This is a genomic window from Vibrio sp. 10N (assembly GCF_036245475.1).
In the GTDB taxonomy this organism is placed as follows: Bacteria; Pseudomonadota; Gammaproteobacteria; order Enterobacterales; family Vibrionaceae; genus Vibrio.
This window is the reverse complement of the sequence record NZ_BTPM01000001.1, coordinates 1,901,912-1,955,849: the sequence shown is the minus strand read 5'-3', so window position 1 is coordinate 1,955,849 and position 53,938 is coordinate 1,901,912. Positions and strand designations below refer to the sequence as shown.

The following is a 53,938-nucleotide window of genomic DNA, read 5'->3' as shown; positions in this document are numbered from 1 at the left end:
ATTGGTGCAGTGAGTTTTCCTAGGATTGAAGAGGGAGAGGGGACATTAGGATATTGGTTGGGGGTTCCTTTTTGGGGCGTCGGTTATGCAACGGAAGGGTCTAGAGCACTAATCGAGTACGCTAAAGAGAATCTAGGCCTTAGTAAACTCAAAGTCATGCATTTAACTGAAAATGAGCGTTCAAAATCAGTTATAAGCAAGTTGGGTACAACGTATGTTGGAACCAAAACAATTCAAGCTCAAGGTAGAGTGCGCGAGGTGTGCGTTTACACGGCGCGGTTGTAAATTCACCTAACAATTTGTTCAAGCAGACAGCTAACAGTCGGCGATTTTGGTTTGGTTGAGTTAAGTGATTACGGTGGCTTTGTTCGAGTGCAGTGGCAGTTAGCTGCTACTTAACAAGGCGTTAGCTTTCTCGGTTAAGTTCATTGGAGTAGGGGTTCAGCGTTCTAACTTTACACCTGCTCGTTAGTGCCAAATCGCAAAACCGCGCGTGCTGTTTCTTTTGCTTGGAAAGGGCGTCAACCGACTTCGATTATGGAGCACTTGGTTGTCAGCTTTAGCGCAAGAGCCTTGAGTTGCCTTTAAGTATCGCCATCTTTAGCAGCAAGTTGGTTGAAAGTTCAATGCTTCTGCATTTGGTACATCGGTGGTGTCGGCTTTGGAGCGTTTCTTTGAAATCTTGGTGCCAAACGTTGGCTTCATCGCACGGAAAAAGCTAACAAATTGCTCAAGCAGACAGCTAACGTTTGGCGATTTTGGTTTGGTTGAGTTCAGTGATTACGGTGGCTTTGCTTGAGTGTCGTGGTCGTTAGCTGCAACTTAGCAAGGCGTTATGCGACTCGCAATAATTCAAGGACAGACGTATGAAATTAGTATGGTTGCATGGTGCCCCAGCAGCGGGTAAGTTAACGGTAGCTAAAGAATTGTCCAAACATTTTGGTTACAAGCTTTTCCATAACCACTTAGCGGTGGATTTAAGCTTATCCATCTATGATGAATTTGGTGATAAGGATTTTTTCGATTTTACGAATCAAATCCGACGAACAACAATCTCTAAAGCGAAGGAGATAGGTGTAACTCACCTCGTAATGACCTACATGACCTGTTCTGAAAGTGACTCAACGGAAATCAATAAATATTTAGATTTTTTCGATAAAAATGGTGTTGAAGTCTATCCCATTCACTTAAATCCAAACCATGAAGTTATTCGCCAACGAGCTGTGTCAAAAGAAAGGCTCAATTCCCATAAAGTCTCATGTCTAGATGTAATAAATCAAATATTAGGCGACATGAAGTTCATTGGTATCAAGCATAGAAACACCATATCAATAGACAACTCAAATTTGTCGGCATCTGAAGTGGCTAATAGGATCGTGGAACACGTAGGGTAAAATCGCATAACAAATTGTTCAAGCAGACAGCTAACGCTTGGCAATTTCGGTTTGGTGGAGTTCAGTGATTATGGTGGCTTTGTTTGAGTACGGCGGCAGTTAGCTGCTACTTAACAAGGCGTTATGCAATCGGAGTACATCATGAATCATATGGGAATCATTTGCGCTATCAGACGAGAGGCTCAACCACTAATTACACAGTATGGACTAAAGCGAACTGACGTATTCCCTTTTCCAGTCTTTAGCGGAAAAGTGGGGGGCATCGATATATCCTTGGTGATTTGTGGCCTCGGTAAAGTGGTTGCATCGATGGCTAGCCAAGCCCTAATTCAAAAAGAGGGCGTTGACGAAATAATTAATGTCGGCATTTGTGGAGCAATTAATGATGGCTTGAAAGTAGGGGATGTCGTTTATTCTACTCGGTTTGTTCAACATGACTTTAATATTGATGCTCCAAACAGGCACCATGCATGGGTGCCTTCTATTGATTCCCATATAACAGAGACCATTAAGCCTTCTCTGTTTTGTAAGATTCAAGAGCATCCAGCAACGAACTTTGGCATTATGTGTAGTGGAGATAGTTTTGTAAAAAATCGCACAAGTAAACTAACCATTGCATCGATTACATCTGGAATTTCTGTTGACATGGAGAGTGCCGCGATAGCTCAAGTTTGTTGCTTGCTAAAGTGTCCGTTTATGAGCTTAAGATCCGTGTCAGATCTAGCTGAGAACGTTCCGAATGATTTTGAAAGCAATATGGATCTAGCGATTGAAAAAGTGACGTCTCTCTTCAATGAAGTTGTTAGTTCGCATCGTGTATTTGCATAACAAATTGTTCAAGCAGACAGCTAACCGTCGGCGATTTTGGTTTGGTTGAATTCAGTGATTACGGTGGATTTGTTTGAGTGTAGTGGCAGTTAGCTGCTACTTAACAAGGCGTTATGCGACCCAGAAAAAGGAGTTTCGAGTGGAAGAAATAGTTGATGAGTTAGTTGCTCAGGGGTATGAAGTATCTGGCAGCAATTCAAGTATTCGAGTGAAAATGGGGGCATTAACGGGTAAGGCGATTATTCGTAAAAGTGCCTATTCAAATACTTTTGTAGTGTCGACTCATACTTGGACTCAGCTTATCGCTTTGACGTTGGTACTTTCTTCAATTCTATCATCGATTTTTAGTCAGTGGGGACAGCCCGAGTTAAGTGGTGCGATGTGGTTTAGTTTTTCTGTTGGCATTCCTGTGGTGATAATGGGTTTTGTATCCGCAATTATTGCTGAAATTCATTTGCAACCCGTCCGTCAGATCGTAAGAATGGCAAATTCAAAGCTATCACCACCAGTCGCATAACAAATTGTTTAAGCAGACAGCTAACAGTTGGCGACTTTGGTTTGAATTGAGTTTAGTGATTTCGGTGGTCTTGTTTGAGTCTAGTGGTAGTTAGCTGCAACTTAACAAGGCGTTATGGTGCAGGGTGAAAAATCAGCCGTTAGGGTTATAAAAAATAAACGGTTATGTTTTTGGCTTATATGAGAGTGATATGAATCTCTTTCTTGGCATTATTTCATGTTTAAATTTCAGTGATATGTTTCTCTAAAGTCAATATCCGCAGGATTTAAGAGTTAAAATTTCTTCAACGTTAAAATAGGAAGTGTGATGAAAAGTAAGGGATACTTCATTTCAGTAGTGGGTTCGATTTTGTGTATTGCCTATCCTCCATTTTTGAATGGAAGTTACAGTGGGTACGCATACATATTTCAGACGTATGAAACAATTTTTGGGACTATGAGGGTTATTGATGCCATCAATTTTCAACAGCTAGGTCTTCAATTAATAGTTGTTAATATAATTGGGTTTGGCTTAGCTATTATAGGAACTTTGCAGGAAAAAAAGGAGTCTGAAACTAAATCTGAACGCAAGGCCAAAATTGCAGAGTTTGATTTTCTAAAAGAAGAGCTTTTAAACCTTTATGAAAGTGAACCTGAGAAATATGAAAATAACTCAGCATTATTGAAGACAGTATCTCAGTTAAAAACGATGGATGAGTATGATTTTGATTTAGAGCTCAATGAGTCAATGAAAACAATGCTATCCGTGTTAAAGACAGCTGACAACGCAAACTAGCAACCATAACAAACGCTTCAAGTGGATTCGTAACGCTCGCCGACTTTTGTGCTGACTCAGGTTTAGGTGATTACGGCGCACAAATCAGGTTCGGTGTAGCGTTACTCACCACTTAAGCGGGCGTTATGTTTGCGATGCCCGAAAGGATATTTGGCGATGATTGTCGAACTTAATAATCGAGATGTCGATGTTGCAAATAAGATACTTAGTGTTTCACTAAATGCATACCGAGTTGAAGCAAAGCTATTAGGTTTAGCTTCCTTCCCTCCGATGAATGAGAGAGCGGAAAGTATAGTCGGTTCTAAAAGCCGATTTCTGGGTTTTATGGTTGAAAGGGTTTTACTTGGTGTTATAGAAGTCGAGGTATTAGGCTCCAACCGTTTGCACATAAACAGACTCGTTGTCGACCCATCTATGTTCCGAAAAGGGATCGCTAGTAAGTTAATAGATGCAGTTTTACCTCGAGAACAGGTCTTATCCGTGACCACGGCTACGTCTAATTCACCCGCAATGTCACTGTATCAATCCCACGGATTTACCTTAGCCAATATTGAAGTAGTGGGTGATCGATTGGAGCTGAGCACGTTGGAAAAGCAAACATAACAAATTGTTCAAGCAGACAGCTAACAGTCGGCGATTTTGGTTTGGTTGAGTTTAGTGATTACGGTGGCTTTGTTTGAGTGCAATGGTAGTTAGCTGCTACTTAACAAGGCGTTAGCTGCATTACGAAATATGAGTCAGTCTGAGAATGTATAAGTTAGAAATCTTTTGTAAACCAGAACAGCAAGATATGGTTTTGAGTACCCTACATGAGAGTGGTGCAGACAAAATAGGTAATTATGATCACTGTTGGGCTATTGGCTCTGTTACTGGTTCTCATCGTGCCTTGGCTGGTTCAAATCCGATATTTGGAGTCAAAGGAACTGTAGAAAATTACTCCCTCATAAAAGTCGAGATTAACGTAAGTCGAGATGTGGTCAAACCAATTGTGGAACAACTCAAGACATGCTTGGGTTGGGAAGAACCTATGGTCAATATCTTCAAAATCCACAACGCAGAGTTTGGCCTATAGCAGCTAACAAATTGTTCAAGCAGACAGCTAACGCTTGCCGATTTTGTTTTGAATTAAGTTTAGTGATTACGGTGGTTTTGTTTGAGTGCCGTGGCAGTTAGCTGCTACTTAACAAGGCGTTAGCTATCAAAGGGGTATAATGAAAATTCTCAGCTGTTTGATAATGTTAGCCATAATAACGTTTGCGACTAAAGCCGGTCAGCTTTCGTTGCCAGAATGTGAAGCAAAAAATCCATTGAAGACAGAGTTGCATTTCTACGTAAATGAACAAGTTCTTGACGAATATTCTAGGGAATTTGTTGGCGCAAAAATTAACTCATGGGTTGCTTACTCCAATTTAACCTTGGAAAATTCTTGTATTCCTATAGTAAGAGAAGTAACACACATAGAATATGTTACAGCTATGGACTCTACTTGGTTTCAGGATGTAAATGCAGCAGAAGCATTGTTGGAGTTAAAATTAAGACGAGAGCTGCCCGAAGTAAATGAGCGAGGTGAGCCAATATTTACTGCAATTGTGTTTTCTAATTGGCTGGACAGCCATGAGTCAAATTGGTGTGGGTACAGTTCTAATTCATCATTTACGTATACAATTGCATTGAATTGTCCAGATCATGTTATGGAGCATGAAATTGGGCATTTGAGTGGTGCCTCTCATGATATGAGAACTTTAAAAGCTGCTGATGAAAAATTTGACTTGGAAGAGTACTTTAGAAGTTACTATCCACCCAAAAAGAGTTATTCACTTGGTTTTGTTTGTTCACAGCGTGGAACAGTGATGTCTTATGAGCAAAATGTAATACCAGTGTATTCGAACCCAGATGTATCGTTTGATGGTACGGCGTGTGGAGTCGTAGAATCTGCGAATAATAGTCAGGTATTAAGAGAGTTTGCTAAAAAGTACGCAAAAAAATAGCTAACAAATTGTTCAAGCAGACAGCTAACGTTTGGCGATTTTGGTTTGGTTGAATTTAGTGATTACGGTGGCTTTGTTGGGGTTCGGTGGCAGTTAGCTGCTACTCAACAAGGCGTTAGTTTTCTCGGTTGAGTTCATTGGAATAGGTGTTCATCGTTCTAGCTTTACACCTGCTCGTCAGTGCCAATCTTCAAAACCGCGCGTGCTGTTTCTTTTGCTTGGATAGAGCGTCGCTCAACTTCGCGTATGGTGCATTTGGTTGTCAGCTTCAGCGCAAGAGCCGTGAGTTGCCTTTAAGTCTCGCCATCTTAGGCAGCGAGTTGGTGGAAAGTTCAATGCTTGTGCATTGGGTTCATCGGCAGTGTAGGCTTTGGAGCGTTTCTTTAAGATCTTGGTGCCAAACGTCGGCTTCTTCGCACGAAAAAAACTAACAAGTTGCTCAAGCAGACAGCTAACGTTTGGCGATTTTGGTTTGGTTGAGTTCAGTGATTAAGGTGGCTTTGTTTGAGTGTTGTGTTCGTTAGCTGCAACTCAGCAAGGCGTTATAACCCTTAGGGAAGAACATGCGAAAATTAGTAAGTTCTGGCTCTCATTTGGAAGAGCCTATTGGGTTTTTTCGTGCGAGTCGTATAGGAAACCATATAGCCGTCTCCGGCACAGCACCAATCGATAATGGTCGCACTATGTTTATTGGAAGTGTATATGATCAAACTAAATACTGTTTGACGCTTTCAATAAAAGCGATTGAAGAAGCAGGTGGTAGCGTTGAAGATGTTATTCGCACTAGGATAATGCTCACAAATATTAAAGAGTGGGAGCAAGCAGCTAAAGCTTATGGAGAATTATTCTCTACTCAACGTCCCGCTTGCACATTTGTTGAGGTAAAAGGCTTTATTGAGCCAGAATGGCTGGTAGAGACAGAGGTAGATGCGGTGGTATCAGGGTTATAACAAATTGTTCAAGCAGACAGCTAACGTTTGGCGATTTAGATTTGAATTGAGTTTAGTGATTACGGTGGCTTTGTTTGGGTGTGGTGGCAGTTAGCTGCTACTTAACAAGGCGTTATAGCCCCTCTGAGGCTAATCATAAGGATATGGTACAGTTGTGAGTAACGAACACTCTTTTAAAGCCTCTTGTCACTGTGGTGCAGTACAAATTGAATTTCAAAGTAAATCTGGGGAGCTGGAACAATACGAGTGTTCCTGTTCTATTTGCACTATTCGAAACTCAAAAATGACGCCCGTTCCGTTAGCACTTCTCCAAGTTAAATCTGGTTTGAGCAATTTAACTCTTTATCAATTTCACACGATGACGGCAAAACACTACTTTTGTAAGACCTGTGGCATTTACACTCACCATCAAAGACGCTCTAGGCCTGACCAATATGCGGTGAATGTTGCATGTATACATGGGGTAGGAAAGTAGAGCAACGTCGGGCACGGGGCTCTAACAAATTGTTCAAGCAGACAGCTAACGTTTGGCGATTTTGGTTTGGTTGAGTTGAGTGATTACGGTGGTCTTGTTTGAGTTTGGTGGTAGTTAGCTGCTACTTAACAAGGCGTTAGGTGTCAACACGTGCACCCATAGGTATTGACATGAATCTCAAACATCAAAAAAGAGGTTATATATGACTAAGAATAAATGTATTGCTGTATTTGGCTGCACTGGAAAGGTTGGACGTGAGTTTGTCAAAATGGCACTCGATTCTGGTTACTCCCTTCGTGTGTTGGTTAGAAAACGTAGCAGTTTTGAGCTTAATAATGATAATCGCGTTGAAGTTATTGAAGGGGATGCTACCAATGCCGAAGATGTCACTGCAGTTGTCACTGGGGCTGATGTTGTAGTCAGTGTTCTAGGTAATCCTAGTCGGAATGTGCAGATTATGTCTAATGCCACAGAAAATATAATGAAAGCTGCGGCAGAGCAATCCAGTCCACCACGGTGCTTGATGATTTCTAGTGTTGGAGTAGGAGGGTCTTCTTGGCTGATCAAAATATCATTAACACTTATTGGTGGGCGAGCAGGGTTTAAGGATTATGAAAATGCAGAGGCACGCGTTCGTAGTGAAACGAGATTACCATTTATTGTTGTCAGACCTTACGCATTAACTGATAAGCCTGCCAACGGGCAGTACAAGTTACTACCAGGACACACAGCACATTTCGCTAAACCTATACCACGAACAGATGTAGCCAGATTCTTTCTGGATTGTGTTGAAGATGTGAGTAGGGATGGCTCTTGTGTCAATATTGGGGGCGTATGAAAAAACACCTAACAAGGCGCTTAAGTCTGATTCGTAAACGCGTGCCGATTCCGCTTCGCTTCATTATGGCACACGTTCACTCACAGCTTAGCTTGGCGTTATACCATCAGGAGAGTTAATGTATTTAATATCACCATCAGCAAATTATAAAGAAGCATTTGCAGAGTTTTATTATGATTTCGCAGTTAATGATCCTGAAAATGCGGATTATTACGAGCAGGGATATTCTGACTTTGATAACTACATAGAAAGTCTGACAAACGAAGAAAAGGGTATAAACCTACGTGAAGGTTATGTTCCTTGTAGTCATTTTTGGTTAACGTCCAATGCTGGTGAAGTTATTGGTGCTATTAGGGTTAGACACACGATAGACAACGAGTTCCTCAGCTTTGAGGGTGGTCATATTGGTTACGATATTGCACCAAGTTTTCGTTCTAAAGGTTTTGGCAAGTCAATGCTTAAACTTGTTCTGCCAAAAGCATTAGAGTTAGGGATTACTACCGCTTTGATCACGGCTGATGAAGACAACATCGCATCGCGCAAGGTCATTGAAAGCAATGGCGGTAACTTTGATAAAGTTGTGCAAGGAAAAGTCTTTCCCAATCCAATAGCGAGATATTGGGTTTCGTGCGCATGATGGTATAACAAATTGCTCAAGTCGACAGCTAACGTTTGGCGATTTTGGTTTGGTTGAGTTCAGTGATTATGTTGGCTTTGTTTGAGTTTCGTGGCCGTTAGCTGCAACTTAGCAAGGCGTTATAACCACAGCAAAAAATGGAGTATTTGTGATAGCGAGAGAATGGAAAGCAACTTGTCCTAAAGAGCATGAGGACGGATTCATAGGGTACCTTTACGAAACTGGAATCAAAGATACTTCAGACACAAAGGGTTTTGTAGGTGCACAAATTTTAAAGCGAGATTTGGGCAATAGTACGGAAATTACTTTGCTTACTTTTTGGGAAGATATTGAGTGTATTAAAGCCTTCTCTGGAGAAAATATTAGTATTGCAAGACTATACCCTGAAGATGAGAAATATAAACTAAACCCAGAGCGACATGTAAAGCACTATGAAGTCCGAGAGAATATGTGGCTATAACAAATTACTCAAGTCGACAGCTAACAGTCGGCGATTTTGGTTTGGTTGAGTATAGTGATTACGCGGCTTTGCTTGAGCTTCGTGGCTGTTGGCTGCAACTTAGCAAGGCGTTAGGTGAACAGGGAAGTTATTGCGGTGAAAATAGTCCCAGAGTTATATGTCCAAAGCATTGATGACAATTTAGCATTCTTTGTTGATATTTTGGGCTTTAGTATTAAGTACCAGCGTCAAGAAGAGCAGTTTGTGTATTTAACTCGAGAGGGGCTAGATTTGATGCTCGAGGGTGTTCAAGGCAACTCTCGTAAATGGTTGTCGGGAACGCTCGAACCACCTTTTGGTAGAGGTATTAACTTCCAATGGGATGTAACTGGCATCGAAACACTCTACTCGAAGGTTCAGTCAGCATGTAGTGACATGATATTCCTTCCCAAAGAAACAAAGTCGTATCGAGTCAATGAGCAGTACGTCACTCAGGTGCAGTTCATTGTTCGTAGTCCAGATGGGTATCTTTTCAGGTTTTGTGAGGATATGCGGTGACAATGTTCACCTAACAAATTGCTCAAGCAGACAGCTAACGTTCGGCGATTTTGGTTTGGTTGAGTTTAGTGATTATGGTGGCTTTGCTTGAGTATCGTGGCCGTTAGCTGCAACTTAGCAAGGCGTTATAAGCAAAGGTGAAAAATGGCTACAGTAGTCGAACAAATAGTATCGCGTGAAATAGAGGCTGTAATTATTTACGAGTCGCCGAATGTTATTGCTTTCGCAGACCATGACCCAATCAATTTTGGGCATCTTCTAATTTGTCCTACTTTCCCTTATGAATCATTTGTTGATTTACCAGAATCTGTACACGCTGAAATTCAGCAAGTAGCGAAGGATTTGTACGCACGGCTGGTTACGAAATATAAGCCTGATGGCATCTCATTTATCCAGAATAACGGGAAATGTAATGAGCTTGACCATTATCATCTCCACATTTTCCCAAGGTTTGATGATGATGGATTTGGGTGGGTTAGTAGTAATATTGGTGTTCAGAATTTAGAGGCTCTGCGTGCATCGTTGGCAGGCTTATAACAAGGCGCTTAAGTCGACACTAAACACGTGGCATTTTTGCTTCGCAAAGTATATGCCACGGTTTCGTGCAACTTAGCTTGGCGTTAGCAAGCGCAGGTTAAATTAAGAGGTTGAAAGTAAAATATGACTTTATCTATGGCTTGGGTTCGGGATGTCGGAGACTATCAAGAATTAGTATTTAGTTCTGATAGCAGGCTTAGGTTTGGTTGTGCATGGGATTCTTGCCAGAAGGTGTTCCCTCTACCTCGAGGAGATTGCGCAATCACCTTTGCAGGAGATACTCAATTTGCTTACCCATTTATACATGCGGCAATCAATTCTGTATCTCTTCATAGAGGTTCTAAAGAAAGGCAAATTGATATCACAGAAGTTAAGCCGTTTCTTTTGAAAGCTATTAACGGGATGTTGGCTGACATAAGCGACTTCTCATTTGGTCAAGATAGTTTTGAGGAACCAGTATTACGGATTATTTTTGGTGGTTATTCATGGAAAAAGAAAGACTTCATAATCTGGAAGTTTTATTTTAACCCTGGAGAACGTGAATTTAGACATGGAGAAGTTAAAACTTGGAGAGGTCTAGGTACCAATCGGAAAATGGTCATATTGGGTGATCCAGAGGCTTCACTCTCGGCAAAACGACAAGCTTTGAGGCGTAAGGACTCTTTACCAAAAGATGATGAAGACGTTGAAAAAATGGCAAAGGAAAGGCTAATCAAACTATTCGAGGAGCGCGGGATCAAAGACGGTGATGGTTTAGATATGGAGCCTTTTGAGGTTCTTCGAGACATGATTAGGGAGGGAGCTTCACCTCATGTTGGTGGTGCACCACAGTTGGTCAAGGTATATCAGCACCTTAACTCTAAACCTTTTGCTGTTCGCTGGGATAAGGCAAATGGAAATGGTATCTCTGTTTTAGGTCGAGGCTTGCGGCATGGAGAAACAATGCACTTACCATTGTTTGACCCAGATACATTTAAATTCAGTTAAATGCACTAGCTAACAAAGCATTTAAGAGTGATTCGCAACGCTTGGCAGTTTCGCTTCGCTCAAGTATAGCCAAGCGTCGCTCACACCTTAATGCGGCGTTATGCATACACATCGATATATGAGATAGAAACTAATGAAAAAATTCTTGTTGCCTCTCCTGATATCAGCTGCCCTAGGCGGGTGCGGTACTCTAGATAATAAAACGATCCTAATTGATGCCGGAGATTCAAAAGAGAAAGTAATCGATGTTTTAGGGCTCCCTTATGATCGACAATTTGAACAGCAAAAAGAAGCTTGGCAATACTGTGTCTCTGGAGCTGGTTTTGGATATAACGATCATAAAATCATTTGGTTTACGAATAAAAAGGTTACCGGTATTACAAGTTATAGAACGACACGTAGTGGCTGCACTGGAGCCGTTAAAACAATCAAATGGGAAGATGCGCCCGATTACACTGTTGAAATCCGAGAAAGGTGATATGCATAACAAATTGTTCAAGAGGGATTCGCAACGCGTGGCATTTTTACTATGCGTTGGTTTTAGTGATTAAGGTGGTGTGCGGGAGCTTCAGTATTGCGTTGCTCACCCCTTAACAAGGCGTTAGGCTACAAGGAAAAGTATATGAACGAGACAGTGGAAGTTTATCCCACACAATATGAAGCAATATTGAAAGCCACATACGCAATTGGGTTTCCTCAATTATCAGAGCTTCCGATAGGTTCATTTTTAGCTGTTTTGGCTGCGAGTAAGCAATCAGGGTATTTCTTGGAGCTAGGGACTGGCACAGGTCTTTGTACTTCATGGATATTGCATGGAATGTCTGAAGACTCGAAATTAACAACGGTAGATAATTCGGTTGAAAATATTGAGATAGCTCGAAGTTATCTAGGAGAAGATCCGCGAATAGATATCGTTTTGTCCAATGGTGAAGATGTTATCGATCAAATCTCTCCATCGTCGGTCGATTTGATATTTGCGGATACTTGGCCGGGTAAATACCACTACCTAGATGAAACTCTAGCTTGCCTCAAAGTTGGTGGTTTTTACATCATAGACGATATGAAAATTCGTGAGGATTGGTCAAAAGAGCACAATGAAAAGGTTCGAGCGCTGATAGCTCACTTATCACAACGAGATGATCTTGTTGTATCAAAGCTTTGTTGGTCAACAGGTATAGTTATGTGCGTGAAAGTAGCCTAACAAATTGTTCAAGCAGACAGCTAACGTTTGGCGATTTTGGTTTGGTTGGGTTTAGTGATTACGGTGGCTTTGTTTGGGTGCAGTGGTAGTTAGCTGCTACTTAACAAGGCGTTATGTTTCAAAGGAGATAATGTATCAATGTTGGATTCAAAATATGGTCGTGTGGCCTTTTTCTATTTGTCTTTATCGCTAGTCGGTTGTGCATCTAATGTAAGAGTAGAAAATTTGACTGGTGAGCAAAGGGCTAAAGCTGCTTCAATGAAAGTATATGAAGGCGCTCCTAAACAAAAGTTTGAAACAATTAAAACGGTTACAGGGCTATCGTGTAATAGAAATAAATACCAAGAACAGGACATTTCAGATCATGAGGCTGTAGAAGGCTTAAAAATAGAAGCAGCCTTAGTTGGGGCTGATGCTGTTATATATACATTTTGTCAAACAAACTCTGATACGGACTGGATTAACAATTGCTGGGCATCAGTCAAGTGTGTTGGCGATGCTGTAAAGTTCAACTGAAAACATAACAAATTGTTCAAGCAGACAGCTAACGTTTGGCGATTTTGGTTTGGTTGGGTTTAGTGATTACGGTGGCTTTGCTTGAGTTCAGTGGCAGTTAGCTGCTACTTAACAAGGCGTTATGCGACCCAGAAAAAGGAGTTTCGAGTGGAAGAAATAGTTGATGAGTTAGTTGCTCAGGGTTATGAAGTATCTGGCAGCAATTCAAGTATTCGAGTGAAAATGGGGGCATTAACGGGTAAGGCGATTATTCGTAAAAGTGCCTATTCAAATACTTTTGTAGTGTCGACTCATACTTGGACTCAGCTTATCGCTTTGACGTTGGTACTTTCTTCAATTCTATCATCGATTTTTAGTCAGTGGGGACAGCCCGAGTTAAGTGGTGCGATGTGGTTTAGTTTTTCTGTTGGCATTCCTGTGGTGATAATGGGTTTTGTATCCGCAATTATTGCTGAAATTCATTTGCAACCCGTCCGTCAGATCGTAAGAATGTCAAATTCAAAGCTATCACCACCAGTCGCATAACAAATTGTTCAAGCAGCCAGCTAACAGTCGGCGATTTTGGTTTGATTTGGGTTTAGTGATTCTGGTGGCTTTGTTTGAGTGTAGTGGCAGTTAGCTGCTACTTAACAAGGCGTTATGAGGCTAATGAATATAGAAATAGAATCGGTATTACAAGATGAGTTTGAAGAGGTTCTTGCCGTTATAAAATCTGGGCTATTTCATCATGTAGACGCAGTTTTTGGCTGGGACGACGATTTCCAGCGAAATAGACTTAAAACAGAATATCAGAGTAATTGGTTTCATTGGATCTACATAGAGAAGCAACGAGTAGGTTTGCTTTGCTTTAAGCCATATGAGAATGCATTTCATATCCACTTTCTAGTCGTTGCTCCATCGCAACAGGGTAAGAAAATTGGAACCTGTGTAATGTCTATGGTTCACGATAAGGCGATTGCTAATAAGAAAGATCGAGTAACCTTATCAAGCTTCACTCGCAATAATAAAGCGATCGCATTTTACGAGAGCATCGGATACGAGACTATAGAAGCAGACGATAATTTTGTATCGATGGAGTGGAAGCCCGCCTCATAACAAATTGTTCAAGCAGACAGCTAACGTTTGGCGATTTTGGTTTGGTTGAGTTTAGTGATTACGGTGGCTTTGTTTAGGTGTAGTGGCAGTTAGCTGCTACTTAACAAGGCGTTAGAAGTTACAGGGAGTAAGTGCGCATTATGAAGTTCTATATCAAATTAATGTTAATAGTTGCCATCTCAACTTTTTGTGTAGGTTGTGATCAAGCAACTAAAGCATTAGCTTCAAACTACTTGCCCAAATTCTACATGGACAGTTATCTCAATGACATCTTTCGAGTTGGGTATTTTGAGAATACGGGAGCGTTCTTGAGTTTAGGTAGTTCACTCTCTAGTGAGTACCGTTTTTATATTTTCGTCGTTGCTATAGCTATTTTCCTATCAGCATTGCTAATATATGTAGCTTGCTCCAAAAGCCTCAATACGGCTCAAGTTGTTGCATTGACGTTGTTTTTATCGGGTGGCGCAAGCAATTTATATGACCGAATAGTAAACAATGGAGCGGTGATTGATTTTTTAAACTTTGGTGTGGGCTCATTGAGGACGGGTGTTTTTAATGTAGCGGACATAGCAATTGTTGCAGGTGGCGTCATGTTTGTCTTTGCAAACTCAAAATTAGATCTGAGAAATGGGAACTTCTAACAAATTGTTCAAGCAGACAGCTAACGTTTGGCGATTTTGGTTTGGTTGGGTTTAGTGATTACGGTGGCTTTGTTTGAGTGCAGTGGCAGTTAGCTGCTACTTAACAAGGCGTTAGCTTATAAGGACTATCGGTGTGTTTTTACTAAACGGTAATGGCTCAAAAATAGTGTACAGTCTGAAAGCATCTGTTATCTCTTTTGGTGTTGCAGGACTGTTGGCCGTGATAATTGATCTAGTTTTTGGCCTTCCATCTGATGCACCGATGTATGCATTGACTGTTGCTGATATTTTGGGAGCTGTGATTTTTAGTCCAGTGATAGAAACATTGTTATTGGCAGCAATATTAGTATTCATCAATAAATTTACAGAGCATGTGATACTTTCTGCCTGTTTATGCGCATTAGTTTTCTCTTTGCTGCACTCAATGGTATTTCCTCTTTGGGGTGTAATCACATTCGTTCCGTTTGTTATTTTTGGGATAGCATTTCAAATATGGAAATTGACCTCAACGAAAGCGGGAGTGCAAGTGGCTTGTTTTATTCATGCACTAAATAATGGGTATGTAGTTTTAGTAGGTATGGCTAGCGAAATAAGCTAACAAATTGCTCAAGTCGACAGCTAACGCTTGGCGATTTTGGTTTGGTGGAGTTCAGTGATTACGTGGCTTTGCTTGAGTATAGTGGTAGTTAGCTGCAACTTAGCAAGGCGTTATATGCCAGTCACTAAAAAGTCTATTGCAGCGACAATTTCATTCCTAAACGTACTCAGCTCATTAACTGGATCTGTTAGGATTTTAATGGGTACGCTTGCCATCTGATGGGTAAGAATCGCAAAGTCTCCTTCTTCAATGTGGATGGTCGGGCATAAGTGGGTTGGTGTCTTTTTTTCAATTAACTCTAGTGGAGTTAATGGAATAACCAAGCGAGTATTAAGTGTATCCAGCAACTCGCTTTGGACATCAACAAAGTAAGGGTAAGCGGTTGCATTGCTTTTATCGTTGTTTTTATAAAGCGTAAATTGTGACATTAGAATACTCGGTATGAATCAGAAAAAAGTCCATGCTTTTCAGTTAGCTCGTTGCATGCTTCAATGGCTTCGGCATTTTGTTCAAGCCACTCAGCTTTCAGTTGCTGTCGAACTTCTTTTTCTAGGGCTTTTTCCATCGTCGCGGAAAGATTTATGTTTAGACGTTTAGCTTCACTTAGCAACTCGCTGTTTAAGCTAAGGTTTGTCGCTTTCTTTGGTGCGTTTGTGCTGTAGGTGTGCGGCATGGTCTTCTCCTCTGCGCATCTGTAGTACGCATAAAGTATATGTGATAAAAAGGCATATAACAAATTGTTCAAGCAGACAACTAACGTTTGGCGATTTTGGTTTGGTTGAGTTTAGTGATTACGGTGGCTATGTTTGGGCACAGTGGTAGTTAGCTGCTACTTAACAAGGCGTTAGGCGACGGGCAGGAAAGTTCTCTGTTCTCATTTTCTTAGTTCTCTTTGAGCATTCGTTTTTCTAAGTCGGCAATTCACCATTGTCGGCTCAAATCCTTGAACCTCTCTAACCGTAAAACATGTCAATGCTCATGGGTTGCCTCATTGGTTTTCAGCGTTGGTTGGTGGCAAGTTTCGATGGCTCAAAGTGTGGCAAGGGCAAGTCAATTGAGGCTTTCGTTCTCGCTTTAAGTTTGCAGCTTTATGTTTCGCTTCCTCAAAAGCAACTTGAACGCTGAAAGTCTGCATTTCGTGGTTGTTGAAACCTTGGCTGAAACATAGTGATATTTGTGGTTCTTGAATCACAAAAAGTTAGCGGGTGTTTGGTTGCTTATTCGGTTTCGGGTAATCTGCTTTCAAACAACCTTAAACCCCGGTGGGAAACTTCGCCTAACAAGGCGTTTAAGGCGGATTCACAACGCTTGGCGATCTCAGTTTAAATTGAATTTAGTGTTTAAGGTACAAAGGGTTAGGTATAGTGGTTTGCGTTGTTCACCACTTAACGCGGCGTTATGTGCCTTGGTGAATGAGGGGAACAAATGGATATCAACTTTGACGAATTAGAGTTGGCGGTAGAGTTTGTCTCTGGCGACCCTAGTTTTGGGGCAGAGGCATACTTGGATACTGTCTCGGGAAAAATCTATTATGTAGGTGATGGCGTCGAGGAAGAAGCACCAACGGATCTATACACAAACGAACAGTATCGCAGTTTGCCGAGTAAACAAGATCTTGGGTTAGGACGCACTACAGCACTTGATTTCATTTCGACTAAGTACCCAGAAGAGTACGATGAAGTTTTTCAGTACTTTAGCCGCAAAGGGGCGTTCTCAAAGTTTCGAATACACATTGAACAAATTGGTGCGCTAGAACAGTGGTATGAATACCAAAATCTAGCATTGCACCAGGCTCTGCAAGACTGGTGTGACGAGAAGAATATCAAGTATCGGTGCTAGCACATAACAAATTGCTCAAGCAGACAGCTAACAGTTGGCGATTTTGGTTTGGTTGAGTTCGGTGATTAAGGTGGCTTTGCTTGAGTGTTGTGGTAGTTAGCTGCAACTTAGCAAGGCGTTAGCAATATTAAAGGACGGCAAGATGCAGCATTTCAAAGGATGCAAATTAGTCGTTCATTGTAACGACCAAATTATTACCTACAAAAGAGATGATATCTCAACGATCTCCTTCCCAAATTGTTGGGACTTTCCCGGTGGTGGCCGTGAAGGTAATGAAACACCGGAGGAGTGTGCTCTCCGAGAGTTCAAAGAGGAGTTTGGAATCCAACTGTGCCAGTCCCGAATCCACTATAAGCAAAAAGTTCTCAGTCATACGGGCTCTGGTTGGGCGTTTCTTCTCGCAGTGACAATCTCGCAAGATGAGCTGGATGACATCAAGTTTGGTGATGAGGGGCAGTATTGGCAACTTATGGATGTGGAAACCTATTTATCGATCCTAGATGCGGTGCCCTCTAACCAGAAGCGATTAAGAGACTATCTCAACCGGTAGAGTTCAATTGCTAACAATTTGTTCAAGCAGACAGCTAACCGTCGGCGATTTTGGTTTGGTTGAGTTTAGTGATTAAGGTGGCTTTGTTTGAGTGTAGTGGTAGTTAGCTGCTACTTAACAAGGCGTTAGGCTACAAGGAAAAGTATATGAACGAGACAGTGGAAGTTTATCCCACACAATATGAAGCAATATTGAAAGCCACATACGCAATTGGGTTTCCTCAATTATCAGAGCTTCCGATAGGTTCATTTTTAGCTGTTTTGGCTGCGAGTAAGCAATCAGGGTATTTCTTGGAGCTAGGGACTGGCACAGGTCTTTGTACTTCATGGATATTGCATGGAATGTCTGAAGACTCGAAATTAACAACGGTAGATAATTCGGTTGAAAATATTGAGATAGCTCGAAGTTATCTAGGAGAAGATCCGCGAATAGATATCGTTTTGTCCAATGGTGAAGATGTTATCGATCAAATCTCTCCATCGTCGGTCGATTTGATATTTGCGGATACTTGGCCGGGTAAATACCACTACCTAGATGAAACTCTAGCTTGCCTCAAAGTTGGTGGTTTTTACATCATAGACGATATGAAAATTCGTGAGGATTGGTCAAAAGAGCACAATGAAAAGGTTCGAGCGCTGATAGCTCACTTATCACAACGAGATGATCTTGTTGTATCAAAGCTTTGTTGGTCAACAGGTATAGTTATGTGCGTGAAAGTAGCCTAACAAATTGTTCAAGCAGACAGCTAACGTTTGGCGATTTTGGTTTGGTTGGGTTTAGTGATTACGGTGGCTTTGTTTGGGTGCAGTGGTAGTTAGCTGCTACTTAACAAGGCGTTAGGTGAACAAGGAAGTTATTGCGGTGAAAATAGTCCCAGAGTTATATGTCCAAAGTATTGATGACAATTTAGCATTCTTTGTTGATATTTTGGGCTTTAGTATTAAGTACCAGCGTGAAGAAGAGCAGTTTGTGTATTTAACCCGAGAGGGTCTAGATTTGATGCTCGAGGGTGTTCAAGGCAACTCTCGTAAATGGTTGTCAGGAAAGCTCGAACCACCTTTGGGTAGAGGTATTAACTTCCAGTGGGATGTAACTGGCATCGAAACACTCTACTCGAAGATTCAGTCAGCATGTAGTGACACGATATTCCTTCCCAAAGAAACAAAGTCGTATCGAGTCAATGAGCAGCACGTCACTCAGGTGCAGTTTATTGTTAGTAGTCCAGATGGGTATCTTTTCAGGTTTTGTGAGGATATGCGGTGACAATGTTCACCTAACAAATTATTCAAGCAGACAGCTAACAGTTGGCGATTTTGGTTTGGATTGAGTTCAGTGATTATGGTGGCTTTGTTTGGGTGTAGTGGTGGTTAGCTGCTACTTAACAAGGCGTTAGCTTTCTCGGTTAAGTTCATTGGAGTAGGGGTTCATCGTCCTAGCTTTACACCTGCTCGTCCGTGGAAAATCGCAAACCCGCACCTGTTGTTTCTTTTGTCTGGGAAGGGCGTCAATCAACTTAGAGTAAGGTGCACTTGGCAGTCAGCTTCAGCGCAAGAGCCGTGAGTCGCCTTTAAGTATCGCCATCTTTGGCAGCAAGTTGGTGGAGAATTCAATGCTTCTGCATTGGTTACGTCGGCGGCGTCAGTTTTGGAGCGTTTCTTTAAAACCTTGGTACCAAACGTCGGCTGCATCGCACGAAAAAAGCTAACAAATTGCTCAAGCAGACAGCTAACGCTCGGCGATTTTGGTTTGTTTGAATTCAGTGATTACGTGGCTTTGCTTGAGTGTTGTGGCAGTTAGCTGCAACTTAGCAAGGCGTTATGCGCTAATAGGAAAAACGATGAAAGGAGTTCAATAAGTGGTTACTTGTTACCTGAGATATATCATTGATCCATCAAAGGTTAGTGAATTTGAAGAATACGCGAAAATGTGGATCCCACTCGTAGGGAAGTTTGGTGGGCAACATCACGGCTATTTCTTACCTTCTGAAGGTGCTAATAATGTGGCCTTAGCTTTGTTTTCATTCCCAAGTCTCGCAGCTTACGAAACATATCGTACTGATTCTTTTAAAGACAAAGAGTGTATTGCTGCTTTTCAATTTGCTGAAGATACAAATTGTATCATTAGCTATGAACGTAGCTTTTTCAGACCAGTGCTCGACTAACCACGCGCATAACAAATTGTTCAAGCAGACAGCTAACAGTTGCCGGTTTTGGTTTGAATTGAGTTTAGTGACTACGGTGGCTTTGCTTGGGTGCAGTGGCAGTTAGCTGCTACTTAACAAGGCGTTAGGCATCAGGAGGTAACTAAGTGGCTCTAACACAAATACAGGTAATTCAGTCTTTGGGTGAGTCTATGTCTTGGTTTGAACGAGAGTTGAGTTGGGGTGTTCCTATTACTGAGCTGAGGCACTTGACCGGAAGAATTGGTGAGCTTTATTCTGCATTGATTACTAATGGGCAAATGGCAACTGAAGTAAATCAATCTGGCTATGATGTTGTAAGCGGGGAAGGTGAACGAGTCTCAGTTAAAACCACCGGACGTTTAGTTAATAACGGTCATATTTCTTTTAATCCAAACACACTTAACTGTGTTGACCGAGTTATTGTATTGCGGATTAACATTGAAGAAATGCAAATTGAAACCTTGTTCGACGGAACAGTTGAACAAGCAAAATCTCTAATGTGCACTTCGGGTTCAGGCTCAAAATATACACTTGCTTTGAGCAAACTGACGAAACCTAGCTGTCTCAATCGCGATATACCCAAAGTTAAAGAGGGTGTCTGGGGAGAATTAACCATTGTCGAACGAGAAAATGGTTCAATAGAAGTCATTAAGAATGGTGCGCCTCTATTGCCAGCTAAACCACATTTGAGGCTAGTAGCCAAAGAGTTGGGCGTATCAATACTAAATAGCAACGGTAACCCTTACAACACACGGCAGCTAGGTAGTTTGATAATCCGTGAACTGAATGCCTAACAAATTGCTCAAGTCGACAGCTAACGCTCGGCGATTTTGGTTTGGTTGAGTTCAGTGATTAAGGTGGCTTTGCTTGAGTGTGGTGGTCGTTAGCTGCAACTTAGCAAGGCGTTATGTGATTTTTAGCAGTAGTGAGCGAGGTTGTAATGCTTAGTGAGAAATTGTTTCTTCCATTCTTAGCTACGTTAGGTGCATCTTTGACGGTGTTGTTTATCCAGTTCAACACTCGTAGAGTGCGAGAAAGTAAGCAGAAAGTATATGCGACTTCATATGTATTTCATCAGTGTCACAACATTTTGTTCTCTGAATTAAGCATAATGAAGGCAACAGTAGTTCCACATATCAAGGCTATTGAGAGAATTTTGGAAGGGGACAATGAACTACTCACAAAAATGTTCTTAGCTGACGAGTTTGATATATTGAAAGCACCTTCCCCAGAAGCTAACCATTTACCTAAAGACTACATGTTGTTGTTAGGCTATGACGATATCTACTTATCAAGTAGTTATGAAATGCTTCTGTATCTCGAATCTAGCGATTTGGAACGACAAGAGCTTAATGAATTTGTAAAAAACAAACTCAAAAATATGCATGCGTTTTTTAAACTAAGTGAGGGTGAAAAGGTGGATATCCTTCATGAGTACTATGATCGACTCACTTCTATAAAGCATGCAAGTAAGCGCAAAGTATTTTTCATTGTATATTCCTTATTGCCTCGATTCTCTGCTTACGCAAAGTCATATCAGTTTTGGTTGTATTCCAAGAAAAATACAAACCATGAAAAGTCTAGAATCAAGAAGGTGTTGGGGGACTACAAAGAGTTTGTCCCAAGCGCTGACTTTGGCTCAAAAACGATGAGTGGTGGTATACAAAATGAAATCACATAACAAGGCGCTTAAGACGGATTCGCAAACGCGTGCCGAACTCGCTTCGCTCAAACATGGCACACGTTCGCTCACCGCTTAGCTTAGCGTTATACCATCAGGAGAGTTAATGTATTTAATATCACCATCAGCAAATTATAAAGAAGCATTTGCAGAGTTTTATTATGATTTCGCAGTTAATGATCCTGAAAATGCGGATTATTACGAGCAGGGATATTCTGACTTTGATAACTACATAGAAAGTCTGACAAACGAAGAAAAGGGTATAAACCTACGTGAAGGTTATGTTCCTTGTAGTCATTTTTGGTTAACGTCCAATGCTGGTGAAGTTATTGGTGCTATTAGGGTTAGACACACGATAGACAACGAGTTCCTCAGCTTTGAGGGTGGTCATATTGGTTACGATATTGCACCAAGTTTTCGTTCTAAAGGTTTTGGCAAGTCAATGCTTAAACTTGTTCTGCCAAAAGCATTAGAGTTAGGGATTACTACCGCTTTGATCACGGCTGATGAAGACAACATCGCATCGCGCAAGGTCATTGAAAGCAATGGCGGTAACTTTGATAAAGTTGTGCAAGGAAAAGTCTTTCCCAATCCAATAGCGAGATATTGGGTTTCGTGCGCATGATGGTATAACAAATTGCTCAAGTCGACAGCTAACGCTTGGCGATTTTGGCTTGGTTGAGTTTAGTGATTACGTGGCTTTGTTTGAGTGTCGTGGTAGTTAGCTGCAACTTAGCAAGGCGTTAGGTGCCATTCAAGTTCGGAGAATACATTCAGTGATCTTCAATCATATTTCACTTGGAACTAATGATGTTGAGAATGCATCAGCTTTTTATGATGCAGTGCTATCGACATTAGGTATCAGCCGTAGTCACACAATCGATCAAGTAGCTGTGTCTTATGGCGAACAGTTTGAATTTTGGGTTGGACTCCCATTAGAAGGAAATGGAAGCAGTGGAAATGGTACTCACGTAGCATTCAATGCTCCGAGCCAAGACGCAGTAGACACATTTTATCAAGTCGCCTTGCAGCAAGGTGCGAGCTGTGAGGGTAAACCTGCGTTGAGGCCTGAATACGGTGCGTCATATTATGCGGCTTATGTCCGTGACCTTGATGGCAAAAAGATAGAAGCAGTCTTCACATAGCGCGGTGTGTTGCACCTAACAAATTGTTCAAGCAGACAGCTAACGTTTGGCGATTTTGGTTTGGTTGAGTTTAGTGATTACGGTGGCTTTGTTTGGGTGCAGTGGCAGTTAGCTGCTACTTAACAAGGCGTTAGGTTACCATTCACCACCTGTGCAAATAATGTAATTGATATATGGCATATGGTGAAGTGTTTCTAGCGAGAGTGCAATGGCTAAAGACTGGAAGGCAATGGGTTTTATAATTACCTCTTTTTTGTGGATATACAGTGAGGTAGTTTATGGTAGCGTGTAACATCAGTACGGTTGAGTTTTCGAAGCACTTTAATGCGAACATGAAAGCATTAGGGCTACCTGTTCCTTCCACATTATTCGATTCTGCGACGGCGGCAGTCAGTAATGCCACTGTAATGATAGCGGCAATAAAAAGCTTGGGGCGAGGGGCAACAGTTACTGAGTTGATTAAAGCGACAACGGGATTAGAAAAACTGAAAGTTGCAGGTGCTTTGCTTGCGTCTTTTTATGTCGGTGCCGTTGTTGGTAGTATTGCTGTCGCAAGTACAAAAACTTTAGGGTGTGGTTTAAGTCTAATTGACTTTTTTTCGTTTCAAAATAAGCACGGACTAAAGTATCCAAATAGTCACCAGTTTTATGCTGCAAATCCTGAGATATTAGCGCCTAAAGTTAAAACACATACGAGCTATTGGACTAAAGCGTTAGCAGACAAAGGATTATGATTGTGAAGAACAAAATAGTCTTACTGCTTGTGGGTTTTTTGGTGGCTTCTTTAGCTTGGCTATTTTTTAACACCTTTCAAGCATATAGCTTTTATATTCTGTTGATTATTGCAATCCTTGCAGTTTTAACTCATAAGATGTTTAGAAAGAAGTAACCTAACAAATTGCTCAAGCAGACAGCTAACAGTTGGCGATTTTGGTTTGGTTGAGTTCAGTGATTAAGGTGGCTTTGCTTGAGTGTCGTGGTTGTTAGCTGCAACTTAGCAAGGCGTTATAACCACAGCAAAAAATGGAGTATTTGTGATAGCGAGAGAATGGAAAGCAACTTGTCCTAAAGAGCATGAGGACGGATTCATAGGGTACCTTTACGAAACTGGAATCAAAGATACTTCAGACACAAAGGGTTTTGTAGGTGCACAAATTTTAAAGCGAGATTTGGGCAATAGTACGGAAATTACTTTGCTTACTTTTTGGGAAGATATTGAGTGTATTAAAGCCTTCTCTGGAGAAAATATTAGTATTGCAAGACTATACCCTGAAGATGAGAAATATAAACTAAACCCAGAGCGACATGTAAAGCACTATGAAGTCCGAGAGAATATGTGGCTATAACAAATTACTCAAGTCGACAGCTAACAGTCGGCGATTTTGGTTTGGTTGAGTATAGTGATTACGCGGCTTTGCTTGAGCTTCGTGGCTGTTGGCTGCAACTTAGCAAGGCGTTAGGTGAACAGGGAAGTTATTGCGGTGAAAATAGTCCCAGAGTTATATGTCCAAAGCATTGATGACAATTTAGCATTCTTTGTTGATATTTTGGGCTTTAGTATTAAGTACCAGCGTCAAGAAGAGCAGTTTGTGTATTTAACTCGAGAGGGGCTAGATTTGATGCTCGAGGGTGTTCAAGGCAACTCTCGTAAATGGTTGTCGGGAACGCTCGAACCACCTTTTGGTAGAGGTATTAACTTCCAATGGGATGTAACTGGCATCGAAACACTCTACTCGAAGGTTCAGTCAGCATGTAGTGACATGATATTCCTTCCCAAAGAAACAAAGTCGTATCGAGTCAATGAGCAGTACGTCACTCAGGTGCAGTTCATTGTTCGTAGTCCAGATGGGTATCTTTTCAGGTTTTGTGAGGATATGCGGTGACAATGTTCACCTAACAAATTGCTCAAGCAGACAGCTAACGTTCGGCGATTTTGGTTTGGTTGAGTTTAGTGATTATGGTGGCTTTGCTTGAGTATCGTGGCCGTTAGCTGCAACTTAGCAAGGCGTTATGTTTACTGAGATAACTATGCTTAAGTCAATCAAATTTAAATACAGTCGCTTGCTATTGAAGCTCCTGAAAAATGATCGTATCTACCTTGCTACGTTTATTAAATCATGGGCTACTCTCGCTTCGATAACGGTACTAGTTTTATCTATTAGTTTGTTAATCGATAGATTGAATATGCTAGATGAGTTCAGCTTTCGCATTGCGATGATAAAGTACGCAATTGGAATTGTAGCAAGCATCATCTCAGTTCTAGATAGTTATGAGAAGTGCAGGTGTATTAAATTGAAATCAATTTCAAAAGCGTTAAATCGAAAGCACAATGTTCAAACATAACAAATTGTTCAAGCAGACAGCTAACCGTCGGCATTTTTGGTTTGAACTGGGTTTAGTGATTACGGTGGCTTTGTTTGAGTGTAGTGGCAGTTAGCTGCTACTTAACAAAGCGTTATGTATATTTCACGATCACACACGGAGGTAGATATGAATAAAGACATTACAGGTGGATGTTGCTGTGAAAGCGTTGCTTTTAAAGTAAAAGATGACTTTGGCAAGTTTTTCTTCTGTCACTGCAACCAGTGTAGGAAGCTAACTGGTTCAGCTCACGCAGCAAATCTATTTACTTCTCCAGCCAACATAGAATGGACTAAAGGTGAAGAAAAAGTGCAACGCTATAATCATTCTAGTCGTTCGTTTTCCAAGGCTTTTTGTAGCGATTGTGGCTCAGCTTTACCTGTGGTGAATCAAACTGGGAAGTTCCTGATTGTTCCTGCTGGCTCATTGAACGAAGAGCCGTCAAAGAGTCTTGATGCTCAAATATTCTGTGCAGAGCAAACTGAGTGGCACAGCGTAGGTTTGAAAGCAGTTAAGTTGGACGGCTTTCCAAAATAAACATAACAAATTGTTCAAGCAGACAGCTAACAGTCGGCGATTTTGGTTTGGTTTTAGTTTAGTGATTACGATGGCTTTATTTGAGTGCAGTGGTAGTTAGCTGCTACTTAACAAGGCGTTAGGCTACAAGGAAAAGTATATGAACGAGACAGTGGAAGTTTATCCCACACAATATGAAGCAATATTGAAAGCCACACACGCAATTGGCTTTCCGCAATTGTCAGAACTTCCGATAGGCTCATTTTTAGCTGCTTTGGCTGCGAGTAAGCAATCAGGGTACTTCTTGGAGCTAGGGACTGGCACAGGTCTTTGTACATCATGGATATTGCATGGAATGTCTGAAGACTCGAAATTAACAACGGTAGATAATTCGGTTGAAAATATTGAGATAGCTCGTAGTTATCTAGGAGAAGATCAGCGAATCGATATCGTTTTGTCCAATGGTGAGGATGTTATCGATAGAACCCCTCCATCGTCGGTCGATTTGATATTTGCGGATACTTGGCCGGGTAAATACCACTACCTAGATGAAACTCTAGCGTGCCTCAAAATTGGTGGTTTTTACATCATAGATGATATGAAAACTCGTGAGGATTGGTCAGAAGAGCACAATGAAAAGGTTCGAGCGCTGATAGCTCACTTATCACAACGAGATGATCTTGTTATATCGAAGCTTTGTTGGTCAACAGGCATAGTTATGTGCGTGAAAGTAGCCTAACAAATTGTTCAAGCAGACAGCTAACGTCCGGCGATTTTGGTTTGGTTGGGTTTAGTGATTACGGTGGCTTTGTTTGAGTGCAGTGGTGGTTAGCTGCAACTTAACAAGGCGTTAGGTGACAGGAGGTAACTTGAAGTCATTTATACTGGGTATTCTGTATGCGTTGATATCGATAATTCTCATTGGCGCAATTGGGCGTTGGTTAGTTCCATATTTGGAATCAATTGCTCTGGTTGATTACGTAGCATTCTGTGGTGTTTTTGCGATTGGTATAGCCTATTTAGCTTACGACGGTAGCAACCCCGCCAATCAGGATGTCATGTCATTAATTACTCACCGTGAGCTGGTCAGTCGTGATATAGATGCTCAGGATAGACATAACCAAATCAGCTTTACTTTTTCGGTAGGCATCGCTGGAATTTTGTTGCTATTAACTAGTGGTTTAATGGTGTGGTTGTCGTGAGTGATATCACCTAACAAATTGCTCAAGCAGACAGCTAACAGTTGGCGATTTTGGTTTGGTTGAGTTCAGTGATTAAGGTGGCTTTGCTTGAGTGTCTTGGTAGTTAGCTGCAACTTAGCAAGGCGTTAGCTGTCATCCATGTTCAAAGGAGGAACAAATGGATTATCCACTTCAAGGCGCATGTCAGTGCGGACAAGTTACCTATGAACTACATGAAAAACCACTAATGGTTTTTGCTTGTCACTGTACAGAGTGTCAAAAGCTATCTACCAGCCCATTTAGCATCACTGCGGTTGTTGATGCATCTAAAGTAGAGTTTTCGGGTCAACTGAGAAGTTGGGAGCGATTAGCTGATAGTGGTAATCGTAACTGTGCAATGTTCTGCCCAAGTTGTGGAAACAGAATTTATCACTTTAATCCAGATGCACCGGAAACAGTTAAGTTAAAGCTAAAACCAATTGATCAATCTTCAACTGATATTTTCGAACCTCAAGCGCATGTTTGGGTTAGTGAAAAGCTGGATTGGTATCAGATACCAAATAATGTGAAGGTCTTTCCCAAACAGCCGAGCTAGCAGCTAACAAATTGTTCAAGCAGACAGCTAATGCTCGGCGATTTTGGTTTGTTTGAGTTCAGTGATTACGTGGCTTTGCTTGGGTGTAGTGTTCGTTAGCTGCAACTTAGCAAGGCGTTAGGCAAGTAGGGGATATAATAGACAATGCCCGATTATTTTTATACGACTTCAGCAGCAATTGTTGCGGCATGGCTCACGGCGGCGTTTGCTTTCTTCACATTAATTAATACAAAGCATGCCAAAACGTCTGAGTTCCGACAGGAATGGATTGATAAACTAAGAGAAGAGATATCTATTTTTTTGAGTACTGCACTTCATATGAGTAGCATTTCTTCACAAATAGATAAATCAGTCAATGACGAACATAAGCTCAAACTGCAAGACGAGAGAGACAGGTGCTATCAATCAGTTATGCAGCAACAGTTATCTATACGTTTAAGAATCAACAAATATGATAAAGACAAGGAACTTCAACGGCTGAATAAACTTTTACTTGCTTGGCTCGATGATGTTGCAGTACTTGCTGACAACAAAGATTATACAGGTTGTCGTATATGCGCTGCGGAAGCGCAAGAAACTGCATCTGAAATACTAAAACTTGAGTGGGAAAGAGTTAAAGCAGGAGAAAAAGCATATCGCTATACGATTCGCACTTGTGTGCCATTGTTATTAGTTGGTTTAATCGTTATATGTGTACTTGCAGCCAAAATACTTGCCTAACAAATTGCTCAAGTCGACAGCTAACGTTCGGCGATTTTGGTTTGGTTGAGTTCAGTGATTACGGTGGCATTGTTTAGTGCAGTGGTAGTTAGCTGCAACTTAGCAAGGCGTTAGAAGTTACAGGGAGTAAGTGCGCATTATGAAGTTCTATATCAAATTAATGTTAATAGTTGCCATCTCAACTTTTTGTGTAGGTTGTGATCAAGCAACTAAAGCATTAGCTTCAAACTACTTGCCCAAATTCTACATGGACAGTTATCTCAATGACATCTTTCGAGTTGGGTATTTTGAGAATACGGGAGCGTTCTTGAGTTTAGGTAGTTCACTCTCTAGTGAGTACCGTTTTTATATTTTCGTCGTTGCTATAGCTATTTTCCTATCAGCATTGCTAATATATGTAGCTTGCTCCAAAAGCCTCAATACGGCTCAAGTTGTTGCATTGACGTTGTTTTTATCGGGTGGCGCAAGCAATTTATATGACCGAATAGTAAACAATGGAGCGGTGATTGATTTTTTAAATTTTGGTGTGGGCTCATTGAGGACGGGTGTTTTTAATGTAGCGGACATAGCAATTGTTGCAGGTGGCGTCATGTTTGTCTTTGCAAACTCAAAATTAGATCTGAGAAATGGGAACTTCTAACAAATTGTTCAAGCAGACAGCTAACGTTTGGCGATTTTGGTTTGGTTGGGTTTAGTGATTACGGTGGCTTTGTTTGAGTGCAGTGGCAGTTAGCTGCTACTTAACAAGGCGTTAGCGCACAATCATACAACTAGGAGGTATGTGGTTTGATTACAGGAAGCTGCCAATGTGGTGCGGTCCAATATGAGTTGTTATCCGAGCCTTTTCGAGCTTCTCATTGTCACTGCAAGATGTGTCAAAAGCTACATGGTTCAGCATTCGCGACTTATGTGACCGTCCCTAAAAATGACCTGCGTTATATCTCAGAGCTGACTGAAATTTCAGAATATAGCTCCTCTGCACATGTTACTCGAAAATTCTGTAGAACGTGTGGCTCAAATATAGAGTGGTCTGATAGCCGGAGATATCCAGATAGAGTTTCAGTAACACTAGCTACATTGGATGGCAGCAATTCTCCTAGTGAGATACATGAAATTTTTACAGAAACGGCGGTGTGTTGGTCAGTGCGCTAACAAATTGTTCAAGCAGACAGCTAACAGTCGGCGATTTTGGTTTGATTTGGGTTTAGTGATTATGGTGGCTTTGTTTGGGTTCGGTGGTAGTTAGCTGCTACTTAACAAGGCGTTATACCATCAGGAGAGTTAATGTATTTAATATCACCATCAGCAAATTATAAAGAAGCATTTGCAGAGTTTTATTATGATTTCGCAGTTAATGATCCTGAAAATGCGGATTATTACGAGCAGGGATATTCTGACTTTGATAACTACATAGAAAGTCTGACAAACGAAGAAAAGGGTATAAACCTACGTGAAGGTTATGTTCCTTGTAGTCATTTTTGGTTAACGTCCAATGCTGGTGAAGTTATTGGTGCTATTAGGGTTAGACACACGATAGACAACGAGTTCCTCAGCTTTGAGGGTGGTCATATTGGTTACGATATTGCACCAAGTTTTCGTTCTAAAGGTTTTGGCAAGTCAATGCTTAAACTTGTTCTGCCAAAAGCATTAGAGTTAGGGATTACTACCGCTTTGATCACGGCTGATGAAGACAACATCGCATCGCGCAAGGTCATTGAAAGCAATGGCGGTAACTTTGATAAAGTTGTGCAAGGAAAAGTCTTTCCCAATCCAATAGCGAGATATTGGGTTTCGTGCGCATGATGGTATAACAAATTGCTCAAGTCGACAGCTAACGTTTGGCGATTTTGGTTTGGTTGAGTTCAGTGATTATGGTGGCTTTGTTTGAGTTTTGTGGCCGTTAGCTGCAACTTAGCAAGGCGTTATGTACCTTTTCGTTCAAAATAGTTCGCTGTGTGATCCTATTCTGGCTAGTTGAAGAGTTCTATCGTGGATACGATAGATTAGAACTAAGTCCGGCTTAATGTGACAGTCTCGAAATCCAGCCCAGTTACCACTTAATGGATGGTCAACATTCTGAGCACAAAGTGTTTCGCCACGCTGTAGTTTAGAAATAATGTTGCCTACCTCAAGTACATCTGGGATAGGCAACTTAGTCACTTTCTTGAAGTCTTTTTTAAATTGCGTCGAATATTCAAGAAGATACATTGCTTACTTTGTCATCAGTTAGTGTGTTGAATAGAGAGTCTACCGAGTCAGCTTTGTGGCCTTGGCCAGATACGAGCTCTTGCATTGCGGCAATGCTCTCTTGATTCGGCTGTCTTACTTTGAGCTCGAATGGGATCCCACCGTGATTGATCACCGCGTGAGCAAACAGCTTGATTGCTTGTGACGGGCTCAAACCAACTTCATCACAGATGTTGGTAAAAGCTACTTTGGTATCGTGGTCGATACGTGTACTTAGCATTTCATTTTTCATAGCGTGCACCATTTGTATTGCAATGTAATACATCGTAGCACAAGGGTAGGTTCGGTACATAACAAATTGTTCAAGCAGACAGCTAACGTTTGGCGATTTTGGTTTGGTTGAGTTTAGTGATTACGGTGGCTTTGTTTGAGTGCAGTGGTAGTTAGCTGCTACTTAACAAGGCGTTAGGTGAATAGGAAACTATGCAAGCAACGATTGATACGAATAGACTAACTCTTAGACCCTTCACAGAACTTGATGCAACAAGAGTCGCGGAACTAGCGGGTGAAAAAATCATCTCGGATATGACAGCGAATATTCCAAACCCATACGAGTTAACTGATGCTGTTGACTGGATTAAAACGCATAAAGATTTATTCAACACTGGCAAAGGTGTCGTTTACGCTCTGGTTCTAAAGAATAGCAATACTCTAATTGGTGCAGTGAGTTTTCCTAGGATTGAAGAGGGAGAGGGGACATTAGGGTATTGGTTGGGGGTTCCTTTTTGGGGCGTCGGTTATGCAACGGAAGGGTCTTGAGCACTAATCGAGTACGCTAAAGAGAATCTAGGTCTCAGTAAAATCAAAGTCATGCATTTAACTGAAAATAAGCGTTCAAAATCAGTTATAAGCAAGTTGGGTACAACGTATGTTGGAACTAAAAGAATTCAAGCTCAAGGTAGAGCGCGTGAGGTGTGCGTTTACACAGCGCGGTTGTAAATTCACCTAACAATTTGTTCAAGCAGACAGCTAACAGTCGGCGATTTTGGTTTGATTTGGGTTTAGTGATTCTGGTGGCTTTGTTTGAGTGTAGTGGCAGTTAGCTGCTACTTAACAAGGCGTTATGGCTCAGTAGAACCTCTTAACATCGCGGTAGAAGTTTTCGTGAGACCCGAGAGCGATTAGTTCCAAAGTAACAGTTCCATCTTCATAGCTATAGCCTAGAAGCGTTAGTTGTTTGACCATTATGAACTTGTGAACGCGAAGAAAAGAGAGGTCTCCCTTTTTCTGCTCGCCCAGATAAGGATCTTTCATCAATTCTCGAACTGCGTTATCCAAGTCTGATTTTTGGTTTTTATGCAACTTTTTGACTGCCTTTTTAAAGGTAGGGGTTTGTAAAATATTTGTGATTTCAGTCAAAGTTATAAGCCTCTAGTTTTCCAGCCTCTTTCTCAGCTTTAGCTATAATTGCTTGTTTAACAAACTTATATGGTAAATCAGGGTTGTCTTCCATCATTTCACCGATCTTAGCCCAGTGCTCAATTTGTTTTGGGGTTGTTCTGTTTAAAGCTTTTGCCATGATGGAGGCTTTTTCGAAAAGCTCTTGATCAATTCGCACGCTAGTAGTTGCCATTGTTAGTTCCTCGTCTGTAGTGATAGTAGACAATTGTAGTAATTTGCCACGAAAGGTGCAAGTTGAGCCATAACAAATTGCTCAAGTCGACAGCTAACGCTCGGCACTTTTGGTTTGGTTCAATTCAGTGATTAAGGTGGCTTTACTTGAGTGTAGTGGTAGTTAGCTGCAACTTAGCAAGGCGTTATACGCATGCTGAGCTCATCACAAATAAGGACATATCAATGAATATTTTTGACAAAGCGAAAGAAGTTGCAGACAAGGTTACGTCTTTTAGCAGTGATGAGGTAATCGCAGATACGGTTATTAAAGCTGTCGAAAAACAAGAACGAGTCAATGCGATTTTGAAGGCAAAAGGCAGCAATTATTTAGTTGCTGACATTGAACTTGGCATGGGTGTGCCCCCTACCGTCACGTTTGGTGTTCGACGTGTTGAAGGTGTTTCCAAAATAGAAACTAATTCCAACGAAACCAAGGCATGAGACCCAATTAAACTATTTGGGTATAACAAATTGTTCAAGCAGACAGCTAACGTTTGGCGATTTTGGCTTGGTTGAGTTAAGTGATTACGGTGGCTTTGTTTAAGTGTAGTGGTGGTTAGCTGCAACTTAGCAAGACGTTTTATGTGTTTTGGAGGCGAAATGGAATTAGTTGAAATCACCGATGTTAGTGTGGTCAAAAGCTATATTAGAAAACTTTACAGCGAGTTATTTGGAGTTTCAGGCGTACCCAGCGAAGAGAGCTTTCGAAAAATTTTTAGCGAACTACCTCAGAATACCCATTTTTCTTACGAGGTAAAGAAAGGCAATGAAGTGCTAGCTTTTTTCACTTTAAGCGAGTCTTTTTCAGTATTTGCCCAAGGTCGATATGGAATAATTAATGAATTTTGGGTAAATGAAGAACATCGCTCAAAAGGTGTTGGTAAAGCCGTCATTCAAGAGATAGTGAAACTAAGCCATGTCAACGGATGGTCACGGATTGATGTGACAGCACCACCCAGTGAAAAGTGGGATAAGACGTTCGAGTTTTATCAAAAGTGTGGCTTTGAGTTCACAGGCAGAAAGTTAAAGTTGTATCCCTTGTAAAATAAACATAACGAGGTGTTTGTGCTCAGACGCTTTATGAACGTTTGGCGTTCTTGGTTTGGTTGAATTTAGTGATTACGGTGGCTTTGTTTGGGTGTAGAGGCAGTTAGCTGCAACTTAACAAGACATTATACCTTTTGGGAAACGATGTGCAGTTTTACAAAGCGAATGAATATCAGCCTTCGTGTGAAAGCCTATATCGGCAATACGAAACTAAAATAGCAACCTTACTGCCAGCCGCAAGGATTGAGCATATTGGAGCTTCCTCTATCCCCAATGTGTTATCTAAAGGTGACTTAGACATACTTGTTGGTGTTAACGGTGATGAGCTTGAGAAAGCCGTAAAGTTACTTTCAACTTTAGGTTTCAACGAAAAATCAGATACGTTACGAACTCTAGAGCTTTGTATGCTGGAAAGTAGTTCTGGTGAGGATGTCGCTTTCCAAGTTGTCGCGAATGGCTCTGAATTTGACCTATTTGTGAGCTTTCGAGACAAGCTTCGGGGAAGCCCGGAGCTGGTTCAACAGTACAATGAACTCAAAAAGTCTTGTGTAGGCTGGAGTCACGAAAAGTATCGTCAGAAAAAGTCGGTCTTTATTCAGCGTGTGTTGAGACAGGCATAACAAATTGTTCAATCAGACAGCTAACGTTTAGCGAGTTTGGTTGAGTTTCGTGATTACGGTGGCTTTATTTTGGTTCAGTTGTAGTTAGTTACTACTTAATACGGCGTTAGCTATTTTAGGAGAGCAATTGAAAATAAAACACTTATCTATTAACTCAGTTCAACCGAAGCTTAGCTCACAGATTTTGGCGGAGCTTACAAATGGAGAGGCTAAAACATTTCCGTCAAAGACAATGATTGGTGCATGGATGTGTGTTTGGAATGAGGTCGATAATGAGTTAATTGAGTTTATCCCAACGAAGTACAAACTGACGTTCGGTGAATTGGCTGCAACCTATAAAGAGCAAGACGACCCCCAAAACTTTCATGCATCCCACTTTATGCTAGAAGCAAACAAAACTGTTGATGAGTTAGCGGCAATAGCGGAGAAACATCAACTAGTTCATCGTGTTAGAAAGCACTTCGGTGGCCCGTTGTATGAGGTTTGGCTGGAGGATGGCTTGCTAGTTGAATTTTACTCTGATGAGATTTTGAAACTTTGAGTATGCAATCAATAGCTAAAAAATTGTTCGAGTAGACAGCCAACAGTCGGCGATTATGGTTGGGTTTAATGGTTATTGGCGCTTTGATTGAGTGTAGTGGTGGTCAACTGAGACTGAACAAGGCGTTATGTGTTTTTTGTAATTGTCTCATGGAGGAGATAATGAAAGACCCAGATGACGAGTTTTCTAAGTGGAAATTCGAACGAGAAAAGGGGAGTGTTAAGTTTGCTGTTCGTACATCAATTCCTGCTATTGTGGGTGTGATGATAGGTCGAAGCATTGATTCTATATTTATATCACAATCAGCCTGGAGCTGGACTCAAACTATCGATTTACTAATAAGTGGTTGTTGGGCATCCGTTGGTGCATTTCCTCTTAGTTTCTTAATTTGGAGGTGGCGTGAGAAAAAATATAAACGTCATATTGCAAAGTTTGAAAAACACACTTAGTAAGTTATTCAATCAGACCGTGAACAGCCGGTGATCTTGTTTGGTTGAGTTTAGTGGTTACGGTGGCTATTTATGGTTGCAGTGGTCGTTAGCGGCTAATTAGCAATGCGTTATATTAGAGTATGGAAGAAAGGTATGGTCAAAGGCAGTTGTTTGTGTGGTTCAGTTAAATACGAGATTTCCGGTAAAATTGGCGACATAGTGCATTGTCACTGTAAAACCTGTAGGAAAGCCCATGGCGCGACATTCTCAAGCGTTGCTGCCGTCCAAGATCGGGACTTCTTTATATTAGGTGCTGATAACCTCAAGTCATTTGAATCATCAAAAGGGAAGCAACGCTACTTTTGCTCAAACTGCGGTACTCAAGTCTATGCCAAACGTGAAAATACCGAACATATTATATTGAGGCTCGGATCCCTTGATAGCGACATCAAGTCGCCAGAAAAGGAGCACATTTGGGTCTCTCAAAAAGCCAATTGGTACAACCCTGAATTAGAACTACCCCAATGCCAAGAATATGAGTAGTACATAACAAACCGCTTAAATGGGGCTCCATAAACTTAGTGGTTACACTTGCAATTTTAACCCTATCTATAGGGCCTGATAATTAGGGGTCGGAGCAAAAAACAAGGATGATGAAATGGATCAAGGCTACTTAAGCCATATAAAGCGGCTCACACTGGAGTTCATAAAATATTACGTAGCGTCGGTGTTTGTCATGGGGGTAAATGGTGAGTTGTTCAACATAGCATTGAGAATCTGGTCAAAAAATGAGATGTCTTTTTACAGTGATGGTTTGTGGCAAATATCGTTAATCTTATCATTTGCTGTTACTTGCTGCGTGATGTTGAACAAGTATCTACCGAAATAACTTGGGTTCAAGCCCCAAAAAATAGATTAAGATGTACACTTAATGCTGGCGTTTTTGCTAGTGAAATAGTCTACGTTACAGTTTCGCACCACTTATCAAGGCGTAAGGTGCTACTGCAATACGCAATTGAGCAGTTAGGCGTAACCAAAGTCGATGTAAACGAGCAAAATCCGAAAGCAGTGGGTTTCTACGAGCATATGGGTTTTAACGTTGTTTCTCGCTCACCACTTGATGATATGGGAAAACCTTTTCCAATTCTGCATATGACACTTTAAAGCTCGGTTTGTCGTAACCAGTTTGCTAGAAGAAACGCCCAAAGCTAATAACTTTGGGCGTTTCCGTATTCAGTGAATGAATCACAGTACAAAGCGTTTAAGGTAGACTCCCATTGCTTGGCGGTTTCAGCTCGAAGACATGTATCAGAGTTTGTTGCATGATGTGTTGAGTGTAGCAGTAACGTTGCTAACCAATGCACCCAGCGTAAGTGCATTTAGTATTATCACTTGTGATTAGTCCATATAACTACGACAGCTAGGTTTCTAAGGCCAATGCTGCATCGTGCTAATGAAAATAAAATCAATAGCTTTTGTCAGTCTCTGCTCCATTGATATATAAATCGCGACATACGTCTAAATTTCCCACTCGCCAACGTTACAAATTCAAGGTCAACTGGTTGAATATCGTCTTATTGTCTAATAGACGGGTCAACACATTAATTGTACATTTCTTTGGCGTTGTTTGAGTGAGGTAGTCCTCACCTGTTGCCAATTAATGATTAGAACTAGGAGGTAAGGTAGAGCTTTTTGAAATAACAAGTACAGATGAGCGGTACAAGCTGGTGCAGTTTTTAAGTGGATAACTAGGATAGGTATGAATTTAAATCAAGTAACATTGGCCGTTCACGATATTGAACAGGCGGTAGAGTTTTATACAAAATTAGGATTGACTCAAATTGTTGGTAATGAGCACTACGCTCGTTTTTCATTTCCCGATGGTGACTCAACGTTTTCTGTCTACCTAGACACTGAAAAACAAGGTTTAGATTGTCGCGGCGTTGTTTACTTTGAGCATGAGAAATTGCATCAATTAGTCGCTGATCTCAAAGTTAAGGGGATTGAGTTTACGCAAGAGCTAAAGACACAGAGTTATCTCTGGGAAGAAGCCGCATTAACAGATCCGTCGGGTAACAAAATCAAACTGTATTGGGCTGGAGAAAACCGGTTAAACCCGCCCTGGAAACTTCAGGTCAACGAGTAATAGCCCTGCACACAAAAGGAGTGTGGTGGCATTTTGAAATGTAGCCCTAAAGCTTCAATTTGAACTGCCTCGAAACTATTCTCCCTCAAAGTCCAAGGCTGAAAAACTCTCTTTACTATGTAATTTGCTTCCCAATGATTCATGAGGGGGGCTGCTGTGGAATACGTATATAACCGCTAAGCTTAACTTGATAAAGCGGGGTTTCTCACGCATTACATGGGAGTATATATGAGCGAACCAATCTATGACCGTATGTTTCGACAGCTGGGAGATCACGTCGTTACGTCCATAGCTATGTCAGAGAGCGAGCTAAGGCTGACCGTTGCACCTAGTGGTGATTTAGACAATCAGCTTATTGCTGTCTTTGAAAAGTTTGAAATCGTATTTATGGAGGCTGAGAGTGGCCGTCAAGATGTGGATGAAGATTTCTCACTACCTTGGTTTATTATTAGGTTCGATATTTGCGAAGTAGACAAGGGTATTTGGCAATATGGTTTATGCTGCCATGAGCTTAAATTGGGGTTTAAAGCTAACGTGCCCACCACTCGTATTGAGCGAAAAAAGAACTTCCAAAATAGCAATCTTTAACGTGTTGTTTCTCTTCCCACAACATCGCCGAATGACTGTATCCGATGTTGTTTTTGTAAAAAGTACCAGAAAGCGTTGAGCAAGTGTTCGCGTATTTAGAATAAATATAAATTAAACAATGAGTTTGAAATTCACAGTGGCAGTAGGGAGTTCTGTGCAACTCAGGCGCAGTGATAGTGCGTAGTATGTAGCACCAAGGCGATGAAAATGAGGCAATGTAGCAGTGGAAACGGTATTAATAACAGGTAGCAATCGCGGTATTGGACTGGAGTTAATGAAGCAGTACTTAGAGTTAGGGTGGCGAGTCATTGGCACTCATAGGGGAGAGCCTTCTTCGGAACTCGTCGAATTACTTAAGTTTGAGCGGCTGTCCTTATTGGAGCTTGAAGTGACAGACGACGAGTCAATTAAAGAGATAGGTAAGAATTTGTCCGACGTTGTGGTTGATGTGTTGATCAATAATGCGGGGATACTAGGGGCAGGAGATCAGTCTATGTCTGCGGTCGAGCAAGCTTCTTGGCTTGATACGTTTGCGGTGAACACTGTTGCCCCACTTATGGTGACTCGTGAAATCTTGCCACTCATGAAAAAGTCACCGCGGCCTAGGGTAATAACAATCTCGAGTCAAATGGGGGCGCTTAATCGTGAAGCGACGGGCATGTATGCGTATCGCAGCTCTAAAGCAGCGGTAAATAAAGTGATGCAGGTTCTGTCGCTTGAGCTCAAAGAGAGCGGTGTTATTGTCTGTCCTGTTCACCCTGGTTGGGTTCAAACTGATATGGGTGGCAGTGAAGCAGACATCACAGTTGTTGAAAGTGCTACTGGTATTATTAAGTTAGTTAATACATTAACGATGGCATCCACTGGCCGATTTTGGACCTGGGACGGACAGGAGCATCAATGGTAGCTTGCTTAATGAATTCTCGTGATTCCGCTTATGTGTTTCCCCAATTCGAAGTGCGATCAACTTTTGCAGTGGGTAACATCTACCGAGTAGCACAACGTTTTTAGAGGTAAGGGATGACTATAGAGCTAAGCACTGTTTCAAGAAATGATATCGACAATATCGTCAGTTTGGTTAAGAACGTCGCAGAGTGCGATGTATTGCCCCTGCTGAGCGACCAAGGTAAGTCCGAGTTTATAACTCGAGTTTTGGACGACCTTGAACTCACGTTGGATGGTTCGACTTTCCTCGCTGTCAAAGCGGTTACTGATGGTGAGCTTATTGGCTTTGGAGCGCTTCGCAACGGAAACTATCTCACGCACCTCTTTGTATCGAAACAGCACCAAGGAATGGGCATAGGTAAGTTGCTGTTGGATCATTTGATCGCTAGTACAAATCAGCCTGACATCAGTCTTCGCTCATCGGTGAATGCTGCCTCTTTTTATGAGCAGCTTGGGTTTGTCGCTACAGGGGGGGAGTCTGAATACAATGGAATACGGTTTGTTCCGATGCAGCTGAACTTGGTCAGTTAGCTCCGACGTTATCACTTCTTGCGTGCTAGAGATAAGTATAAAGCTAACCCCAAACTCATTGCTTGTCGCTGTCGCTTAAGCCGCTTTGTCAGCGTTACACTGATTGTTCGAACGTAAGGAGCTTGGTAAATTGATGGAAGAGTTGTCCGGCGGCCGAGAAACTGCCATATATCGAATCAAGAATAAGGTCATGAGGCCAGCGGGAAAATGGTCGCCAGCGGTGCATGTACTGCTTAATTATTTGGACCGTGTTGGATTTACTGCCGCACCAAAACCTTTTGGTTTTGATGAACAAGGCCATGAAATCTTGTCTTTCGTAGGTGGAGATACGTTTAATTATCCATTGAGTGGGAATATTGCGTCGCTCGAAGCATTAACATCTGCTGCGCAATTATTGCGTGACTACCATATCGCGGCGGGTAAATTGGTAACGCAAGTTAAAGTAGAAACAATGAGTTGGATGCAGCCTGCCCGTGAACCAGTAGAGGTAGTTTGCCATGGTGATTTTGCTCCTTATAACGTCGCGTTAGAGGGGAAGAAAGTAGTTGGCGTATTTGACTTTGATACCGCGCACCCAGGCCCCAAAATTTGGGATGTAGCCTATGCGGTTTATACATGGGCGCCATTTAAAACTCATTCAGACGATGCGTTAGGTGATCTCGCAAGTCAGACTCGAAGAGCCAAGTTATTTTGTGATGCCTATGGAGTGCCAAATGAGGTTCGATGCCAACTGGTACAGGTCATGATTAAACGGCTACAAGCATTAGTCAATTTTATGAAAGAGGAAGCAAGTATGGGAAATCAGGCATTTATTGATAATATTGCTAATGGCCATCACTTAGCTTATTTGTCTGACATTCAATACTTAGAAAATAATGAAGCTTCTATTTCAAAAGCGCTAACTGTCGAATGAGTCGCAATAATTTTCCCTCTGCGTCAGTAATTGGTGGCGCATCTGATAGTGTTTTATTTTCGGTATCTTGAAAATACTACTCTTATTAAGGAAAGATTATGGACTATAAGTTCTTTACTAAAGATGGCGGATTCACCTACCTAGAGGCTAACTCTGAGACATACAAACAAGAGGCGAAGCAGCTGGTTGAACAGGGTTTTGTTGAGCAGTCACTCATCATTAGTGCAGACAGTGCGAAGCAAGCTGAGGCAATTTTTAAAGATGAGCACCAAGGATTTTTTAAAAAGCTCAACATGTTATTAGGGCCATTTGTTACTCCAGGGTACCATCGCAGTAAATAAAGGATTGTTACAGGCGGTCGGCTATATTAAATGTCTTCGTTATCAATAGCCGACCAGAGTACCTTTCTCACTTCACACATTTATGATATTTCTGCGTTGAACGGTTTATTGATTGTTTTCACAACTTCTGTGGTTGGGTAGCCTTAGCGAGATGATTAACTAAAGGCGGACTATATGGAAAGCTATTGTAAAAAGTGTAGCCAGGTCACTCAGCATAAACAGCACCTTCAAGAGGCAAAGGACAATTATCCCAATACATTCTGGGGTGGTGTTAAAAAATATGTCTTTGAGACGTTATTGATAGGTGAAAATACAGACATGGCACTTAAAAAACTAGATGAACAAGAGCTAGTGCTCACATGTGCTGCGTGCGGGAACAAAAAAGTGGAAAACCAAGCAACGGAATTGCAATAGAACGTTGGAAAAATACAAGTTTCGACTGCTTTAACCGGGGGTGGCACAGGCGTGGCCACCTGTTCGAATCCAGAAAACTGAAATAAGCGCTCAGGGCTCCCGGTTTCAATCAACCATATACCTCCACCTTTTTCACATCGATACTCTGTTTTAGAGTCACTTCAAAAATTCTTACCTAGGCTAGTTACATACCGATAATCAACTGATTGAATAGTGTCGTTGCGTGCAACACCTCTAGGTTACACCTAGAGATACGATTGAATAAGGATGAAACATGATAGGTTATTTACCAAAACTGCCATCGGGAAGGCAGGTTATTGCGCTAATGATCGTGACTAATGTAATTTATGCGCTGATGTTGGGCTACACCATTCCAACCTTGATGGAGTATGCCTCAGGGTTACCCATTTTTGATATGTCGCCGATGGGGTATAGCTACGACCAAGCAATGACTTTATTGGATGCGCTTGGTGGAGAAGGTCGAGCTTTCTACCTAACTCAATTGGCGTTGGATATGATCTATCCGGCGTTATTTGCGCTGACCTATTATCTGTTGTTTGTTTGGCTACTCAGTAAATGCGGAATCACCAACGGTGTATGGCAATGGTTAGCGGTATTACCTGTTCTCTCAGCATTATGTGATTATCTTGAAAATATCAGTATCTGGTTGATGCTATCGAATTATGAAGATGTCACCCCTCTAATGGTTGAAATGGCATCACTGTTTACAGTGGCGAAGAGCATGCTTGGGATGCTGTATTGGATGTTTTTGTTGGCGTTTGTGGTCGTCGCAATCGTGTGTTGGTTTAGAGATAAAAAAGCGCAACCTGGCACTGAAGATGCGATCACTGGAGTCAGTAATGAAACAAAGTCAAAGTGAGTTCTGGTGCGGCGCGGAGTACGACGCGCAATATGGAGAACGGTATGAACAAGAGCGAGCATTTTTGAATTCGCTGGTTGTACAACACCGTTTTCGAACCGGTCTCGATGTCTGTTGCGGTACCGGACTTTTGGCAATAGAAATGTCTAACTGGCTTGACCAGGTTGTGGGCATCGATATATCGCAGCCAATGCTGGATTACGCCAAAAAGAAATCATTCGACGTTGAGCATATTCAATTTGTACGCGGGGACGCCACCAGTTTTACGTTGGATGCCGATTTTGACTTAGTTGTGATGACAGGTAATGCGTTTCAGGCGTTTCTCACTGACGAGGACTTTGGTGCAATGTTGCAAAGTGTGAGTCGACACATGCATGCGAAGAGTTTGTTTGTGTTTGATACGCGTCTTAGCGGACTTTCGTGTACAAACACCGCCAATTATCGCGATAGCTATTTTACCCCTATGGGTGAGAAGGTCTGTATAAACGGTGTTCAAAGGGTGCATGAAAGTATCGAAAATACCGTTATTTTTGATATACAACGCGACTATCAGCTTGGGAAAACTCGCCGAACGACAATTGAATTAAGGTATCGGTCTGTAGCAGAGATTGAGAGAAGCTTGGCGGCTGCGGGACTTGAGTTGGTGATGCTCTATTCAGATTGGAGTAAATCAGATTTCTGTGACAAATCCCATACTGTTGTTGGTATCGTCAAGAAAAAGGAGAGTTAATGAAGTTAGTAACCCTCAACCCGATCGCACGATATTGGGTAGCTTGTAAGTAGGCACCTATCTGCTCCTCTAGATAATGACAATGTCTTCGATTACACGATGTTTGTTTTGATGACTTCACGAGGCAGTTCAAATATTAGTCACTCTAAAGGTTACATTTTTTGATTCAACTGGTTGAATACTTGGATAGAGAAACTCAAGCTAATCTCGATGATGGTGACATCAGTTTGGTTGGGAAAAACAAAAATCAGTTTGGCACAGGGAATTCAGAGTTATGGGAAAGAAATTTAGTGAGCTAATACAAAAGCACGTTGAATTTATCGAGTCGCAGAAAATCTATTTTGTGGCAACGGCAGCTGAGAGTGGCACAGTTAATCTGTCGCCTAAGGGCGGTGACTCACTTCGAGTTATAAACAACAAACAGATCGCTTGGCTGAATTTAACAGGTAGTGGTAATGAATCTGCCGCTCATGTTCTTCGAAACAGCCGTATGACACTAATGTTTTGTGCGTTCGAAGGCGCCCCTTTGATTTTGAGAACTTACGGACAAGCGAATGCGCTGCACATTAACGATGAGCATTGGAACGAATACGCGCCGTTATTTCCTCAGAGCCATTCTAATAGGCAAATCTTTATTCTTGATATTGAGCTTGTTCAGGCATCGTGTGGTATGTCAGTCCCGTACTATCACTATGAGGGTGATCGAGATGACTTGGATAAGTGGGCGGATAGACTCGGTTCTGAGGGTATCGAGAATTACTGGCGAAAGAAAAACCAACAGAGTATTGATGGTTTTGAGTCTGAGATTGTGGAACGAGCCGGATTAAAACAAGAGTAGCTTATGCATTAAAAGGAAAGTTTATGTCTATCGAAAGTAGAATTGCTGAACTCGAACTCGTTCTGCCTACAGCCAGTGATCCTCAGGGCAGCTATTGTAACTGTGTTCGTACTGGAAATCTTTTGTATGTGTCTGGGAAAGGACCCGTTGCGGGGTTAAGTGATGTCCCTAAGGGCAAACTGGGTCGAGAATATACCACTGAGCAAGGGTATGAGTTTGCTAGGGTGACGGGATTAGACATATTGGCGGCGGTGAAACTTGAACTAGGTAGTCTTGATAGAGTTGCCAGAGTGGTCAAGCTTCAGGGCTTCGTCAATGCAACAGAGGCGTTTGAACAGCACCCTAAAGTCTTAGATGGCTGTTCGGACTTAATGGCACAAGTGTTTGGAGACAAAGGTGTTCATGCTCGTTCGGTTTTTGGTGCGCAGTCTTTGAGAGGCAATTTGCCAATTATTATTGATTCTATTTTCGAGGTTTACTCTTGAGAGTGCTGTTATTATTGCTCGTGTCAGCACTGGCATAAAAACAAAAGCCAATACCGACTCAATAAAATGAAATCTTCGCTACTTGGCTTTAGCACTAAACATTGGAACGTCTATGAACTATGAAATCGATCTCGATCCTACTGATACCGACATCAACGAGATACGGCAAGGGTTAGTTGAACATAACCGACCTTTTTTGGGTGATGTACGCCATGACAAGGTCGCGTTTTATGTGACTGAACGGGGGAAGAAGGTGGCGGGAATCACGGGAGAAATCATCGGAAATTGGCTGTCTGTTCAATTTCTCTGGGTAGATAAATCGATTCGAGGTTCGGGCATTGGTAGCGAGTTGTTATCGCGTATCGAATCCCATGCGAAAGAGGTGGGATGTCACTCGGTGTTGCTTGATACCTTTAGTTTTCAAGCAAAAGCGTTCTATGAAAAGCATGGATACCAGTGTCAAATGACGTTAGAAAGCTACCCATCGAATCACAGCAAGCATTACTTTACTAAACAATTGGTGTGAGCGGTGGCAAATCTAGCACTATTTGATTTTGATGGCACCATCACAACAGAGGATACGTTTACCGCTTTTTTGTTTTACGCATCTTCCAAGCCACGAATTGTGGTTGGGCTTTGTTTATTGTGGCCGGTGATTGCTCTCTACAAAATAGGTTGGTTGCCAGCGAGTAAAACCCGACCTATTTTATCGAAAGTCACTTATTGGCAGCGGAAAAAAAGCGATGTGATTGCCATTGCACGTCAATTTAATCGTGATTACTTAAACAAGGTGGCAAGACCAGAAATGGTCGAGAAGATCCACTGGCATCAACAGCAAGGCGATGAGGTCATTGTCGTTTCTGCATCACTAGACCCTTACCTTCGAATTTGGTGTGACCAATACGGTGTGAAATTAATCTGCAGCCAATTAGAGGTCAGAGGTACTCGGTATACCGGGCGTTATGTCCAAGGTGATTGCAGCGAAGAGCGTAAGGTGAAGTTTCTAAAATCTTCACTCGATATTACGCAGTTTGGCAAAATTTACGCCTATGGTGATACCCCAGAGGACCTGCCGATGTTGGAACTTGCCGACGTTAAGTACTACCAAGGAAAAGAAATTACTCCATAGTCAACTATGGGAGAGCAAGGAGGCTCTATGGACATTGCAGCTAATTTTAGAGTGTTGGCGCGGTACAACCAGCGAATGAATCAGCAACTGATAAAAGCGTGCGAAACGCTGTCTGATGAAGAGCTTCACCAAGATCGCGGCGCATTTTTTTCATCGATTATGGCCCATTGGAATCACATATTATTTGGTGATTTGATCATGTTACAGCGCTTGGTCGCCAACCAGTGTGTCGATGTCGAAGAGGATAGGCTAGCTAATCTCCCTAAATCCAAATCTATTCATGATACCTTCGTGAAAGATATCGAACATTTGAAGTCATTAAGAAGCATTGTCGATGACATCTATATCGATGTCACTCGTCAGCTGACACACGAATCCTGCCAACGACTTGTCCGGTACACCACGACAGAAGGTATACTAATGGAGCGAACAGTCGCTCAGTTTTGCCAGCATATCTTTAACCATCAAACCCATCACAGAGGCCAGCTTACCTGCCTATTGAGTCAAATAGGCTTAGATTTTGGTTGTACTGATTTGCCGATGATTGTTCCGGAGACGGTATCATGACACTCGCTTCTTCACTCGCTCTATTTTTCGCGTTAGCCCTTTCTGCCGCAATTCCAGGTCCAAGTGTTTTAGCTGTTGTCTCTAGGAGTTTGTCTGGTGGATTACTCCAAGGGATGCTGGCGGTGGTAGGTGTGATTATTGCGGACATACTCTTGATTAGTTTGGCGCTACTTGGGTTGACGACTTTAGCCCTACTTTTAGGCGAGTTCGCAATAATATTGAAGTATATCGGAGCGTCTTATCTAATATGGATGGCATGGAAGCTGTGGCACGTGAGTCCAAATTCTGATCAAAGTAGCGTAGAGGGGGCAGGTTCCAGTGTCTTGACAGGCATAGTGATGACGCTGTCGAACCCAAAAGCCATTTTATTTTACATGGGCTTCCTTCCTGCGTTTGTTGACCTTAGTTCGCTAACAACAGTTGATAGTGCCATTATCTATGTGCTTTCGATGATTGCTGTGGGTGGCGTGCTGACATTTTATGCTGGCTTTGCCAGCGTAATGCGTGCTCAACTGAAAAACAGTCACTCAAGTCGCTGGTTGAGCAAACTCTCTGGTGGTGTTTTCGCTTCTTGCGGTGTTTTGCTTGTGGTGAAACAATAGCGCGCTCCGTTACTCGTTAGGACTACTCAATGCAACAGATACTTGATCTCATTAAGCAAGACCCGATAAGACTGGCGGTATTAGAGCAAGTCCGTAGGCTCGATTTACCTCAGTGTTATGTCGCAGCAGGATTCGTAAGAAATCTAGTTTGGGATCATTTACATAATAAGCCAGTCGCAACGTCTCTCAATGATATCGACGTTGTCTATTTTGACGACCGTGAGTCCAACCCCAACGCTTACCTTGATTATCAGCATCAGCTTTCTACAGTCATGCCGCAACTTGAATGGCAAGTTCGTAACCAAGCTTTAATGCACCAAAGAAACGGTGACGAGCCTTACACGAGCACATTACATGCGATGAGCTTCTGGCCGGAGAAAGAGACGGCAGTAGGGATAAGAAAGCGAGCTGAAAATGAGTTTGAATGTATCTCAGCGTTTGGTTTTGAAACACTTTTAGCTGGCCAGATTACGCACAACCCTAAAAGAAACAAAAGTACCTTTCTGCAACGAATCGATGAGAAACGATGGCTGATGCATTGGCCACAGCTTAAGGTGATCAAAAGTAACTCGAGTGAAAATTAGTTGTTGACCTCAATGTAACTTGAGGTTTTACGCTTAGCCTGTGTTTAGGGAAAACTAAAAAGGACAGGCGATGCAAAACAATTACGATAAAACACTCGCGACAAAGACGTTTCAAGAAGAGATTAGCCGAGAGTATTACAAAGCCCAAGGTAGTCGATTTCATTGGCCAAGTTTTACTGCGGGTATCTTGATTGCCATGATGGTGAGCGTCCCTTGGTAGTACAACTCCATGGTAAAGAAGCCCTTGGATAGAGGCTCACCATCATAGCGTGTAAGGATTACAGCGCTTCTAAAATGGCTTCAGCGGTGCTGACTTCAAATTGACTCGGTGCTTCGACATTGAGTTGGGTTACCACGCCACTATCGACAATCATTGCGTAGCGCAGAGAGCGAATGCCGCCAAACGAAGCGGTATCCATATCGAGGCCAATGGCTTTGGTGAATGCGCCATCACCATCTGCGAGCATCATCAGTTCGCTCGCATTTTGAGAGTCGCCCCATGCTTTCATCACAAAGGCGTCATTGACCGAAACGCAGCAGATCAGATCTACACCTTTCTCTTTTAACTTATCCGCTAGGACGATAAACCCTGGTAAGTGAGCTTCCGAGCAGGTTGGTGTGAACGCGCCTGGAACGGCAAATAGAACGACTTTCTTGTCTTTGAATAGTGTTCCTACCTCATGGTTCACCATGCCATCAGGCGTGAGTTCGCTAAGCGTTGAGGCGGGTAATGATTGACCTTGTTGAATCATAACGTGGTTCCTTGTTGTTGGTTCTAACGATGATTCCCCGCAGGGAGTGTTTAGAGTACGAAGTTGAACTCAGTGTAGTTCGTCCTCTTAGGCTTGGTACGTGATAATTGTGAGGCGGGTCCTGTTCTTATTGAAAATAGCTGTTGGAACAGTAGTCGTTGAGTTGTTTGATAGCAGGCCTAAGGTCGACAGGCAAGTGGTAATAAGGCAGAATACCCCGCACTATTTGCTAAACAATTGATGAAGTTATGTCGTTGCCTCCTTGCCCAAACTGCCAATCTGAATATGTCTATCAAGACCAAAACCAATTGATTTGTCCTGAATGTGCCCATGAATGGAACCCTGTAGAGCTTGCAGAGGACAGTGAACTGAACATCAAAGATGCTAACGGCACACGACTTGAAGAAGGTGACCGTGTCACGATAGCCAAAGATCTGAAAGTCAAAGGCAGTTCGCTGGTGTTAAAAATTGGCACTAAAGCGGTGGTAAGGCGCATTGTTGATGGCAAAGACCATCAATTGGATTGCAAAGTTGACGGTGTGGGTGAGATGATGATCACCGCTAAGTTCGTTAAAAAAGCCAGCTAAAAATCGAAGCTAAAGCGCTAATAGGGATATGGGGTAGCAAGAATGGATGTTGAGCGACTCAATGCACAGCATTTTGGTGTGCTATTCGATTTTGAACAAGAAAACAAAGCGTGGTTTGAACAGTTTGTTCCAGCAAGGCCTTCTAGCTACTCTAATTTCGTATCGTTCTGTCATGCTCAGCAAGCTCTGCTCGAAGAGCAAGAGCAGGAAACCAGTCTATTTTTTGTCGTTGTTGACTCCGATAAAATTATTGCGCGGATAAATGCGACCCAACTTACTACAGGGGAGTCCGCTCATGGAGAGTGTGCTTCTAAAGAATGTGAGTTAGGTTATCGAGTAGGGGAAGACTACCAACAGCAAGGCGTAGCTTCTTTCGCTGTGGCTAGAGTGCTGCAACTCCTTCATAACGATTACGGTGTGCGACTTGTCTTTGCGAAAGCCGCGACCAACAATCCTGCGTCCACGCGAGTATTAGAGAAGTCAGGTTTCAACAGAGTCTCGGCACGAACTGAGCCAGTGCGAATCAAGGGTGAAACATTGCATCTAGCTCAGTTTGAATGTCTGCTCACGTCTTAACATGACGCTAAACGTATTATTTCCCGATCGCGACACCTTCTCTACGCGGATCGGCCGCTCCCTCAAGTCCCTCTGAAGTAATTCTAATCGCGTGCAGGCCCGAGTTGAGTTCACGAGCTTTCACTTTAAAGCCCATCTTCTCAAACTGCTGTGCGTATTCTGTCAGTGGTGTATCGATTTCAATATCCATCTCACCAAATCGATTGATCATTCTCGGTTGGTCTATCGCTTCTTGAATGGTCATGCCCCAATCTAAATGTGCTATTAGAGTCTGAGCGACATAGCCAATGATGCGGCTCCCACCCGGTGAACCAATAGCCATGTAAGGCTTCCCTTGTTCCATGACAATAGTGGGTGCCATCGATGAGCGAGGTCTTTTGTTGGGTTCTACGCGATTGGCAACGGGTTTGCCGTTGCTTTCGGCCACAAACGAAAAGTCAGTAAGTTCATTGTTGAGAAGAAAACCGCTAGCCATGACTCGTGAACCAAACACATTCTCGATTGAAGAGGTCATTGACACGACATTGCCTTCGCTATCGACCACATTAAAGTGCGTGGTTGAAGGTAGCTCAAGACTTTGATCGGCCGCAAGGCTGCCCGTATTAACAGAAGGTGGAGTACCGGCTGCCGCAGATGCTAACGCACGATTTGGTGTAATGAGTTCGCTGCGTGAGCGCATGTAGTTAGAATCAAGCAAGCCCGTTACAGGCACATCAACATAATCACTGTCCGCCATATACAATCCTCGGTCAGCGAAGGCCAGCCTTGAAGCGTCCGCTAAAATCTGCCAACTAATCGGGTTGTCGCTACCGAGTTTATCGAGCTTATGTGGTTCGGTGAGCATCATAATTTGCCCTAGAGTCAGTGCGCCGCTACTCGGTGGCCCCATCCCACAAATATCGAACTGCTTATAAGGTGCACAGACTGCGCTGCGCTCTGCAACTTGATAACCAGTCAAATCGTCAAGCGTTAGCAGCCCAGGGTTGGTTTTCGACTGACTTTGAACGGCACTGACCATAGATTCCGCCACTGGCCCTTTGTAGAAGCCATCGCTGCCCTTAGCCGCCATCAGTCGCAGAGTTTGCGCATATTGTGGGTTTTTGAGTAGCGTGCCTTGGGTTTTCGGTGAGCCGTCGCTTTGCAAGAAATAGCGAGCAGTATCAGGATGTTTAGCAAGGAAGGTCACGTCATTTGCTATCAGTTTTGCGAGTCGGGCGCTAATCACAAAGCCTTGTTCTGCTTGCTCTGCGATAGGCTCGACGATTTGTTTCCAATCCAACTTACCGTACTTTTGATGTACGTCCCATAGAAGTTTTACGGTACCCGGTGTACCGACCGAGCGACCACCAACGACGGCGTCAAAAAAGCCCATCGGCTTGCCGTTGTCGGCAATGAAAAGGTCACCATCGACGGCAGCAGGCGCCGTTTCTCGCCCATCATAAGTGGTGAGCCTTGATTGTTTGCTATCCCAATACACCAAAAAAGATCCGCCGCCAATGCCGCTCGATTGAGGCTCTACAAGCCCCAGCATAAGTTGAATAGCGACCATCGCATCAATGGCATTACCACCTTGTTCAAGTACGTTCGCACCTGCGTTGGTCGCAGTCGGGTTAGCGGCTGTAACCATCCAATCTTGACTGACGACAAGTGACTTTTTGTTTAATCCTGTGGCGATTTCTGGAGTAAATGCATCCGTTGCTTGAGAATTTGCTAAGGCCGAGAGGGAGGTAAACAAAGTCACGAGGGGGACAAGCCGTTTTAGCTGATGCGCCATAAACTATCCTTATAAATGTGGAATTCTGACTGAATGCTTAAGGTATAAAAATAAGTTACTGACATCTATTTGCCAAAGAAATGTAACGCGGTTGTCATGACTCGGGATCACAATTATGCGTGAATTATTACAGTAACTTACCAGTTACGAAGTTTAGTATAAAAGGAAGTCAACGTGAGCCAATTTAATAACGACGATGATCAGCGTTCACTCGATCAAGAACCAGAATTTAATAAGTTTGTCGATGCAGCGATGTCGCGCCGAGGATTTCTAAAAGGAACTGGGGCGGCTGCTGCCGTTGGCTTTTTTGCCGCAACGCCATTAAGTCAAGCAGTAGCAAGTGTAAAACCTGCGTCGTCGGCGCTGATGGGTTTTGATGCTATTCCGATTTCGACTTCAGATGCTGTTACGGTTCCAGAAGGCTACCAAGCGGACGTGCTTATTTCATGGGGAGATGCGATTAAAAAAGGTGCGCCTGCTTTTAGTCAGAACAATGACTCCAAAGCACAAGAGATGCAGTTTGGTGACAACAATGATGGCATGACGTTTTTCTTAATTGATAATGATCGCGCGGTGCTGGTGGTCAATAACGAATATACCAACAACGAATACTTGTATCCGCACCAAGGTCAAAGCATTACTGCTGACGATGCCCGTAAAGCGCAAGCAGCACATGGCGTATCTGTGATTGAACTTAAAAAGAATTTCGGTCAATGGCAAGTCAACCTAGACGGACGTCTTAACCGACGCGTGACCGCTTATACTGAGATGGAAATGACAGGGGTAGCTGCCGGTCATGATCTACTAAAGACCAGTGCAGACAAATCAGGCAAGAAGATTTTAGGTACATTCAACAACTGTGCGAATGGCCAAACGCCATGGGGCACATACCTTACTTGTGAAGAAAACTTTAACGGCTATTTTGCTGATACTAAAGGCTCTGAGCTAGGTGAAAGCTATGCTCGTTATGGGCTAAAGGCCAAAGATCGTGGCTACGATTGGTACAAGCATGATGCTCGATTTGACATGGGCAAGGAGCCAAATGAACCTCATCGTCACGGTTGGGTTGTTGAAATTGACCCGATGAACCCGAATTCAACACCGAAAAAACGCAGTGCGCTAGGCCGATTTAAGCATGAAAATGCGGCGTTAACGATCAATGGTGATGGTCATGTGGTGGTTTATCTGGGCGATGATGAGCGCGGCGAGCACTTATACAAGTTTGTTTCTAAGAACAAGTATGTTGAAGGTGCGGCATCGAATCGTGACCTATTGGAAGAGGGTACGTTGTACGTTGCTAAGTTTGAAGGCACGCAAGGTGAGCTAAAAGGCAAAGGCGAGTGGCTTGAATTGACTTGGGGCAAGAATGGCTTAACGCCAAAGAATGGCTTTCCAGATGCGGCATCAGTTATGATTTTCGCTCGTATGGCAGCGACGCAAGTCGGTGCGACGACAATGGATCGCCCTGAGTGGGTAACGGTGCACCCTGATAACCAATCGGTATTCTGTACACTCACCAACAACAAATATCGCGGTGTGAAAGAGTCGCAGCCAATCAATGCAGTTAACCCGCGTGAAAAAAATCCATACGGGCACATTGTTCGTTGGAACCCTACCGCTGGAAATCATACGTCTGATACGTTTGAGTGGGATATCTACGTGATTGCAGGCAACCCAGAAGTCCACCAGTCTGGCTTGATGGCAGGCACGGATAACATTAACAAAGACAACATGTTTAACAGCCCAGATGGCATTGGTTTTGATAAGTCAGGACGTTTGTGGATTCAAACAGATGGCAAGTACTCAAACAAAGGTGACTTTGCAGGTATGGGCAACAACCAAATGTTGTGTAGCGATCCGGCAACGGGAGAAATTCGCCGCTTCTTAACCGGCCCTATTGCGTGTGAGATCACTGGCTTGACCTTCTCACCAGATTACAAAACCATGTTTGTAGGTGTTCAGCATCCAGGTGAAGATCTTGCACCGTCTCATTTCCCAGAAGGTGGTAATGCAGTGCCGCGTTCATCGGTGATGATGATTACACGCAAAGATGGCGGCGTCATCGGCGCGTAGTCGTTAGCTAATAAATAATAGAAAAAAGAAGGGAGGCGATAATATCGCCTCCCTTTAATTTATAGATTCTATACCTCTCAACTAAGATGCTTGAATGCGAGCATCAAGCTTCTCCATTAGGATATCGCGCTTAAATGGCTTAGGAAGATAGTCGTCCATACCACTGTCATAACATCGCTTAATGTCATCGTCGAGTACCGACGCGGTGAGGGCGATGATGTGAGTTTGCTTCACTTCATTCGTGCGTTCAAATTCGCGGATGGCTTTGGTTGCTTCAAAACCATCTAGAACTGGCATCATACAGTCCATAAGAATTAGGCCAATGGAGTTGTGTTGCTGTTGGTAGATGTCTACGGCTTCCTGCCCATTGTTGGCAATAACAAAGTCAATTGAGAGCTTCTTCAGGTTTAGGCTAACAATTTGTTGGTTCACTTTATTATCTTCGACCACCAGTATTTTGAAATGACGACGGTTGGAGCGTTCATTCTCGTTTAATGAGGGTTCATCGTTACTGGCACTATTGGCTTTGTGGCTATCAAGCTTTACCTGTCGCAGTATCCTCATTAGACGATGCCCAAATAGCGGGTGGGTGATGTAGCCGTCGACATTGATGTCTGCATTCTCAGCGGCATGTTTATTGTCGCGTACCAGTACAATCGGCAGAGATTTGTTTGCAGCTTTCAGCGCTGCAATATGCTGTTCATCATCCAAGACAAGTATGGCAGTGCTCGCCGACTGGTTGATGGCTTTTTCTATATTCGAAAACTGGTTGAGTTCGCAGCCAAAACGTTTGAATTCGTTGACCAATAGCGTATTGGGAGTAGAGGACAGATAGCCAATGGTCTTATCCATCTCACTATGGATGCTGTGTGAGTCACGTTTGAAGGTAAGGGCAAAGCTAAACTGGCTGCCTTTTCCCTTTTCAGATTGAAGCGCGATGTTACCGCCCATCATTGCTACCATCTTAGCGCAGATTGCTAGCCCTAATCCGGTTCCACCGTATTGCTTTGATGTGGCGACATCTTCTTGCTTAAACTCTTCAAAGACATGTTGTTGTTTTTCAGTCTCGATGCCGATACCTGTGTCAGCGACCGAAAAACCGAGGGTAACGTCAGTTTCTGTGGCTTGAATTGCCTTTAAGGTAAAAGTGATGCGACCAGAGTTCGTGAACTTGATGGCATTAGAAGCAAGGTTCATCAGCGTTTGGCGTACTTTTTGCTCATCGGCTTGAACGTAGTCCGGTACTTTCGGATCTATATCGATGACGATGTCCAAGGATTTTTGCTGTGCTTTGGGAGCGATAAGAGCGGCAGTATCGAAGATTGTTTCTTTGATGGCTGTGGTATGAGGGCAGATCTCTAAGTGTCCGGATTCTATTTTTGACAGGTCAAGAATGTCATTAATGAGCATAAGCAGCGTTTGTGACGACGCGTTAATCGTTTCTAAGTGATCCTTTTGATTGGCAGATAATGGTGTATCTGCCAAAATTTCGGTCATTCCCAAAATGCCATTTAGTGGTGTACGAATTTCATGAGACATGTTGGCGAGAAATGCGCTTTTCGCTTTGCTTGCTTGAGCTTCCTCTTTACGCGCTTGAATGAGTTGTTTCTCTAGTGCTGTCACACGCTGAGTAATGATGAGCAATACCAAAATTATGGCGACAACCAACGCTATGGCAGAGGTAAGCCGATAGGTTTCGTATTCACTCAGCTTTGCGGTGATTAATGGGGGTAAATCATCGAACAAGGTGTTAAGTGACTTTTCCAGTTGATGGATGGTCGTACGAAGGGCCCCCAGTTCTCCTTGCTGGTGTGAGTAGCCAAATTCTTCGTAAGCGCCCTGAAGCGCATAGAACGCGAGGCGAAATTCTTTAAACTGACTAAAGGTGTTAAAGCCAAGCTGCTCCTCTGTGATAGCCTGCTCAATCTGAGCAAGACTACGATCAATGCGGAGTAAAACGGCTGGGTCAAACGTCGTGAAAAACTGATACATTAACTCTTTTGTTGTCAGTACCTTGTAATCAATGCTGTTTGAGTTGGCACGGATAAGAGCATGCTCGAATGCCAAAGCCTTATTTTTGAAATGCTTAATTAGCCCGTGATCTTTCTTTGCGCCGTCAATGACAAGAACCAAATCGGCGAGCTTGAAAAACCTCTGAGTGTAAGCATCGATATCTGCCAGAGCTTGCTGGCCGTTGTAGTCAATGTCGATGCCAGACTCAATCACACCGATGTTAATTT

78 protein-coding genes and 2 pseudogenes (2 of these 80 cut by a window edge) are annotated in these 53,938 nt (G+C 42.5%); 71 read left to right on the top strand and 9 right to left on the bottom strand.

What is annotated here, in order from left to right; translation table 11 throughout:
- The 23 genes from AAA946_RS09115 to AAA946_RS09010 form a co-directional block, all read left to right on the top strand.
- A protein-coding gene (locus AAA946_RS09115; protein WP_338164575.1) for a GNAT family N-acetyltransferase crosses the window boundary here: on the top strand, positions 1 to 285 show its 3' portion. 231 nt of this gene lie to the left of the window's left edge; the window shows 285 of its 516 coding nt (coding positions 232-516); its start codon lies beyond the left edge, outside the window; the stop codon is at positions 283 to 285.
- Between the two features lie 581 nt (positions 286 to 866).
- Positions 867 to 1,394, top strand: a complete 528-nt coding sequence (locus tag AAA946_RS09110; RefSeq protein WP_338164574.1) for a hypothetical protein — start codon at positions 867 to 869, stop codon at positions 1,392 to 1,394.
- A gap of 141 nt (positions 1,395 to 1,535) precedes the next feature.
- The gene (mtnN, locus tag AAA946_RS09105) at positions 1,536 to 2,222 is read left to right on the top strand and encodes a 5'-methylthioadenosine/S-adenosylhomocysteine nucleosidase (RefSeq protein WP_338164573.1); all 687 of its coding nucleotides are present in this window, start codon (positions 1,536 to 1,538) and stop codon (positions 2,220 to 2,222) included.
- A gap of 139 nt (positions 2,223 to 2,361) precedes the next feature.
- Positions 2,362 to 2,739: a hypothetical protein gene (locus tag AAA946_RS09100; RefSeq protein WP_338164572.1), complete on the top strand. Its 378-nt coding sequence runs from the start codon at positions 2,362 to 2,364 to the stop codon at positions 2,737 to 2,739.
- A 306-nt stretch (positions 2,740 to 3,045) separates the two neighbouring features.
- Positions 3,046 to 3,513 carry a hypothetical protein gene (locus AAA946_RS09095; protein ID WP_338164571.1) on the top strand — a complete coding sequence of 156 codons (468 nt, stop codon included), beginning with the start codon at positions 3,046 to 3,048 and terminating at the stop codon, positions 3,511 to 3,513.
- Positions 3,514 to 3,669: 156 nt separating this feature from the next.
- Positions 3,670 to 4,116, top strand: a complete 447-nt coding sequence (locus tag AAA946_RS09090; protein WP_338164570.1) for a GNAT family N-acetyltransferase — start codon at positions 3,670 to 3,672, stop codon at positions 4,114 to 4,116.
- Positions 4,117 to 4,261: 145 nt separating this feature from the next.
- A complete protein-coding gene (locus AAA946_RS09085; protein ID WP_338164569.1) occupies positions 4,262 to 4,585 on the top strand; it encodes a hypothetical protein in 324 nt (107 codons plus the stop codon).
- 139 nt (positions 4,586 to 4,724) lie between these two features.
- Positions 4,725 to 5,501: a hypothetical protein gene (locus AAA946_RS09080; RefSeq protein WP_338164568.1), complete on the top strand. Its 777-nt coding sequence runs from the start codon at positions 4,725 to 4,727 to the stop codon at positions 5,499 to 5,501.
- Positions 5,502 to 6,064: 563 nt separating this feature from the next.
- On the top strand, positions 6,065 to 6,451 hold the full coding sequence (locus tag AAA946_RS09075; protein ID WP_338164567.1) for a RidA family protein: 387 nt from the start codon (positions 6,065 to 6,067) through the stop codon (positions 6,449 to 6,451).
- Between the two features lie 154 nt (positions 6,452 to 6,605).
- Positions 6,606 to 6,926 carry a GFA family protein gene (locus AAA946_RS24150; protein ID WP_445206071.1) on the top strand — a complete coding sequence of 107 codons (321 nt, stop codon included), beginning with the start codon at positions 6,606 to 6,608 and terminating at the stop codon, positions 6,924 to 6,926.
- A gap of 202 nt (positions 6,927 to 7,128) precedes the next feature.
- A complete protein-coding gene (locus AAA946_RS09070) occupies positions 7,129 to 7,764 on the top strand; it encodes an NAD(P)-dependent oxidoreductase (RefSeq protein ID WP_338164566.1) in 636 nt (211 codons plus the stop codon).
- A 118-nt stretch (positions 7,765 to 7,882) separates the two neighbouring features.
- The gene (locus AAA946_RS09065) at positions 7,883 to 8,401 is read left to right on the top strand and encodes a GNAT family N-acetyltransferase (RefSeq protein WP_338164543.1); all 519 of its coding nucleotides are present in this window, start codon (positions 7,883 to 7,885) and stop codon (positions 8,399 to 8,401) included.
- Positions 8,402 to 8,549: 148 nt separating this feature from the next.
- Positions 8,550 to 8,861 (top strand): antibiotic biosynthesis monooxygenase, encoded by a 312-nt coding sequence (locus tag AAA946_RS09060; protein WP_244355911.1) that lies wholly within the window; start codon positions 8,550 to 8,552, stop codon positions 8,859 to 8,861.
- Between the two features lie 129 nt (positions 8,862 to 8,990).
- Complete coding sequence (locus tag AAA946_RS09055) at positions 8,991 to 9,398, top strand: bleomycin resistance protein (RefSeq protein WP_338165809.1); 408 nt, start codon at positions 8,991 to 8,993, stop codon at positions 9,396 to 9,398.
- A gap of 144 nt (positions 9,399 to 9,542) precedes the next feature.
- Entirely contained in the window at positions 9,543 to 9,935 is a 393-nt protein-coding gene (locus tag AAA946_RS09050; protein WP_338164565.1) for an HIT family protein, read from the top strand.
- A 123-nt stretch (positions 9,936 to 10,058) separates the two neighbouring features.
- The gene (locus AAA946_RS09045) at positions 10,059 to 10,922 is read left to right on the top strand and encodes a hypothetical protein (RefSeq protein WP_140277295.1); all 864 of its coding nucleotides are present in this window, start codon (positions 10,059 to 10,061) and stop codon (positions 10,920 to 10,922) included.
- Between the two features lie 133 nt (positions 10,923 to 11,055).
- Positions 11,056 to 11,400, top strand: a complete 345-nt coding sequence (locus tag AAA946_RS09040) for a hypothetical protein (RefSeq protein WP_338164564.1) — start codon at positions 11,056 to 11,058, stop codon at positions 11,398 to 11,400.
- A 144-nt stretch (positions 11,401 to 11,544) separates the two neighbouring features.
- Positions 11,545 to 12,123 (top strand): O-methyltransferase, encoded by a 579-nt coding sequence (locus AAA946_RS09035; RefSeq protein ID WP_338164555.1) that lies wholly within the window; start codon positions 11,545 to 11,547, stop codon positions 12,121 to 12,123.
- Between the two features lie 138 nt (positions 12,124 to 12,261).
- Entirely contained in the window at positions 12,262 to 12,639 is a 378-nt protein-coding gene (locus AAA946_RS09030) for a hypothetical protein (RefSeq protein ID WP_338164563.1), read from the top strand.
- A gap of 147 nt (positions 12,640 to 12,786) precedes the next feature.
- The gene (locus AAA946_RS09025; RefSeq protein WP_338164562.1) at positions 12,787 to 13,164 is read left to right on the top strand and encodes a hypothetical protein; all 378 of its coding nucleotides are present in this window, start codon (positions 12,787 to 12,789) and stop codon (positions 13,162 to 13,164) included.
- 114 nt (positions 13,165 to 13,278) lie between these two features.
- A complete protein-coding gene (locus tag AAA946_RS09020) occupies positions 13,279 to 13,734 on the top strand; it encodes a GNAT family N-acetyltransferase (RefSeq protein ID WP_338164561.1) in 456 nt (151 codons plus the stop codon).
- A gap of 140 nt (positions 13,735 to 13,874) precedes the next feature.
- A complete protein-coding gene (locus AAA946_RS09015) occupies positions 13,875 to 14,375 on the top strand; it encodes a signal peptidase II (protein ID WP_338164544.1) in 501 nt (166 codons plus the stop codon).
- A 133-nt stretch (positions 14,376 to 14,508) separates the two neighbouring features.
- On the top strand, positions 14,509 to 14,973 hold the full coding sequence (locus AAA946_RS09010) for a hypothetical protein (RefSeq protein WP_338164560.1): 465 nt from the start codon (positions 14,509 to 14,511) through the stop codon (positions 14,971 to 14,973).
- Between the two features lie 110 nt (positions 14,974 to 15,083).
- Here AAA946_RS09010 and AAA946_RS09005 read toward each other — a convergent pair whose 3' ends face one another.
- Both AAA946_RS09005 and AAA946_RS09000 read right to left on the bottom strand, forming a co-directional pair.
- Positions 15,084 to 15,401, bottom strand: a complete 318-nt coding sequence (locus AAA946_RS09005; protein ID WP_338164559.1) for a CcdB family protein — start codon at positions 15,399 to 15,401, stop codon at positions 15,084 to 15,086.
- Positions 15,401 to 15,646, bottom strand: coding sequence for a type II toxin-antitoxin system CcdA family antitoxin (locus AAA946_RS09000; RefSeq protein WP_338164558.1), 246 nt, complete (start codon positions 15,644 to 15,646; stop codon positions 15,401 to 15,403). Before AAA946_RS09000 ends, AAA946_RS09005 begins: the two co-directional genes overlap by 1 nt.
- 752 nt (positions 15,647 to 16,398) lie before the next feature.
- On the opposite strand from AAA946_RS09000, the gene AAA946_RS08995 reads away from it, so the two are divergent.
- From AAA946_RS08995 to AAA946_RS08905, 20 genes are all read left to right on the top strand, one after another.
- Positions 16,399 to 16,812: a hypothetical protein gene (locus AAA946_RS08995; protein ID WP_338164557.1), complete on the top strand. Its 414-nt coding sequence runs from the start codon at positions 16,399 to 16,401 to the stop codon at positions 16,810 to 16,812.
- 142 nt (positions 16,813 to 16,954) lie between these two features.
- Positions 16,955 to 17,362 carry an NUDIX hydrolase gene (locus tag AAA946_RS08990; protein WP_338164556.1) on the top strand — a complete coding sequence of 136 codons (408 nt, stop codon included), beginning with the start codon at positions 16,955 to 16,957 and terminating at the stop codon, positions 17,360 to 17,362.
- 146 nt (positions 17,363 to 17,508) lie between these two features.
- Complete coding sequence (locus AAA946_RS08985) at positions 17,509 to 18,087, top strand: O-methyltransferase (RefSeq protein ID WP_338164555.1); 579 nt, start codon at positions 17,509 to 17,511, stop codon at positions 18,085 to 18,087.
- 130 nt (positions 18,088 to 18,217) lie between these two features.
- Positions 18,218 to 18,625 carry a bleomycin resistance protein gene (locus AAA946_RS08980; RefSeq protein ID WP_338165810.1) on the top strand — a complete coding sequence of 136 codons (408 nt, stop codon included), beginning with the start codon at positions 18,218 to 18,220 and terminating at the stop codon, positions 18,623 to 18,625.
- A gap of 592 nt (positions 18,626 to 19,217) precedes the next feature.
- The gene (locus tag AAA946_RS08975) at positions 19,218 to 19,523 is read left to right on the top strand and encodes an NIPSNAP family protein (protein ID WP_338164554.1); all 306 of its coding nucleotides are present in this window, start codon (positions 19,218 to 19,220) and stop codon (positions 19,521 to 19,523) included.
- Positions 19,524 to 19,669: 146 nt separating this feature from the next.
- Positions 19,670 to 20,338: a DUF6998 domain-containing protein gene (locus AAA946_RS08970; RefSeq protein WP_445206070.1), complete on the top strand. Its 669-nt coding sequence runs from the start codon at positions 19,670 to 19,672 to the stop codon at positions 20,336 to 20,338.
- A 146-nt stretch (positions 20,339 to 20,484) separates the two neighbouring features.
- Complete coding sequence (locus AAA946_RS08965; protein WP_338164552.1) at positions 20,485 to 21,225, top strand: hypothetical protein; 741 nt, start codon at positions 20,485 to 20,487, stop codon at positions 21,223 to 21,225.
- A gap of 106 nt (positions 21,226 to 21,331) precedes the next feature.
- Positions 21,332 to 21,850, top strand: coding sequence for a GNAT family N-acetyltransferase (locus AAA946_RS08960; protein WP_338164543.1), 519 nt, complete (start codon positions 21,332 to 21,334; stop codon positions 21,848 to 21,850).
- A gap of 151 nt (positions 21,851 to 22,001) precedes the next feature.
- On the top strand, positions 22,002 to 22,370 hold the full coding sequence (locus tag AAA946_RS08955) for a VOC family protein (protein WP_338164551.1): 369 nt from the start codon (positions 22,002 to 22,004) through the stop codon (positions 22,368 to 22,370).
- 278 nt (positions 22,371 to 22,648) lie between these two features.
- On the top strand, positions 22,649 to 23,104 hold the full coding sequence (locus tag AAA946_RS08950) for a hypothetical protein (RefSeq protein WP_338164550.1): 456 nt from the start codon (positions 22,649 to 22,651) through the stop codon (positions 23,102 to 23,104).
- A 300-nt stretch (positions 23,105 to 23,404) separates the two neighbouring features.
- Entirely contained in the window at positions 23,405 to 23,716 is a 312-nt protein-coding gene (locus AAA946_RS08945; protein WP_244355911.1) for an antibiotic biosynthesis monooxygenase, read from the top strand.
- A gap of 129 nt (positions 23,717 to 23,845) precedes the next feature.
- Positions 23,846 to 24,253 carry a bleomycin resistance protein gene (locus tag AAA946_RS08940; RefSeq protein ID WP_338165809.1) on the top strand — a complete coding sequence of 136 codons (408 nt, stop codon included), beginning with the start codon at positions 23,846 to 23,848 and terminating at the stop codon, positions 24,251 to 24,253.
- 607 nt (positions 24,254 to 24,860) lie between these two features.
- A complete protein-coding gene (locus tag AAA946_RS08935) occupies positions 24,861 to 25,268 on the top strand; it encodes a GFA family protein (protein WP_338164549.1) in 408 nt (135 codons plus the stop codon).
- A gap of 139 nt (positions 25,269 to 25,407) precedes the next feature.
- Positions 25,408 to 25,986 (top strand): O-methyltransferase, encoded by a 579-nt coding sequence (locus tag AAA946_RS08930; RefSeq protein ID WP_338164548.1) that lies wholly within the window; start codon positions 25,408 to 25,410, stop codon positions 25,984 to 25,986.
- A 130-nt stretch (positions 25,987 to 26,116) separates the two neighbouring features.
- Complete coding sequence (locus AAA946_RS08925) at positions 26,117 to 26,449, top strand: hypothetical protein (protein ID WP_338164547.1); 333 nt, start codon at positions 26,117 to 26,119, stop codon at positions 26,447 to 26,449.
- A 157-nt stretch (positions 26,450 to 26,606) separates the two neighbouring features.
- Positions 26,607 to 27,023 carry a GFA family protein gene (locus AAA946_RS08920; protein ID WP_338164546.1) on the top strand — a complete coding sequence of 139 codons (417 nt, stop codon included), beginning with the start codon at positions 26,607 to 26,609 and terminating at the stop codon, positions 27,021 to 27,023.
- A 144-nt stretch (positions 27,024 to 27,167) separates the two neighbouring features.
- The gene (locus AAA946_RS08915; protein ID WP_338164545.1) at positions 27,168 to 27,743 is read left to right on the top strand and encodes a hypothetical protein; all 576 of its coding nucleotides are present in this window, start codon (positions 27,168 to 27,170) and stop codon (positions 27,741 to 27,743) included.
- A 139-nt stretch (positions 27,744 to 27,882) separates the two neighbouring features.
- Positions 27,883 to 28,383, top strand: coding sequence for a signal peptidase II (locus AAA946_RS08910; protein WP_338164544.1), 501 nt, complete (start codon positions 27,883 to 27,885; stop codon positions 28,381 to 28,383).
- A gap of 146 nt (positions 28,384 to 28,529) precedes the next feature.
- Positions 28,530 to 28,895 carry a GFA family protein gene (locus tag AAA946_RS24145; protein ID WP_445206069.1) on the top strand — a complete coding sequence of 122 codons (366 nt, stop codon included), beginning with the start codon at positions 28,530 to 28,532 and terminating at the stop codon, positions 28,893 to 28,895.
- 132 nt (positions 28,896 to 29,027) lie between these two features.
- Complete coding sequence (locus tag AAA946_RS08905) at positions 29,028 to 29,546, top strand: GNAT family N-acetyltransferase (RefSeq protein WP_338164543.1); 519 nt, start codon at positions 29,028 to 29,030, stop codon at positions 29,544 to 29,546.
- A 135-nt stretch (positions 29,547 to 29,681) separates the two neighbouring features.
- Here the strand turns inward: AAA946_RS08905 and AAA946_RS08900 are convergent, their stop codons facing one another.
- Both AAA946_RS08900 and AAA946_RS08895 read right to left on the bottom strand, forming a co-directional pair.
- The gene (locus AAA946_RS08900) at positions 29,682 to 29,951 is read right to left on the bottom strand and encodes a type II toxin-antitoxin system YafQ family toxin (RefSeq protein ID WP_338164542.1); all 270 of its coding nucleotides are present in this window, start codon (positions 29,949 to 29,951) and stop codon (positions 29,682 to 29,684) included.
- Positions 29,938 to 30,222, bottom strand: coding sequence for a type II toxin-antitoxin system RelB/DinJ family antitoxin (locus AAA946_RS08895; RefSeq protein ID WP_338164541.1), 285 nt, complete (start codon positions 30,220 to 30,222; stop codon positions 29,938 to 29,940). Before AAA946_RS08895 ends, AAA946_RS08900 begins: the two co-directional genes overlap by 14 nt.
- Positions 30,223 to 30,413: 191 nt before the next feature.
- Between AAA946_RS08895 and AAA946_RS08890 the strand changes: the two are divergent.
- A pseudogene (locus AAA946_RS08890) lies at positions 30,414 to 30,929 on the top strand (GNAT family N-acetyltransferase).
- A 129-nt stretch (positions 30,930 to 31,058) separates the two neighbouring features.
- Here the strand turns inward: AAA946_RS08890 and AAA946_RS08885 are convergent.
- Positions 31,059 to 31,349 carry a type II toxin-antitoxin system RelE/ParE family toxin gene (locus AAA946_RS08885; RefSeq protein ID WP_338164540.1) on the bottom strand — a complete coding sequence of 97 codons (291 nt, stop codon included), beginning with the start codon at positions 31,347 to 31,349 and terminating at the stop codon, positions 31,059 to 31,061.
- Positions 31,342 to 31,563: a TA system antitoxin ParD family protein gene (locus AAA946_RS08880; RefSeq protein ID WP_338164539.1), complete on the bottom strand. Its 222-nt coding sequence runs from the start codon at positions 31,561 to 31,563 to the stop codon at positions 31,342 to 31,344. The genes AAA946_RS08885 and AAA946_RS08880 overlap by 8 nt, the downstream gene beginning before the upstream one ends.
- A 224-nt stretch (positions 31,564 to 31,787) precedes the next feature.
- Between AAA946_RS08880 and AAA946_RS08875 the strand changes: the two genes are divergently transcribed.
- The 24 genes and pseudogenes from AAA946_RS08875 (at position 31,788) to AAA946_RS08760 (ending at position 46,156) form a co-directional block, all read left to right on the top strand.
- Positions 31,788 to 32,045 (top strand): hypothetical protein, encoded by a 258-nt coding sequence (locus AAA946_RS08875; RefSeq protein ID WP_338164538.1) that lies wholly within the window; start codon positions 31,788 to 31,790, stop codon positions 32,043 to 32,045.
- A gap of 159 nt (positions 32,046 to 32,204) precedes the next feature.
- Positions 32,205 to 32,648, top strand: a complete 444-nt coding sequence (locus AAA946_RS08870; protein ID WP_338164537.1) for a GNAT family N-acetyltransferase — start codon at positions 32,205 to 32,207, stop codon at positions 32,646 to 32,648.
- A 149-nt stretch (positions 32,649 to 32,797) separates the two neighbouring features.
- Positions 32,798 to 33,271 carry a GrpB family protein gene (locus AAA946_RS08865; RefSeq protein ID WP_338164536.1) on the top strand — a complete coding sequence of 158 codons (474 nt, stop codon included), beginning with the start codon at positions 32,798 to 32,800 and terminating at the stop codon, positions 33,269 to 33,271.
- A gap of 127 nt (positions 33,272 to 33,398) precedes the next feature.
- On the top strand, positions 33,399 to 33,812 hold the full coding sequence (locus AAA946_RS08860; RefSeq protein WP_338164535.1) for a hypothetical protein: 414 nt from the start codon (positions 33,399 to 33,401) through the stop codon (positions 33,810 to 33,812).
- A 161-nt stretch (positions 33,813 to 33,973) separates the two neighbouring features.
- Positions 33,974 to 34,261, top strand: a complete 288-nt coding sequence (locus AAA946_RS08855; protein ID WP_338164534.1) for a hypothetical protein — start codon at positions 33,974 to 33,976, stop codon at positions 34,259 to 34,261.
- Positions 34,262 to 34,366: 105 nt separating this feature from the next.
- Entirely contained in the window at positions 34,367 to 34,786 is a 420-nt protein-coding gene (locus AAA946_RS08850) for a GFA family protein (RefSeq protein WP_338164533.1), read from the top strand.
- Between the two features lie 450 nt (positions 34,787 to 35,236).
- Positions 35,237 to 35,407: pseudogene (locus AAA946_RS08845) on the top strand (GNAT family N-acetyltransferase); the annotation flags it as partial.
- Positions 35,408 to 36,002: 595 nt separating this feature from the next.
- On the top strand, positions 36,003 to 36,389 hold the full coding sequence (locus tag AAA946_RS08840; RefSeq protein WP_338164532.1) for a VOC family protein: 387 nt from the start codon (positions 36,003 to 36,005) through the stop codon (positions 36,387 to 36,389).
- Between the two features lie 228 nt (positions 36,390 to 36,617).
- The gene (locus AAA946_RS08835; RefSeq protein WP_338164531.1) at positions 36,618 to 36,977 is read left to right on the top strand and encodes a hypothetical protein; all 360 of its coding nucleotides are present in this window, start codon (positions 36,618 to 36,620) and stop codon (positions 36,975 to 36,977) included.
- Between the two features lie 223 nt (positions 36,978 to 37,200).
- Entirely contained in the window at positions 37,201 to 37,884 is a 684-nt protein-coding gene (locus AAA946_RS08830; RefSeq protein WP_338164530.1) for an SDR family oxidoreductase, read from the top strand.
- A 119-nt stretch (positions 37,885 to 38,003) separates the two neighbouring features.
- Positions 38,004 to 38,453, top strand: coding sequence for a GNAT family N-acetyltransferase (locus AAA946_RS08825; RefSeq protein ID WP_338165808.1), 450 nt, complete (start codon positions 38,004 to 38,006; stop codon positions 38,451 to 38,453).
- 133 nt (positions 38,454 to 38,586) lie between these two features.
- Positions 38,587 to 39,366: an aminoglycoside phosphotransferase family protein gene (locus AAA946_RS08820; RefSeq protein WP_338164529.1), complete on the top strand. Its 780-nt coding sequence runs from the start codon at positions 38,587 to 38,589 to the stop codon at positions 39,364 to 39,366.
- 98 nt (positions 39,367 to 39,464) lie between these two features.
- Complete coding sequence (locus tag AAA946_RS08815; protein ID WP_338164528.1) at positions 39,465 to 39,707, top strand: hypothetical protein; 243 nt, start codon at positions 39,465 to 39,467, stop codon at positions 39,705 to 39,707.
- Between the two features lie 174 nt (positions 39,708 to 39,881).
- Positions 39,882 to 40,121, top strand: coding sequence for a hypothetical protein (locus tag AAA946_RS08810; RefSeq protein ID WP_338164527.1), 240 nt, complete (start codon positions 39,882 to 39,884; stop codon positions 40,119 to 40,121).
- A gap of 274 nt (positions 40,122 to 40,395) precedes the next feature.
- Positions 40,396 to 41,001 (top strand): hypothetical protein, encoded by a 606-nt coding sequence (locus tag AAA946_RS08805; protein ID WP_338164526.1) that lies wholly within the window; start codon positions 40,396 to 40,398, stop codon positions 40,999 to 41,001.
- Entirely contained in the window at positions 40,982 to 41,731 is a 750-nt protein-coding gene (locus AAA946_RS08800) for a methyltransferase domain-containing protein (protein WP_338164525.1), read from the top strand. Before AAA946_RS08805 ends, AAA946_RS08800 begins: the two co-directional genes overlap by 20 nt.
- A 274-nt stretch (positions 41,732 to 42,005) precedes the next feature.
- Positions 42,006 to 42,569 (top strand): pyridoxamine 5'-phosphate oxidase family protein, encoded by a 564-nt coding sequence (locus tag AAA946_RS08795; protein ID WP_338164524.1) that lies wholly within the window; start codon positions 42,006 to 42,008, stop codon positions 42,567 to 42,569.
- Positions 42,570 to 42,592: 23 nt separating this feature from the next.
- Complete coding sequence (locus AAA946_RS08790; protein ID WP_338164523.1) at positions 42,593 to 43,054, top strand: RidA family protein; 462 nt, start codon at positions 42,593 to 42,595, stop codon at positions 43,052 to 43,054.
- A gap of 112 nt (positions 43,055 to 43,166) precedes the next feature.
- Positions 43,167 to 43,580, top strand: a complete 414-nt coding sequence (locus AAA946_RS08785) for a GNAT family N-acetyltransferase (protein ID WP_338164522.1) — start codon at positions 43,167 to 43,169, stop codon at positions 43,578 to 43,580.
- Positions 43,581 to 43,583: 3 nt separating this feature from the next.
- A complete protein-coding gene (locus AAA946_RS08780) occupies positions 43,584 to 44,183 on the top strand; it encodes an HAD family hydrolase (RefSeq protein ID WP_338164521.1) in 600 nt (199 codons plus the stop codon).
- 27 nt (positions 44,184 to 44,210) lie between these two features.
- Positions 44,211 to 44,750: a DinB family protein gene (locus tag AAA946_RS08775; protein ID WP_338164520.1), complete on the top strand. Its 540-nt coding sequence runs from the start codon at positions 44,211 to 44,213 to the stop codon at positions 44,748 to 44,750.
- Complete coding sequence (locus tag AAA946_RS08770) at positions 44,747 to 45,352, top strand: LysE family translocator (protein ID WP_338164519.1); 606 nt, start codon at positions 44,747 to 44,749, stop codon at positions 45,350 to 45,352. Before AAA946_RS08775 ends, AAA946_RS08770 begins: the two co-directional genes overlap by 4 nt.
- Positions 45,353 to 45,381: 29 nt before the next feature.
- Complete coding sequence (locus AAA946_RS08765) at positions 45,382 to 45,936, top strand: nucleotidyltransferase family protein (RefSeq protein ID WP_338164518.1); 555 nt, start codon at positions 45,382 to 45,384, stop codon at positions 45,934 to 45,936.
- 70 nt (positions 45,937 to 46,006) lie between these two features.
- Positions 46,007 to 46,156, top strand: a complete 150-nt coding sequence (locus AAA946_RS08760; RefSeq protein WP_338164517.1) for a hypothetical protein — start codon at positions 46,007 to 46,009, stop codon at positions 46,154 to 46,156.
- 58 nt (positions 46,157 to 46,214) lie between these two features.
- On the opposite strand, the gene AAA946_RS08755 is transcribed toward AAA946_RS08760, so the two are convergent.
- Positions 46,215 to 46,688, bottom strand: coding sequence for a peroxiredoxin (locus AAA946_RS08755; protein WP_338164516.1), 474 nt, complete (start codon positions 46,686 to 46,688; stop codon positions 46,215 to 46,217).
- Positions 46,689 to 46,936: 248 nt separating this feature from the next.
- Between AAA946_RS08755 and AAA946_RS08750 the strand changes: the two genes are divergently transcribed.
- Positions 46,937 to 47,275 carry a zinc ribbon domain-containing protein YjdM gene (locus AAA946_RS08750; protein ID WP_338164515.1) on the top strand — a complete coding sequence of 113 codons (339 nt, stop codon included), beginning with the start codon at positions 46,937 to 46,939 and terminating at the stop codon, positions 47,273 to 47,275.
- A gap of 42 nt (positions 47,276 to 47,317) precedes the next feature.
- Complete coding sequence (locus AAA946_RS08745) at positions 47,318 to 47,851, top strand: GNAT family N-acetyltransferase (protein WP_338164514.1); 534 nt, start codon at positions 47,318 to 47,320, stop codon at positions 47,849 to 47,851.
- A 16-nt stretch (positions 47,852 to 47,867) separates the two neighbouring features.
- On the opposite strand, the gene ggt is transcribed toward AAA946_RS08745, so the two are convergent.
- On the bottom strand, positions 47,868 to 49,625 hold the full coding sequence (ggt, locus tag AAA946_RS08740) for a gamma-glutamyltransferase (protein WP_338164513.1): 1,758 nt from the start codon (positions 49,623 to 49,625) through the stop codon (positions 47,868 to 47,870).
- A 252-nt stretch (positions 49,626 to 49,877) separates the two neighbouring features.
- Between ggt and AAA946_RS08735 the strand changes: the two genes are divergently transcribed.
- Positions 49,878 to 51,698 (top strand): PhoX family protein, encoded by a 1,821-nt coding sequence (locus AAA946_RS08735; protein ID WP_338165807.1) that lies wholly within the window; start codon positions 49,878 to 49,880, stop codon positions 51,696 to 51,698.
- Positions 51,699 to 51,779: 81 nt separating this feature from the next.
- Here the strand turns inward: AAA946_RS08735 and AAA946_RS08730 are convergent, their stop codons facing one another.
- Positions 51,780 to 53,938: the 3' portion of an ATP-binding protein gene (locus tag AAA946_RS08730; RefSeq protein WP_338164512.1), read on the bottom strand. Its footprint extends 277 nt past the window's final position; the window shows 2,159 of its 2,436 coding nt (coding positions 278-2,436); its start codon lies beyond the right edge, outside the window — the gene reads right to left on this strand; the stop codon is at positions 51,780 to 51,782.

Coding starts and splice junctions, on each gene's coding strand:
- AAA946_RS09110 (WP_338164574.1), top strand. CDS start 867: ATGAAATTAGTATGGTTGCATGGTGCCCCAGCAGCGGGTAAGTTAACG.
- mtnN (WP_338164573.1), top strand. CDS start 1,536: ATGAATCATATGGGAATCATTTGCGCTATCAGACGAGAGGCTCAACCA.
- AAA946_RS09095 (WP_338164571.1), top strand. CDS start 3,046: ATGAAAAGTAAGGGATACTTCATTTCAGTAGTGGGTTCGATTTTGTGT.
- AAA946_RS09090 (WP_338164570.1), top strand. CDS start 3,670: ATGATTGTCGAACTTAATAATCGAGATGTCGATGTTGCAAATAAGATA.
- AAA946_RS09085 (WP_338164569.1), top strand. CDS start 4,262: ATGTATAAGTTAGAAATCTTTTGTAAACCAGAACAGCAAGATATGGTT.
- AAA946_RS09080 (WP_338164568.1), top strand. CDS start 4,725: ATGAAAATTCTCAGCTGTTTGATAATGTTAGCCATAATAACGTTTGCG.
- AAA946_RS09075 (WP_338164567.1), top strand. CDS start 6,065: ATGCGAAAATTAGTAAGTTCTGGCTCTCATTTGGAAGAGCCTATTGGG.
- AAA946_RS09070 (WP_338164566.1), top strand. CDS start 7,129: ATGACTAAGAATAAATGTATTGCTGTATTTGGCTGCACTGGAAAGGTT.
- AAA946_RS09065 (WP_338164543.1), top strand. CDS start 7,883: ATGTATTTAATATCACCATCAGCAAATTATAAAGAAGCATTTGCAGAG.
- AAA946_RS09050 (WP_338164565.1), top strand. CDS start 9,543: ATGGCTACAGTAGTCGAACAAATAGTATCGCGTGAAATAGAGGCTGTA.
- AAA946_RS09045 (WP_140277295.1), top strand. CDS start 10,059: ATGACTTTATCTATGGCTTGGGTTCGGGATGTCGGAGACTATCAAGAA.
- AAA946_RS09040 (WP_338164564.1), top strand. CDS start 11,056: ATGAAAAAATTCTTGTTGCCTCTCCTGATATCAGCTGCCCTAGGCGGG.
- AAA946_RS09035 (WP_338164555.1), top strand. CDS start 11,545: ATGAACGAGACAGTGGAAGTTTATCCCACACAATATGAAGCAATATTG.
- AAA946_RS09030 (WP_338164563.1), top strand. CDS start 12,262: ATGTTGGATTCAAAATATGGTCGTGTGGCCTTTTTCTATTTGTCTTTA.
- AAA946_RS09020 (WP_338164561.1), top strand. CDS start 13,279: ATGAGGCTAATGAATATAGAAATAGAATCGGTATTACAAGATGAGTTT.
- AAA946_RS09015 (WP_338164544.1), top strand. CDS start 13,875: ATGAAGTTCTATATCAAATTAATGTTAATAGTTGCCATCTCAACTTTT.
- AAA946_RS09005 (WP_338164559.1), bottom strand. CDS start 15,401: ATGTCACAATTTACGCTTTATAAAAACAACGATAAAAGCAATGCAACC.
- AAA946_RS09000 (WP_338164558.1), bottom strand. CDS start 15,646: ATGCCGCACACCTACAGCACAAACGCACCAAAGAAAGCGACAAACCTT.
- AAA946_RS08995 (WP_338164557.1), top strand. CDS start 16,399: ATGGATATCAACTTTGACGAATTAGAGTTGGCGGTAGAGTTTGTCTCT.
- AAA946_RS08990 (WP_338164556.1), top strand. CDS start 16,955: ATGCAGCATTTCAAAGGATGCAAATTAGTCGTTCATTGTAACGACCAA.
- AAA946_RS08985 (WP_338164555.1), top strand. CDS start 17,509: ATGAACGAGACAGTGGAAGTTTATCCCACACAATATGAAGCAATATTG.
- AAA946_RS08965 (WP_338164552.1), top strand. CDS start 20,485: ATGCTTAGTGAGAAATTGTTTCTTCCATTCTTAGCTACGTTAGGTGCA.
- AAA946_RS08960 (WP_338164543.1), top strand. CDS start 21,332: ATGTATTTAATATCACCATCAGCAAATTATAAAGAAGCATTTGCAGAG.
- AAA946_RS08950 (WP_338164550.1), top strand. CDS start 22,649: ATGGTAGCGTGTAACATCAGTACGGTTGAGTTTTCGAAGCACTTTAAT.
- AAA946_RS08935 (WP_338164549.1), top strand. CDS start 24,861: ATGAATAAAGACATTACAGGTGGATGTTGCTGTGAAAGCGTTGCTTTT.
- AAA946_RS08930 (WP_338164548.1), top strand. CDS start 25,408: ATGAACGAGACAGTGGAAGTTTATCCCACACAATATGAAGCAATATTG.
- AAA946_RS08920 (WP_338164546.1), top strand. CDS start 26,607: ATGGATTATCCACTTCAAGGCGCATGTCAGTGCGGACAAGTTACCTAT.
- AAA946_RS08915 (WP_338164545.1), top strand. CDS start 27,168: ATGCCCGATTATTTTTATACGACTTCAGCAGCAATTGTTGCGGCATGG.
- AAA946_RS08910 (WP_338164544.1), top strand. CDS start 27,883: ATGAAGTTCTATATCAAATTAATGTTAATAGTTGCCATCTCAACTTTT.
- AAA946_RS08905 (WP_338164543.1), top strand. CDS start 29,028: ATGTATTTAATATCACCATCAGCAAATTATAAAGAAGCATTTGCAGAG.
- AAA946_RS08900 (WP_338164542.1), bottom strand. CDS start 29,951: ATGTATCTTCTTGAATATTCGACGCAATTTAAAAAAGACTTCAAGAAA.
- AAA946_RS08895 (WP_338164541.1), bottom strand. CDS start 30,222: ATGAAAAATGAAATGCTAAGTACACGTATCGACCACGATACCAAAGTA.
- AAA946_RS08880 (WP_338164539.1), bottom strand. CDS start 31,563: ATGGCAACTACTAGCGTGCGAATTGATCAAGAGCTTTTCGAAAAAGCC.
- AAA946_RS08875 (WP_338164538.1), top strand. CDS start 31,788: ATGAATATTTTTGACAAAGCGAAAGAAGTTGCAGACAAGGTTACGTCT.
- AAA946_RS08870 (WP_338164537.1), top strand. CDS start 32,205: ATGGAATTAGTTGAAATCACCGATGTTAGTGTGGTCAAAAGCTATATT.
- AAA946_RS08855 (WP_338164534.1), top strand. CDS start 33,974: ATGAAAGACCCAGATGACGAGTTTTCTAAGTGGAAATTCGAACGAGAA.
- AAA946_RS08850 (WP_338164533.1), top strand. CDS start 34,367: ATGCGTTATATTAGAGTATGGAAGAAAGGTATGGTCAAAGGCAGTTGT.
- AAA946_RS08840 (WP_338164532.1), top strand. CDS start 36,003: ATGAATTTAAATCAAGTAACATTGGCCGTTCACGATATTGAACAGGCG.
- AAA946_RS08835 (WP_338164531.1), top strand. CDS start 36,618: ATGAGCGAACCAATCTATGACCGTATGTTTCGACAGCTGGGAGATCAC.
- AAA946_RS08820 (WP_338164529.1), top strand. CDS start 38,587: ATGGAAGAGTTGTCCGGCGGCCGAGAAACTGCCATATATCGAATCAAG.
- AAA946_RS08815 (WP_338164528.1), top strand. CDS start 39,465: ATGGACTATAAGTTCTTTACTAAAGATGGCGGATTCACCTACCTAGAG.
- AAA946_RS08810 (WP_338164527.1), top strand. CDS start 39,882: ATGGAAAGCTATTGTAAAAAGTGTAGCCAGGTCACTCAGCATAAACAG.
- AAA946_RS08805 (WP_338164526.1), top strand. CDS start 40,396: ATGATAGGTTATTTACCAAAACTGCCATCGGGAAGGCAGGTTATTGCG.
- AAA946_RS08800 (WP_338164525.1), top strand. CDS start 40,982: ATGAAACAAAGTCAAAGTGAGTTCTGGTGCGGCGCGGAGTACGACGCG.
- AAA946_RS08795 (WP_338164524.1), top strand. CDS start 42,006: ATGGGAAAGAAATTTAGTGAGCTAATACAAAAGCACGTTGAATTTATC.
- AAA946_RS08790 (WP_338164523.1), top strand. CDS start 42,593: ATGTCTATCGAAAGTAGAATTGCTGAACTCGAACTCGTTCTGCCTACA.
- AAA946_RS08785 (WP_338164522.1), top strand. CDS start 43,167: ATGAACTATGAAATCGATCTCGATCCTACTGATACCGACATCAACGAG.
- AAA946_RS08775 (WP_338164520.1), top strand. CDS start 44,211: ATGGACATTGCAGCTAATTTTAGAGTGTTGGCGCGGTACAACCAGCGA.
- AAA946_RS08770 (WP_338164519.1), top strand. CDS start 44,747: ATGACACTCGCTTCTTCACTCGCTCTATTTTTCGCGTTAGCCCTTTCT.
- AAA946_RS08765 (WP_338164518.1), top strand. CDS start 45,382: ATGCAACAGATACTTGATCTCATTAAGCAAGACCCGATAAGACTGGCG.
- AAA946_RS08760 (WP_338164517.1), top strand. CDS start 46,007: ATGCAAAACAATTACGATAAAACACTCGCGACAAAGACGTTTCAAGAA.
- AAA946_RS08755 (WP_338164516.1), bottom strand. CDS start 46,688: ATGATTCAACAAGGTCAATCATTACCCGCCTCAACGCTTAGCGAACTC.
- AAA946_RS08750 (WP_338164515.1), top strand. CDS start 46,937: ATGTCGTTGCCTCCTTGCCCAAACTGCCAATCTGAATATGTCTATCAA.
- AAA946_RS08745 (WP_338164514.1), top strand. CDS start 47,318: ATGGATGTTGAGCGACTCAATGCACAGCATTTTGGTGTGCTATTCGAT.
- ggt (WP_338164513.1), bottom strand. CDS start 49,625: ATGGCGCATCAGCTAAAACGGCTTGTCCCCCTCGTGACTTTGTTTACC.
- AAA946_RS08735 (WP_338165807.1), top strand. CDS start 49,878: ATGTCGCGCCGAGGATTTCTAAAAGGAACTGGGGCGGCTGCTGCCGTT.